The organism is Microcoleus sp. ARI1-B5 (genome assembly GCF_036705795.1).
Classification (GTDB): Bacteria; Cyanobacteriota; Cyanobacteriia; order Cyanobacteriales; family Microcoleaceae; genus Microcoleus.
Genome location: NZ_JAUBVK010000048.1, coordinates 1 through 45,412 on the forward strand (window position 1 = coordinate 1; position 45,412 = coordinate 45,412).

Sequence of the window (45,412 nt, forward strand, 5' to 3'; positions counted from 1 at the left end):
GAGAAAGGGGAAACAAAAGGTATGGACGATTTCATCAACAAAAACGGGATTGAGGCTTTTAGGGCAATCCTGATGAAGGCGACAGAGAACAATAGTAAGTCACTTGACACAAGTGATTTTATTGACAAGGTTAAGCAGTTGCCGCCACCGAGTGCAATAGCAGAAGAATTGCGCGAAGCGTACCAAGACAAGCTGGCGTGGGAATCCGAGTATCAACTGTGGCGGCGGTACGGCGCGAAGAATGAGGGGGTGTGGGACGTGGAAACCCCGGAAAGCGTGCGGGGATTAATCCACGCGCACTTGCGCGTCAAAGACCTACCGTTTAACGCTGGGTACGTTTCGAGCATTCTCACGATATTGCAATCCGACCGGGAAGTTCAAGATTGGAACGAACAAAAGGGCTTGATCCCTCTCCGGGACGGCGTTTTAGACATCGCAACCAAAGAATTAAAACCGCACGCACCAGGGTACAACTTTACTTGGCAGCTACCGTTCAAGTGGGCTGACCACGTGATTGGATGCCAACCGATACAAGATTTTCTGCTGAAAATTACGGGAAACAAAAATATAGCTGAGGTACTCAGAGCGTTTTTAGCCGCCATCGTTACCCGCCGTTCTGACCTTCAACGCTACCTCGAACTGATAGGTGGCGGCGGTACAGGTAAAAGTACGTTTATGGCGCTCGCCGGAGCTTTAGCGGGAGCTGACAATACCGTATCCAGCCAACTCCGGCTGCTGGAGACAAACCAATTTGAGACAGCAAAATTCTACCGAAAACTTTTAGTAACTTTCCCCGACTCCGAACGGTGGCAAGGGGGAGTATCCGTCCTGAAGCAATTAACGGGTCAAGACCGGATGAGATACGAGCGCAAAGGGGTACAGCAGTGCCGCGACTTCATCTTTGAGGGCATGGTGATGTTGACTGCCAATGAGGCCCCGGAATCAACAGACAAGACATCCGGGCAAGAGCGGCGAAAACTTACAGTCGTGCTGGATACAAAAGTGCCAGAGTACGAAGGGCTGGAACTAGGCAAACTATTTGAACCCTTTTTACCGGGCTTGCTTGCTTGGGTACTTGAGATGTCGCGGGATGAGATAACCAGACTTATCAAGCACACCGACCGCGAAGTACCAGCACTGGCACGAGTAAAGTGGGAGCAACTAACTCAAACAAATCCGATTGCCGCTTGGCTGGATGAGAAAGTAGTTGTTGAACCCGAAGCAAAACTTTACATCGGACTGGGGGATATAGAGGAAGCGGGACGCTGGGGCTACGCTAATTTTTGCAAGTCTCAGATGGAAAGCGGACACAGGAATAGTATTCCGATGAAGCGATTCTCCCTCAACTTGAGAGATTTGCTCAAGAATCAATTGAAGGTAGCAATCAGCGAAGGGCGAGACCGAAACGGCAGCTTTATTCAGGGTATCGGCTTGCGGTGCAAGCTTGACCCGACGGGTCAGTATTACTCTTGCCCCGTCACTAAAAAACCGTTCTGTGATGGATTTGTGGTGGATGGTGACGGTTGTGTGACGGTTGAAGGCCTTGCGGATGTCGGATTTGACGGATGTGATGGATTTTTTCAAAACTCAAATCACACAAAAAACTCTCAACTAGAAATACCTTTCGACTCGCCCCCCAATGATTTGTGTGGCGGGGATGACGAAAAAAATCCATCACATCCGTCAAATCCGACATTACCAAGCACTCCAGCCGTCACAAACTCATCACAGGAGTCTAAAAATCCAGCATCTCCCGCAAGTTCCCTTCAAAATTACGCAAACAGGCGTCTCGCCAACAAACTAGCTGACGACGTGCGGGAGGCTGCTGCTGAGGGCAACCGCGAGAAAGTAAAAGAAGTTATGGATCGAGTCAAATCTCACCACCCTCAAATCCAAGGGTTTTTCCAAAAATCCTTTAGCGAAGAAGAAAAGGCGGAACTCGGCTTGTTGAAAAATTCCAATTCTGACTCACGCTCAACCAGTCGGCGTCGCATTTTTGAGGAAAATGACCGGGTAGTAGTTATTACCTCCGGCCGCTCGAAAGGGGCAAAGGGGACTATCGTAAAAATCCGCATTTACTCCGACCGGACAGGTCTGCTGGTGAGATTTGATAAAGAAGTTGCATACATGAAAGAGCAAGAGTTCCTCAACAGCGACTTGATGTACTTAGCGCCGGGGATGGAATGAAGTTATACCAGTAGCGCTTGGTACTAGCATACGGCCCCTATAGAATTAATTCACTTGTGTCACGTGATAAAATCCTTGACAAAACAAAAGCAACCGTGTCAAGCTGTTAACAGTAAATCACGTGACACAAGTGACATGACTAAAAACATCAATGACGCTAGCTTAGCCAACCTCAAGCACTACGAGGGGAAATGGAAGCACGGACAAACCCGCACCATCCGAGTGCCGATCGCTCTAGCCGATCGGGTGCTAGCACTAGCCAGACAGCTAGATAGCAGAGAATCGCTTGACACAAGTGATGTACCTGACGCTGCCACCTTACTTAATCACTTGAAAGCCAAGCGCAAAAAGTCCAAGTGCGACCTAGCGGACGTAGAAGCGATTTTGGATATGTTGGGCGGTTCGTTGTCTTAAAGTATTTCCTGGCGTAGCCGCCTACCTTGGGCGGCTACTTGTGAAAATGAAGGTAAAAGCATGATGAAGGTAAGCCCTAAAAGTTTAAACAATTTAAAACCCGGTGCTAACAAAAAGGATGCCGTTCGGGTGACGCTGACTCTCAAGCCAGAAACGGTCAAGCTTTTGCGGATGACTGGCAACATGAGCGAGGCGGTGGATAAGTTCATTGAGCTTGTCAAAAGGGGCTGCGTTCAGCACGACGGAATGCTCAATCCGATTACCGGAGCGGAACCAAGAAAACTAGAGTCACATCATGCACATAGCGTGAATGAAGCGATCGCGCTTCCGTGCCAGGAGTCAAAACCAGATTACTGGGTGCAAGTGCTTTCTCGCAAGGATATGATAGAGCGCGGGTTCAGCCCTTACAAGCTCGATAGTATGCCCTACGGCACCGCCGTGCGGGACGGGTACGGTGAACTGTGGTGGAAAGAGGCAATTGACAAGGGTAACGAGAATCTACGCCCTCTGGGGTCACGTGCAGATACTGTGTGGTGTCGCTAGAAGATTGATAGAAGAGTTCGCTTGTAACCGAGTACCGGGTAGGGGACACTGGAGTAAGCAAATGGGTCGCAGCAAGGGCTGAAACGCCCCAAAAATGACTGTTTTGCTAGAGTCATGATAGAAATCAGGCTAACAATGGCTGAAAGCATTGAGGAATATAAGGCTGCTCAATACCGGCGTCAGTATGCCTGGCAAATTATCGGGAGACCACAAGTTATCGATCGACAATGTTTTGCTGCAAATACTTAATCGGAAGATTCCAATATTACCGCAGCACGATGTCCGATCGCAATCTCACTGATAAATCTTCTTCCGGGCGAATCACGATCACGTCAACGCTGCGCCGCCCTAACAATACACCAGCTAATGCGCCGATGCCAGCGCCGCCCAATACTTCTTCAGTGGCGATCGCCTTGTCGCCGGTAATGCCTGCTAGCGCTGCTGCTGCTGCTGCACCCAATGCTGCACCTTGGGCGATCGAACCCGTTCCAGCACCTTTTTGAACTCTTTGGGTTCTGGTAATAATTCCCGAATAGCCATCAATCCGATAGCGTTGGCGGCGGCTGACAATTAACTCTCGGGCAACAAATTGAGTACCTCTTTGATTGCCTCTTCTGAGAGGTCGCAATTCCCCGACAATCTGGCTACCTGCGGGGATTAATACTCTGCCTTGAGCTGTGCGGATGTCTCGCGCTACTGTTAATGTTAAAGGTGCAGTTTCATCGGGGGTGACAAGTATTTTTTCTTGTTCGTAACTAACTGGAATTACACTACCCGACGGAATTCGGATGCTATCAAATTGTGAAATTCGTTGTTGAGCTGATGCGGGAGCAGCTACCACCAGCGGGGCGCTGGTTGCCACTGTAATTCCCACTGCGAGGATTGCTGCTGTTGCTGAACGCCATTTGTGAGAAGTAATCATATAATTTGTCTCCTTGTTTTGGTTTTGTTTTACTTAGAAATGTACTACTGCTAAATCTGTTTCGGGTTTCGCATTCATTTGATGTTTTAATTATGGCAGGCCCGAATTCTGCCCGTTGGGAAGATAAGGTAGATAATCAAGAATTTTAAATTTTGGGAAAATTGAGAAAATCGGCTTGACTGGGGCGATCGGGAAGATAAGGAAGATAAAGGAGAGATTTGGATTCATCGTCCCCTTAGCAGCTAGCAATTGAGTCATGGACGCACCCGAACAAAGAAACCGGGTTTTTGAACCGAAATTGAGGGTTTTGGGCAAATATTTTGGTAAAAAACAAAGGTGATGGTCTCAGAGTGCGATCGCTAACTAAGTTAGCAGTTAGCAGTTATAGTTCGCGATCGCACCCGAACAAAGAAACCGGGTTTTTGAACCGAAATTGAGGGTTTTGGGCAAATATTTTAGTAAAAAACAAAGGTGATGGTCTCAGAGTGCGATCGCTAACTAAGTGAAGCTGAAATCCCAGGATGAAGCGTCAGGGGACGACCTTAAGAGTTGAGAGCGTTTAAGGCTAACAATCCAGCACCGAAAGCTGGTTCGTATCGGGGCAAAATTACCTGGGCTTTCGGGGCGATCGCACTTATGGCACTTTCAAACCGGCCCCGGAAATTTGCCTCTGAGCCCCACACACCTCCGATCGTCACAATTTCAAATTCTTCTGTTGGGCTAAATAGCGCTGCAATGGCTGTTTTTGTTGAAAATGTTAATTCTGCCACAGCACGATTAATAATGCTGTCAGCGACGCGATCGCCCTCTGCTGCTGCTCGATCGACAATCGGCGCTAAAGCTGCAATTTCTGTGACTCCCCAACCGCGCCGATAAACGACATCTACCAATGCTTCTAGCTTATTTAGGCCTAAATGCTGTTGGAATTTTTCCGCCAGCACGGTAAAGTCGGAACGCCCGTCGTAGAACTTTAAGGCAGCTTGCAAACCCCCAACGGCGATGTCATATCCACTGCCTTCATCGCCTAAAATATATCCCCAACCGCCGACTCGTTGAGTTTCCCCTTGACGGTTTTGCCCGAAAACAATCGAACCAGTTCCAGCAATAACGGCGATACCTACTGAATTGCCCGTGCCGCCAACAAGTGCGATCGCGCAGTCGCTGCAAATTAGGATATTCCTCGGTAAGAGCGATCGGGTTACTGGTAAAGTCTTCGCCAACTGCAAGTTCTGCACTACAAATTGCACTATTTCAATATCTTTGGGACGCGCCACGCCTGCTAGTCCCAGACAAATTGCTTCAATGTTGAGATTGCTATTTGCCTCTATTTTAGCGGACAGAACTGCTCGTTCGATCGCCAATTGAATCGATTGTTTTGCTGTCTCAATGCCCAGGGTTTGATAATTTGACGGGCCTGCTTCCCCGCGTCCCAAAACAACTCTGTTTTCGTCCATTAAGATGCAGATAGTTTTAGTTCCGCCGCCGTCGATGCCGAATACGTAACTCATGGATAATTTAGAGAATGAACCGCATAGCAAGCCCGACCGACGCAGATATCTCTATTCTACGCTTGATATAATTTGATTAAATCGACAAGGCAATGCTAATAATAATTAAACCAAATAAAGCCAACCAAACGAGATTGCGCTGACACCAATTTTTGATTGATTGCGGCGGGCCACCGCTGATGTAACGGCTCGTCTGCGGCACAAGCGGCTCGGCTTTATTGTGATAAAGCGTGCATTCTTTGGCGAAGGGACGCTGCGGGTAGTTGCAGGTGTCGTCTTCGTGGTAAATACACGTAGAACACAGAAATTCTTGGGATGCCGATCGATAAAGCGGGATACCCGGATGACCGAAAGCTTTGAGAGGGGTTTTGCAGTGCGCGCAGGCGATCGCTCGGGAGTCTACAGGTTGGTGACAGCGGGGACACTCAGGCATTAGACAGCAGGGTGATTGGTTCAGTTGACCTGGGACAGTTGACCTGGGACAGTTGACTGCTTGAGGGCGACCTCTACCTAGAAGTCCGAGGATGGGAGTAATGAATAGTCGAATTTTAATTTCTCCCGAAGAAGCTTGGGGCTTTAAACCAATTTTTTCTGGTAATTTTGTCGGCAGGCTTTGAATGCGGGTTTTCCGAACGCCCATTGGCGGGTTAGACTCGCCAGCAGGCGGCTGGATGCTCCAAAATAGAAAGGTAGGTCAGTGCTGGTGTAACTTAAATTGTACAAAGGGTTTCGCAGCGACCGCAGGCGACCTGAGCCGATCGGGTATTTTGGGGCAAACAGTAGGAAAAATCTATGGATAACAATAGCAACTTACTCAAACAACTGGTAATGCTGGGCATTGGTACTACCTCCTTGGTGGCGGAAAAATTGCAGGAAGCCAGCGAGCAATGGGTCAAAGATGGGAAAATCAATCCCGAGCAAGCCAAAACCTTTGTCGATGACATGACTGAGCACCTCAAGTCTGAACAGGGCAATTGGGATACGCAGTTGCAGCGCCAACTCCGCAATATCCTGCAAGATATGGGCGTTCCCCGACAGTCGGAAATGGATGAGTTGCGCGGCAGGCTCGATCGTCTCGAACGTCAGATGCGGGATCTAGAAAACCGCAACTGGCGCTAAGTGCGATCCCATAGCTGCAAGCAACGCTTGCGGGCGATCGCGCGCTTGCTGCTATCTTGTGATAAAATTGTCACCCGAACGCAGAAAGCTCAATCAGGCACTTATGTAGAAAGCAGAAGGTAGAATTACAAACATTCTGACTTCATACTTTCTTTTGCCTTTAAAATTAACTGGCACCCGCCATTTTTTGGCGGAAAAGTTCAGATAAAATTTTGTAGTTCTTGTTGTACTAGATGTCTTAGATATCTGAGATATCGCGGTTAAAAGTGTCAGGAGGATTAATTGTGCAAGGAATTCTGGTCAGCTTGGGGGTAATGCTGGTTTGCTTTGTGTTTTTGATAGTCGCTCAAATGAGCGGTTATGTACCTACAGCAGTTGCCTCCGAAGTGAATAATCCTTTAACCGATGCTGCGCTTGAGATACTCTCAGCGAAGTCTTTCACTGAAGATAGCTTGCTAGTAGCTGATGCTAATTTACCGAAGGAACCAGCTACTATCGCTGGCAATAACATGACTGATAATACTGAGAAAACTGTCACCACAGATTCAGGTCTGAAATATGTTGAATTGAAAGAAGGTAATGGGGCGACTCCAAAAACCGGCCAGAAGGTTGTAGTGCACTATACTGGCACTTTGGAGGATGGCACGAAATTTGATAGTTCGCGCGATCGCAATTCTCCTTTTGAGTTCAAAATTGGTGTCGGCCAAGTAATTAAGGGTTGGGATGAAGGCGTCGGTACAATGAAAGTTGGAGAGCGCCGCAAGTTGATTATTCCCCCTGAACTAGGTTATGGTGCTCGCGGTGCGGGCGGGGTGATTCCTCCTAATGCTACGCTGATTTTTGATGTGGAATTGTTGAAAATCGCTGGCTAGGTAGCTTAACTTAACTAAGCGTAAAACTTTGACGGTGTTGAGAAACCCGGTTTTTTTAAGAAACCGGGTTTCTGCGTAAGTCCTGGTTGATTTAAGTAAATCGACCTAATTAAACGTAAAATACGGCTCCCGCTCAAGCTTGCTGTGTGTTCCTTCTTCCTTCTTCCTTCTTCCTTCTTCCTTCTTCCTTCTTCCTTCTTAAGAGCGCTTCGGAGATGCCAGATTGCGAAATGAGGTATATTGGGCGTCAAATAATAGTTTGATGATTCCTGTGGGGCCGTTTCTGTGTTTGGTGATGATGACTTCGGCAATTCCGCGATCGGGCGAATCCGGGTTGTAATATTCATCGCGGTACAGCATAATTACTAAATCCGCGTCTTGTTCAATACTATTATGAGCGTACAATCCTTGTGTAGCAAAGTTTTGAACTTTCTCTACTGTTAGATCGTAAACCATATCTTCGCCGATGAAATCTATTTTTTTTATCTTATCCCAATAGATATCGCTAAGAGCAATTTTCCTAATTTCCTCAGATCCTAGAAGAGTCGCTAACTGCGTAGCTCGTTCTCGGCTGATATCACATTGATAGGAACTGTCGCCACAATAGCGCACGCCCAAACCTGATTGAATTTGTTTAGTTGTTAAACCTAAATTTTCTCTGGCAATATTAACTTGGGTTCGCCAAACCTGGTTAGGAATTAAATCTCGGTTCGTATTAGCCCGTCCAGAATTTTTTAGATATATTTTGACGAGGGCTAAACCTTCTTGTTTATAATTGCCAACCGCACCAATCCGCTCTACAAATTTATCTAAATCTTGCTTCCCGCTTACCCATATTTGATATTGAGTTCGTCCTTTATTACCTTGAGAAACTGATTTTAAGGAGGCATTAATATTCAATCTTAATAATAACGATTGAACTCCCCGCGCTAGTTTTTTGCTACTAGACGCATAATAAACATTCGGATAGTGGGAATTGTCTTTACTCGTGCGGATACAACCATCAGTTGCCCATAGGTGTCGGAGAAAAAGAGCGAGCGATTCTTGGGGTTGGGTAAATACTAAACTGGGAATAAATTTTTCATGGGAACGTAAACCAAAGACTTCTAATTGTTCTAGCCATTTAGTAATCGGATTTTTAATATTGGGAGCGAGATGATAACTAGCGGGGAGATAAACTTGATACCAATCACGTTCGCGTTTGATACGGGGATTAATTTCATCACCAAATACTTCTCTAGCCAAGTGTGCAACTAATTCAGCTAAATCTAATTCTCGCGTCGTGTACTGAATGGTATGTCGAGGTAAAGTACAACCATCACCAATTAAATGTCCTAGTAAAGCTAATTCAGCATTACCCATCGTCTGCACTTCAGTACAAGGAATCGATCGAGGCATAGCAATCCGATCGCCTATTTTTAATTCATCTAAACGCTTCCAACCATCTGATGCAAGGAACTTATGATTGCCTGTTGCTGCGATCGAATTTCCCAAGCTAGTTGTCATCTCCCATACTGGCTTGACTCCAGTACAAAAAGCATTAGTCACCATCGCTCTTTCCTGTTTCATGGTATCTAAATTTAATCCCCAAACAGCAAAGCCAGATTTACCGACTAAATCGCGAATCGGGACTTCTAATCCACTATCGGCCATAGTAACTAAACTATCACCACTCAGACATCCGCTTTCCCGTAAATCCGACATCATCGGCCGCTTATTTGTCCTCGCTTCCACACTTCGACTCAACTGAGACAAAGCAATAATCGGCACGTTTAGTTCGCGGGCTAAACCTTTAAGGCCTCTAGTAATTCGAGATAATTCTTGCACGCGATTGTCGCTGCTACCTTCCATTAATTGCAGGTAATCTAGCAAGATTAATCCTAGTGCTCCGCCTTGTTCGGCTTGGAGGCGGCGGGCTTTCGATCGAATCTCCATCACGGTAATATTGGGAGTATCATCAATAAACAGCGGCAGTTCTGATAAGTTACCGATCGCCGTACTGATGGGTTCCCATTCATTTTGACTGATTCTGCCCGATCGCAACCTATTACTTTCTATTTTGGCTTCGCTGGACAGAATGCGCTGCACTAGCTGTTCTTTCGACATTTCTAAGCTGAAAACAGCAACCGGTAATTTTTGCCCTCCGGCGGCGATGTGGTGCGCGATGTTGGTACAAAAGGCCGTTTTGCCCATTGCCGGCCTGGCTGCAACGATGATTAAATCCGATCGCTGAAAGCCGCCTGTCATGGCATCTAAATCGTAAAAACCGCACGGAATACCGGGAAGCGTGAGGCCTTCATTGCGATTTTCTAGGTCTTGAAATGTTTGGTTTAGTGTTTCGCCGATCGATACTAAATCTTGTTGCGGGCGGTCTTGAGTTATGCTGAAAACTTCTTGTTCGGCGCGGTCTAAGACTGTTTCTAGCGGTGCTGCTGTCTCGTAACCTAATTGTACTATGTTGTTGCCAGCTTCTATCAATCGGCGGCGCTGATATTTGTCTTCAACTAAGGCTGCATATTGGTCGATGTTGACTGCTGAAACTGTGCGATCGACTAATTGTGCTAATTTAGTTAATCCTCCGACTTGTTCTAACTGGTTGCGATCGCTCAGCCAAGTCGTTACCGTCATTAAATCCGTAGGTTCGCCCTGCAAAAATAGTCCTAATGCCGATCGATAAATGACTTGATGAGCGGTGATGGCAAAAAACTCCGGTCGCAGAATTTCAGCAATTCGGGAAATAGCTTCGGGGTCAATTAAAATCCCGCCCAAAATTGCTTCCTCTGCCTCTATATTTGTCGGCATCAAATCGCTCATTAGTCAATAGTCCTCAGTCATTAGTCATTGGTCGTTGGTCGTTGGTCGTTGGTCATTGGTCATTAGTTGCCAGTTATTAGTCTTCAGTTTCCAATATGCAAGTTAGCAGTCCTCAGTCCTTAGTTAGCGGTACTCACTTCTTAGTTGGCAGTGCCTAGTTGTTAGCTAAGGACTAATGACTAACAACTAATGACTAACAACTAATGACTAACAACTGATGACTGATGACTCTTAATTACATCGGGACAACTTGAATATTAACTTCGGCGGTAACTTCTGCGTGCAGTTTGATTTCAGCTTTGTATGTACCAATGCCGCGAATTTCGGGTAGGGTGATGCCGCGCCGATCGACTTCTTGACTGGTAGAGTTGAAAATCAGCTCTGCTACTTCTTGGTTGGTGACAGTACCAAAAATCGCGTCTCCTTCGCCGACTTGCTTGGAGATGATGAAAGGCCCGGCTGCTTCCAGGGCGGTTTTGCGGACTTCGGCTTGCTGCTTGAGCTCTAGCTGGCGCAGTCTTTCTTCTTCTCTGCGGCGCTCTGCTTGCTTGAGAATGCCCGGAGTGGCTCTAAATCCCATTCCTTGGGGTACTAGGTAGTTGCGGGCGTAGCCTGGGGCTACTTCTACTACGTCGCCAGCTTTGCCGAGTTTGCTGACATCTTTGTTTAAAACTAATTGGACGCGCTTGGCCATGATCGTTGCTTGTGGGTTTTAACTCGAACTGTTTATAATAGCGAAGTTTGAGCGGCGATCGCAAGGGAGAAGGAAGTTCGGCCTTACTCGCAATGTGCGGGATGTAACGGATGGATGTTGAGATTCGAGGTTCGAGGGAACTGAGATATTGCATCATTCGTGTGGAAGCCTTTTACGGGCGGGCTCTTCTGCCCGCTCCACAAGAAAATTAAGTAGGGACACTCCAAGAGTCCAAGGCGTGTCAACTTAAGCTTTTAGTCCGCCAAGTTCTCTCGCTCACCCGTTAGTCCGCCAGGGGTTAAAACCCCTGTCTCAAAGCTAAAGTCCTCTAAAGAGGACTAATGAGTTGAAAAATTCTTCTTCTGAGTCCTCATCGCGAGGACTTTAGCTATTAGCCAGGGAATTCATTCCCTGGCGGGCTTGCGGGCTGACTGGCGGACTTGCGGGCTGACTGGCTGACTTGTGGGTGAGCGGGAGGATTTGCTGGACTGACAGCTTAAGCTGACACGAAGAAGGGAAAGGTGCGGTGTCCCTACTGCACTTCATATACCCTCGGGCCGATCGCCCGCGCTACAGTAGCAACTAACTGAGTCGGATCGATCGGCTTCGATAAGTGCTTGTCAAATCCGGCTTGCAAAACTTGGCGCTCGTTGGCTTCTCCAGCATAGGCCGTTACGGCGATCGCCACCAGCCCCCGATACTCTGGCGGCAGTTGAGTGCGGATGTGACGTATCAGCATATACCCGTCCATCTCGGGCATTCCAATGTCGCTGACGAGCAAATCCGGTGCAGTTTGGGCGATCGACTCCAGCGCCTCAGCAGCAGATGACAGGGAAATCACCTCGGCACCCGCTTCCCCGAGCACGAAGGCGACAAAATCGCGCGAGTCCGCCTCATCATCTACTACCAAAATTCTCAATCCTGCGAGCGGCAAAGATGAAATATCGGCACTCTCAGATGAATTGACGGCTGCCTCCTCCTGCCTTCTAGAATCATCATTTAATAGCGGCAACCTCACCGTAAACGTCGCTCCTAGATTTTCTCCGGGGCTTTCTGCAAACACCGTACCGCCGTGAAGTTCGATCAGTTGGCGGACGATCGCCAATCCCAATCCCAAGCCGCCAAATTTGCGAGTAGTCGCGCCGTCTTCTTGTCGGAAATGCTCGAAAACATAGGGCAAGAAATCGGGAACAATGCCTTTACCCGTGTCTGTAACTTGAATTTGAACTTGGTGTTCGATTTGCGTTAATCGAACTTCAACTCGACCGCCTTCGGGCGTAAATTTCACCGCGTTCGATAACAAATTCCACACAATTTGCTGCAAGCGACCTGTATCGCCGAGAACAAGATCGACATCGGGATTTAAGATTGTTTCGATTTGAATCTTTTTAGCTTCTGCTGCTAATTGCACGGTGTCCAAAGCAGACAATATAATTGTTGCAACATTCACCGGAGCAACATTCAATCGGAGTTTTCCTTGCAGAATCCGAGACACGTCGAGCAAGTCTTCGATTAATTGAGATTGCAGTCTGGCGTTGCGCTCGATCGTCTCCAACGCTGTGGCGGTTTTAGCAGGGCTCAGTTTGCGGCCTCGCAGCAGTTGCGACCAGCCTAAAATCGGATTTAAGGGCGAGCGCAACTCGTGAGAAAGCACCGCCAAAAACTCGTCTTTAATCCGGTTAGCTCGCTCGGCTTCCGCGCGCGCAGTTTGTTCCAATTGCAGAACCATATCGCGCTCGGTTTCCACTTGTTTGCGCTCTGTAATGTCGATCGCAGAACCGATAAAACCCTCAAATTGTCCGCTTTCGGTAAATCTGGGAACAGCCGCATCCAGCGCCCAATAATATCGGCCATCCGGGCCCCCCACGCGAAATTCCGTGCTGTAAGGTTCCAGGCTTTCGTGGGCCCTCAAAAATACATTCATCGCCTGTTCTCTGTCTTCTGGATGCACTGCGTTTATCCAACCAAATCCCAAACCTGTTTCCTCAGTTTGACCTGTGAATTTATACCAGCTTTCGCTCACGAAAATGCAGTAGCCTGTGGAGTCTGTTACCCAGACCATAAATGGAGCGTTGTTAGCCATATTGCGGAATCGCTGTTCGCTCTCTTGCAGCGCGGCTTCTGATTGTTTGCGTTCTGTGATATCCCGACAGACAATGACTCCGCCTGTGATTTCGCGGCTTTTATCAACTACCGGATAACCGCTGATACTGACCCAGCGACCTTCGCCATCTTCGCGGCGGACAAATATCCCTACATCATTGACATATTCACCTTTTATTGCTCTGGCTAGAGGTAGTTCATCCTCGGGAAAAAGGGTTTTTTGGTCTGCCAAAAATAGTCCGTAGGTGCTCGACCATTCTTGATAGGATTTTTTATTCGTTAGCTGACCGAACATTTTCACTGCGGCTCGGTTAAACAGCACAAATTCCCCTTGTTGGTTGGCGAGAACCAAACCGTCACCAATGCTGTCAATAATTACTTGCAGTAACTTAGTTTGTTCTTGCAGCGCGACTTCCGATCGTTTGCGATTTGTGATGTCGTTGGAAATGCCAATCAAGCCGATTACTTCTCCCGCTTCATTGCGGTAGGGAGCTTTCATTCCCAGAAATGTCCGAATGCCATCGGGAGATTCTTCGACAACTTCTGTTTGACCGGATTCCATGATGCGCTGGTCGTTTGCGCTGACGATCGCTCCCAGTTCTGCTACTGGGTATAAATCGCGATCGCGCCGCCCAATTACTTCAGCAGCAGGTTTGCCGATCGCCTCAAGCGTAGCTGGATTTGCATAAATAATACATCCTTCTCGATCTTTGACAAAAATTGGCGTGGGCGCTGACTCGTTAATCACGTTCAAAATTGCATTTTTTTGCCGCAGTTCTTCTTCTGTACGTTTGCGATCGCTAATATCGCTCCAATAAGCCGTAAGTCCATCGGCTGCTGGATAGGCCCTCACTTCTATATACATTTGGAGCGACGGCGAAAACTCTTCAAACTTGACAGAAACTTGCTCGTTAACGACTCGATGAAATTCTTGATATACCCTCGAATTGGATTCTCCCTCGGCGGGGAATAGCTCCCAGATCGATCGACCTAGCAAGTCGGCTCTCGATCGAGAAAGCAGTTTTTCAGCAGTGGCATTAACGTAGGTATAGCGCCACTGCGAATCGATCGCGATAAAGGCATCGGTAATACTTTCGATAATATTGGTGACTTGCTGGTTTGCGAATTGCAGCGCCAGTTCAGCGTTTTTGCGCTCGGTGATTACTTCCGAAAAAATGATGATGCCGCCAATCTCACCGCTGTTGGTTCGCCAAGGATGAATTTCCCAGCGCACCCAGTCGATCGAGCCCTCAGCGCGGGGAAACGGATCTTCTGGGCACATTTCGACGGCTCCCGCCAGACAGCGCTGGTGGATTTGTTTCCAACGATCGGACAATTCCGGAAAGATGTCGTAGTGCGATCGGCCGACAATGTTTTGAGCGCCCAGCCCGTAACTTTCCAGCCAGCGATCGCTCACCAGCATATACCGCATTTGGCGGTCAAACATCGCCACCCCCGCAGGCGAATGTTTGACCGCCAGATGCAGTTGCTCGGACTGTTGCCGCAGGCGATTTTCTGCCTGTTTGCGATCGCTGATTTCTTTGAAAAGCAAGGCGACTTTGCGGCTGTGCGGCTCAGGAGTGCGGAACGCCGAAACCTCAAACCAGCGGTTCATGACTTCCGAGCCCTGCTCAAAGCGCAATGGTTCGCCTGTCAGCGCAACTTTGCCGTACATCTCAAACCAATAATTTTCGAGATCGGGAATGAGCTCTCGCGCAGTTTTACCCGCAGCTTGTACGAGTCCGGTTTGTTTCTCGAAGGCCGGATTGACTTCCAAAAAGCGGTAATCGATCGGCTTTTCGTTGTCGTCAAACAGCAGTTCGATGACGCAAAAACCTTCGTCTAGGGACTCAAACAAAGTGCGGTAGCGTTCCTCAGAGTCGCGCAAAGCTGCCTCCGCTCGTTTGCGATCGCTAATATCCACAAACGCCGCCACGCAGCCGCGAACTGCGCCCTGTTCGTCAAATAACGGCACCGCATTCACCAACCAATCTAATGCCGCCCCGTCCGATCGCACCATTTGAATTTCCACATCTCGCACGGGGGTGCCGGAAGCCGCAGCCCGCTGCATTGGGAGTTCTTCTGGCCCGATTTCCTGTCCGTTGCTCAGTTGTCGGAAGGGCAGGAGTTCGGCTTGCTCTGAGCTTGCAGAAACATTGGCATCCGGCGGCACCCTCAGCATCGACTGAGCGCACCGGTTAGCGCGAATTACTTTACACTCTCGGTCGTCGGCGATCGCGATCCCGACGGGTACAGCATCAAATATTGATTCCAGTTCGTTCACTCTACGCTCTAGTTCTTGATTGAGCCGTTGAATTTCTTTTTGGGAAGCTTTGCGATGGGTAATTTCGTGCACTGTCACATTCACGCCCAGCACGCGATCGTCCTCGGCCATCAGCGGATAGAGACTCAACAGCCAAGCCTGTTCTACTCCCGGCTGTGCTGAGTTTTCCCCGTGAATTTCGAGCTGTTCGACGGGAACTTTAGTGGCGATAACTTCTCGGTAAAGCGGCTCTAAATCATCTGCTTGTTGTGGCAAGATTTCGCGCAATGTTTTACCGATGTGGGCGGCGGCTGGAACTCCGTTAATTTCTGCGAGGCGCGAGTTGATGCGGACAAACCGCAAGTCGGTATCGATAAAGCAAAGTCCGATCGGCGCGCTAGCATAAATTGCCTCAATTTCTGCCAGTTGTTGGTGCGCAGTTTGTGCTTGTTCGATCGCAGCAGCCCGAGCCGCTTTGTGCTCGGTCACATCTTGAAAATAAACGGCAATTCCCGAGGCGATCGGATAAGCTCGTACCGCATACCAAGCATTGAGCGGCCCATAAAAAGATTCAAAACTAACTGTAACTTGCTCCCTGGCGCAGCGGCGGTATTCCTGCTCGAACAAACTCCCCGCAGATTCGGGAAACTCTTCCCAAACGCTGTTGCCGATCAAATCTGCCGGGGTTCGATTCAGCCACCGCGCCGCTTGAGAATTAACGTAGGTAAACCGCCAGTCTCTATCCAAAGCAAAGAAGCCGTCGGAAATACTTTCGAGGGTGTCTGAGAGTTGTTGGGCGGGCGCGTCAGTGACGAATTGTGACCCAGGTCGATCGATTGCGGTGAAGGTTGTAATTACTGCGTAGGGAGTCGATCGATCTCCCTGAAATAAAGGTTGAGAATTGAGCTTCAACCAAATCAATTCTCCCTGCGGTTGATAAAAGCCCATAATGACATTTGAACAGGGTTGCCCGGTTGAGAGCGCCACCATCGCCGGATGCGTCTCGCCGGGAAAATCCGATCCATCTTCGCGCACAGTCTGCCGCGGACAGTTTATGGAAGTGTTGCCCTGCATTTGTTCTGCTGTCATCCCCAACAGTTTCTCGGCGCAAGAATTGCACGCCTGAATGCCGCCATCTGCCAATTGCAGAACCATCCCTACATCTGTTGTGGGCAAAGCCTCGCCCTGGTAGAGTGCTGTGTTAGAATCCTCTGAAACAGAGGCGTCAATTTTCGGTTCTGGTTCAGTATTGCCTACATTTTTCATCGGTTTCTAACAAAGCTCGTTTTAGTTTTGGCCAAGCCAATCGCGCTCATCTATATAATATAAGGAAATAATTCCGAGGAACTTTTGATTTAAGCAGGCTGACAATTCAAACCTCAGAGAGATGTCGATCGTCCTGCGGTCATATCAATATCTGGACAATTTATTTTATACCAGAGTCTTGCGTCTTGACCAGTTGCTTCGACGCGGGCGATCGGCAATTTTCGGGCTGTTTCCAAGGAGCGGTCAGCCTCATCAGTTTTCCGCGCTGCTGCATACTATCAACGGCTGTGGATGGTTGCACAAACTTCACCTAATGCACGTATAGCAGTTGACAGTTGACAGTTGACAGTTGACAGTTACCAGAAATAATTGGTTTAAAGCCCCAAGCCTTGTAGGGAGAAATTAAAAGAAGACTATTCATTACTCCAATCCTCGGACTTATGATTGTCAAGTGCTGTCCACTGTCAAGCGGTCAACTGTCAACTGTCAACTGTCAACTGAATGAAGGCTGACTTTGCTACTTGTCAAAACCGGTCTTTCATGCCGCGCAATCGAGCGAAGGTTTGCACGGGATCGCGACTGTTGGCGATTTGTTGCAGGTTGGGAAAATCAAGGCGCAAAAATGGGTTTGTGCTTTTTTCGAGGCCGATCGATGATGGTATGGTAGGTTGCGATCGGCTGCGCGCTTCTTTAACTTCGGCCCAGCGCTGCTGCAAATCGGGATTGTCGCCATCTACGCTGATGGCAAATTGCAAGTTGTTCAGGGTGTATTCGTGGGCGCACCAAACTCTGGTATTGTCGGGCAAGTTTCGCAGTTGTCCGAGGGAGGCTACCATTTGAGCTGGAGTGCCTTCAAACAGTCGGCCGCAGCCTCCCGCAAACAAAGTGTCGCCGCAGAACAATTCGCCGCTTTCCCCTGGGTTGCTGGGCGGGAAATAGTAGGCTATGTGGGCTTTTGTGTGGCCGGGTACGAAGAAGATTTCGGCGGTTCTACTGGCAAATTCTACGCGATCGCCCCCTTGCAAAAAGACTTGCTGTCCGGGTATTCTGCCTCTGTCTTGGGCGCCGCCGTAAACTGTGATTTGGGGAAAGCGATCGATCAGTTGCTGGTTGCCGCCTACGTGGTCGCTGTGGTGGTGTGTATTAAAAATTGCTGTTAATTCGGCTCCCAGTGAGATCAGTTGCTGCAAGACCGGCTGTGCTTGGGCTGGATCGACGACGGCTGCTGTGTGGCGATCGGGGTCGTGCAGCAAGAAAATGTAATTGTCGGACAGTACCGGAATCCGATACACCTGCATATAAGACTGCCTCTGTAGGAAAATTAATATACAATTGGATTAGTTTGAACGCTCTTTGAAGGCAAAACGCAGAATTATAAAATCCGCGCATCTATCTTTGGGAGTAAAACTCTGATACCTTATTTTTGCGGTTCCCCAAATTGATTTGTGGTTTGGTATCCACTATTTTTGGGTCAAGAACTGCCAACAGGTTTAATTATTCTGACATAAAGCGATCGAATAAATGCGAACATCTCAAAATAAATCGAACTTAACAATTTCTCAAATGGTCGATCGGATTGTCGCGTCTGGCAAAATCTCTCGCCGGGAACACTTAGTTTTGACTTCTGCTATCCTCTCAGATGATAAAATTTCAGAGGAGGATCGATATCAAATCAATCGGATATTTGATTACATCCAAATTGGTCGCCTCAAGTTCATCGATTGAACTTTTCAGTTGACAGTTGGTAGTTGACAGTAGACAGTAGACAGTAGACAGTAGACAGTAGACAGTTGACAGTTGACAGTTGACAGTTGGTAGTTGACAGTTGACAGTTGACAGTTGACAGTTGACAGTTGACAGTTGACAGTTGACAGTAGACAGTTGACAGTTGACAGTAGACAGTTGACAGTTGACAGTAGACAGTTGACAGTTGACAGTAGACAGTTGACAGTAGACAGTTGACAGTTGACAGTTGACAGTTAAAGCCGATCCCCCCGGCGCCGGGGGATCGGCTTAACTGAATTCTGTTCGCAATCTCACCGACAGTTACATTTACAAAACAACCCAGAATAAAATGAGTAGAGAAAAACCAACAATTTTGGTAACGGGCGGAGCAGGATATATTGGCTCTCACGCGGTATTAGCGCTGAAAAACGCCGGTTACGGTGTGGTGATTTTGGATAATTTAGTTTACGGACACCGAGATATAGTAGACCGGGCTTTGCAGGTAGAGCTCGTAGTTGGCGATACGAGCGATCGCACTTTGCTCGACAACTTGTTCGCCACCCACAAAATTGATGCGGTAATGCACTTTTCTGCTTACGCTTACGTGGGCGAATCTGTTACCGACCCAGCTAAATATTACCGCAACAACGTCATCGGCACGATTACACTTTTGGAAGCGATGATTGGTGCTGGCGTCAAGAAATTGGTGTTTTCTTCTACTTGCGCGACTTACGGCGTACCGCAGAAAATCCCGCTCACCGAAGACCACCCGCAAAATCCGATCAATCCCTACGGTGCTACTAAGTTAATGGTAGAACGGATTTTGTCGGATTTTGACGCTGCGTACAATTTCAAGTCTGTTTGTTTCCGCTATTTTAACGCGGCTGGAGCCGACCCGAACGGGTTGTTAGGAGAGGATCACAATCCCGAAACTCACCTGATTCCGCTGGTGTTGTTCGCTGCTTTGGGGAAACGAGATTCGATCGCAATTTTTGGCACGGATTACGATACTCCTGACGGTACTTGCATCCGCGATTACATTCACGTTAACGATTTGGCGTCGGCTCACATTTTGGGATTGGAATATTTGCTAAATGACGGCAAATCTGATTTCTTTAATTTGGGTAACGGCGGCGGGTTTTCGGTGAAAGAGGTGATAGAAACGGCCCGCCAAGTGACGGGAAAAGAGATTAAGGCTGTTGAGTGCGATCGGCGTCCGGGAGACCCGCCTAGTTTAGTTGGTAGCAGCAAAAAGGCGATCGAAACCTTGGGTTGGTCTCCAGAATATCCCGACATTAAGGATATTGTAACTCACGCTTGGCAGTGGCACCAAAAACGCCATCACTCTTAGTCTGTAGGGTGCGCACTGCGCACCTTAACCTTATGCAGCACTGCGCACCTTACGCTTAACAAAAAACATCCAGCTTTTGGGAGCGGACACAGTGAGGGAAATAAGTAAATCAATGAATTCAAATAAATTAGCAGTTAAGGGATTTATCACTATTTTAACCGGTCTTTATTCTTTCCAAGATTGCGTTCATTTTGTGGCGTCTGTCAGGAAGTTTCACCGGGAACCAATTATTATTTTAATCGATAGAGTACCTCAATTTTTATATCCTTTACTTCAGGTGTTTGGAAATGTCACATTGAAAAGAGCACCCTCTCACGAAAATCCTGTTTTAGCGTCGCGTCAAGCCAAGCTGGCTTTGTACGGAGAATCTCTGTTTGACAAGACTATTTATATGGATTGCGATATTTGTTTGCTGTCGCCAATCGATGAAGTTTTCGACTATCTTGACGGGGTGGATTTGTTGGTGACGGAAGACGTGCAGCCTGCGATTGCTAAAGCGGGCAATTTATTAAGAGTCCAGCAAGATATTCTGTCAACTTTGCAGTCTGTGGGATTGCCGCTAAACGAAAATAGCATTCAATACAATGGCGGATTTATCGCTTTTACGAACAGCAGTAAAAATCAGGAATTGTTCGCAGAATTTAAGAAATATTTCGAGATGGTAGTTGCGCATCAAAATGTGCTACTGTTGAAAGACCAGGGTGCTTTTGCTGCTGCCGTTGAATCTGTGAAGCCGAAAATGACAACTTTGTCCCCTGTTTACAACTACTTGGATAAGTGGAAAGATGTTTATGCGATCGACAAACCGATCAAGGTCATGCACTGCACTTATCCCTACCGCCCTCAGTACGCAAAGAACGTCACGCGATCGCTCTTTACTCGAATAGTCGATCGCACAGCTAAAATATTTTTACCAAATCAAATTAACAATCCCTGGCGCTTAAAATAAACTTCAGTATTATACCAACCGCAGCCAAATTTGCGAAGATCGCACACACACACACTGTCTCTTATCTCTCTGCGCCCTCTGCGCCCTCTGCGGTTAAAAATCACAAAAGATAAATAGGATCGCTCTAGATACCGTGCAACATTATACCAAAGAATTATATCAATACTTGCAAAAAACAGCGCAAGAATCAGCCCAAGAAATTATCCCTATTCTTTGGGAATTCGTGCAGCCAAAACGAGTAATTGATGTCGGTTGCGGCACGGGGACTTGGCTGTCAGCCTTCAAAGAATTCGGCGTTAAAGATATTTTGGGAATCGACGGTGATTGGGTTGACCGAAAAATGCTAGAAATCCCCGAGACCAACTTTTTAGTATTAGATTTAAGCCAACCTTTGCCCGTAGAACAACAATTTGATTTAGTTGTTTCCTTAGAAGTAGCAGAACACTTGCCCTCCGAGTGCGCCCGGGTATTTGTAAATTCTTTAGTGAAGCTGGGCCCAGTGATTTTATTCTCTGCAGCCGTACCATTTCAAGGAGGAACAAATCACGTTAACGAACAGTGGCCCGACTATTGGGCGAAAATATTTCAAGAGCAAGGATATGTAGCGATTGACTGCGTGAGAAATAAAATATGGCAAAACGAGCGAGTTAAATGGTACTACGCCCAGAATATACTTATATTTGCCAACGCCGAATATTTAACAACGAATCCTGTCTTGCAAAAAGAGGCAGCTAGAACTAACATTTTACAGCTTTCCTTAATTCACCCGCAACTGTATTTGCGAACTGCATCAGAAGCAACCAAATTAAGACAAGAAATCAAAGATGCTTTAGCCTTAAAAGATCCGAGGATTTCCATCAAAAAAGTAGGTTTTGCTTTGCTAACCTTGACAAAAGCTCGGTTAAGTAGGAAAATAAAGCAACTTTTTTAATAAAAAATTACCAAGTGAAAGTTTCATTAGTGGTGAGCGATTTGTCGGGAGGAGGTGCAATTCGTGCTTTTCTCCTAGCTCAAATCCTGATCGAGCTTAACTGCGAGGTAGAAGTTGTCGGATTTCAGTTTGGCAAGGAATTGTATGCGATTCCTCCCAGAGGCATCCCGGTATGTGCGATACCGGGAAAAAACTATCCCGGGTTTTTGATGGATGCTCAAAAAGTTTTGGAAAAAATAGATGGGGATATTATTTATGCAGTCAAACCTAAACCTACAAGTTTTGGTTTATCGCTGCTAAAAAAACTAGATAATCGCCGCCCTGTCATTTTAGATATAGATGACTGGGAACTTAGTTGGTTCGGCGGCGATGAATGGAAATATCGCCCTTCTTTCAAACAACTTTATCGAGATATTTTCAAACAAAACGGTCAGTTGCGAGAACCGGATCATCCGCTGTACATCCAGTGGATGGAAAGTTTAGTTGGCCGCGCTGATGCCGTCACCGTCGATACAGAATTTTTAAAACAGCGTTTTGGTGGTGTATATTTGCCTAATGGTAAGGATACTGAAATGTTCGACCCTGCTAAATACAATCCTGAATTGAGCAGAGAGCGTTACGGCTTGTCCGGCTATAGAGTTCTGATGTTTCCCGGGGCGCCGCGACCTCACAAAGGTGTTGAGGATGTTTTGATGGCCCTCGAACATTTAAATGAGTCCGATTTAAAATTAGCGATCGTCGGCGGAAGTCCTTATGATGATTATGATGATAAACTTGTGAAACAATGGGGGCGTTGGATTGTTAAACTGCCAAAGTTTCCTGTCGAGACTATGCCGTCCGTTGTAGCGGCGGCTCACGTTGTCGTTGTTCCTCAGCGAGAGACTCTGACAGCGGTGGCTCAGTTTCCGCTCAAGCTGACAGATGGCATGGCAATGGCTAAGCCTGTTTTATCTACGCGAGTGGGGGATATTCCAGAAATTTTAGGGGGAACGGGTTATTTAGTCGCTCCGAGTTCTCCCGCTCAAATTTCCCAAAAAATTCAATGGATATTTCAAAATTTGACAGCCGCGAATTTGCAAGGAATGAAAGCTCGGGAAAGATGCGTGAAAAAATATAGCATTCAAGCAATGTCACCAATACTTTCAGATATAATTGCAGGTAGGTTTAGGTGATTTTAGAGCGACTGAAGGGACGAAGAAAAACTGGCTGTAATTAAAGAATATTTTGAGATGCCGTACTGTTTAGCTGGGAATGCTTCATGTCTGCCAATAAGCTACTCCTAAAATTTGCCAGACGATATCCGGGCAGGATTGTGTTAACTGTGATGCTGGGCTTTTCTGGGGCTTTATTCAACGGTATCAGCACTACTCTGATTGTACCAGTGCTTTTAAGTTTTTTAGAGGAAGCTATCGAGCTGCGGGGCGCTCCACCTCTAATTAAAACTTTGATGTATCCCTTTGAGGGACTGCCGGAAAATCAGCGTTTAATGTTGATGACAGCGGCGATTGTTCTGGCAATTACTTTTAAAAATATTGCGAGCTATATCAATACTTTGGTGGCTACTTCTCTGACGCGCTCTCTGACTTTTGATTTGCGAGAAGCGGGTTTGCGGTTGTTGTTAGAAGTAGATTTAGATTTTTACTCTAAAACTAAAGTGGGGGATTTAATTAATAGATTGGGCGGAGAGATTGGCCGGACTGCTAGCGCCGTCGGCACGGCGATCGGAATGTTTACTACCTCAATCACCGTTTTGGTGTTTGTGGGTCTGCTGCTTTCTATCTCGTGGAAATTGACGCTGACATCTACAGTTTTGCTGGCGTTAGTTGCTGGGACAAATCAATATATTATTAACCGTTCCAAGCATTTTGGCCACCTGCTTTCTGAAATGTCGAAAGATTATTCGGTGAGGGTGCTCGAAACCATGACTGGGATTCGGCTGGTTAAGTCAACTGGGAACGAGGAAAGGGAGTATGAGCGGATCAAGCATTTAATTCAAAGGCGAGAACAAGCGGATTTTCAGGCTCAGGTAAACTATGCGGCGATCGCCCCAATTAACGAAGTTGTTAATTTGATAGTGATTATTTTGATTGTATTTATAGGGCGCACAATATTTGCCAATGAGATAGAGTCGATTTCTACAGTTTTGTTGACCTATTTGTTGGTACTTTTTCGGTTAATTCCTTTAATTTCTCAGTTGAATAGCGGGCGCAGTCAATTTGCTAATACTTCGGCTAGTGTAGAGGTGGTTAATGATTTTTTGAGCTGCGATGACAAGCCGTTTATGCTGAACGGTTCTGTGCCATATACTCATTTGCGCTCGGGAATTCATTTTAATAAAATATCTTTTAATTATCCCAATCATAAAAATTTAGTTCTTCAAGGAATTGATTTGTTTCTACCTTACGGTACTACTTTGGCTTTGGTAGGAACTTCTGGTTCTGGTAAGTCAACTTTGGCAGATTTACTGCCGAGATTTTACGATCCTACTGAAGGTAATATCTCGCTCGATGGCAGGGATTTGCGCGAATTTGAGCTGAAAAGTCTCAGAAAAGCGATGGGTATTGTTAGCCAAGATACGTTTTTGTTTAATGCTTCTGTGCGCGAAAATATTGCTTACGCTAGGCCCCAAGCGACGGAGGCAGAAATTGTGGAAGCGGCGAAGGGAGCGAATGCTTACGAGTTTATCGAACTGTTGCCGGAGGGGTTGGATACTCAAATTGGCGATCGCGGCGTGATATTATCGGGAGGGCAGCGTCAGAGAATTTCCATTGCTAGAGCTTTGCTGCAAAACCCGGAAATCTTAATTTTAGATGAGGCAACGAGTTCGCTGGATACGGTTTCGGAAAGGTACGTGCAAGCGGCGATCGAGAAATTGAGCTGCGATCGCACAACCTTAGTAATCGCCCACCGCCTCTCCACAGTCCAAAAAGCCCACAAAATCGCCGTGATCGATCGCGGACAAGTAGTAGAAATTGGCTCCCACGAAGAATTGCTAGCCAAAGGAGGTTACTACACTCGCTTGTATTCAATGCAATTTGCCGAAGAAACCGCTCGCGATGAAGCTCTAATTAGAGGTTCTTACGAAATTCGCACTCGCCTGACTCCCATGATAGCTTACCTGAAATTGCTAGTAGATGAAATGGTAGATTCTCCCGAAGAAAGAGATGAGTTAATCAGAGAATCATTTCACTCGGCTGCTAATATTTTCAATACTTTAGAATTTATAGAAAATACTATTAAGCGTCACGGTGGAAAAAAGTAGAAAATCAGTTAAAAATCCATGTCTAAATATTATGTATTTTTTACCAGAAATGTTTTACCGCAACCCAATGTAGCGAGCTTAGTTCAAGTTGCGCACTCTGCCAATGCCGCAGCAAATCTCGGTTGTCCAGCAGTTTTGGTATACCTCCGCAAAGGCTGGAGTGCTTTGAATCCGGTTGATGTGCTTTTTGCTTTTCGACCGAGAAAACCGGATGACAAACTTGCTAAAACCTACAATCTTCAGGAACAATTAAAAGTAGCAGATTTGCCCGTACCGTGGCCGCTCGATTTTTGGGACAGCAAGTGGACGAGTGCGAGTACAATAGTTTCAAAATACTATTTACCGATTCACCTGCTCAAATCCACTAAAATCGTCCACACCCGCGACTGGAACTTTGTCAAAGCTGCGATAAAAAACGGAATTCCCGCTATCTACGAACAACACCACCATGAAGATAAGAAGTTTGAACCTGAAATCGTTCGCAATCCTTTATTTCAAATTGCTGTAACTGTTGCAGATACTGTGCGAGACAGCACGATCGAGAATGGGATGCCGCCGGAGAAAGTAATTACGCTGCACAACGGTTTTAACCAGTTGTTTCTGGCGAGACAAACAGAATCAGCCGATAATTGGCGGCAGCAATTATTAGCAGGTGACAGGCAGCATTTAGCAGTTTACGCGGGCGGACTTTACCCGTTTAAAGGTGTGGATATGCTGGTGGATGTGGCGCAGGAGTTGCCGGAAGTTCAATTTGCGATCGCGGGCGGCGATTCAGCCCAAGTAACAGCCTACCAGCAGTTAGCCAAAGACAAGCAAGTTAACAACATCAAATTTCTCGGCTACCTGCCTCAAAATCAACTAGCCAGCTTGCTGCAAGCAGCCGATGTTTTGACTCACCCTCACTGTTTGACAGAGGCCGCGACGTTCACGTCTCCTTTGAAGTTCTTTGATTATATGGCATCGGGAACTGCGATCGTCGCGACAGAGATTGCATCTTTAATGGAATTCAAATCTGGCAATATAGCTGCAATTTGGTGCGAACCGGATAATCCGCACAAGTTCGCCGAAAGCATTCGAGATAGTTTGGCCAAATATCCGAGGAAAATCGAAGGTTATGCAGAAACATTGGGTTTTGTCAAGCAGTTTTCGTGGGAAAATAGAATTGAGAAAATTTTGGGGTGTGTGGATGCGGATGTGCGATCGCAAATTATTTGTTAGTCCCCCATTGTGGCAGTCTTTTAGTCCCGCATTGCGGCAGTCTTTTAGTCCCGCATTGTGGAAGTCTTTTAGTCCCGCATTGCGGCCGTTTGTTAGTCCCCCATTGCGGCCGTTTGTTAGTCCCGCAGTCCGCCAGGGGTTTAAACCCCTGACTAATAGCTAAAGTCCTCTTTAGAGGACTAAACTTATTACTTATTAACTCAAAAAAGTTCCTAATTAAAATTATTCCTCAGTCCTATGCAAGAGGACTTTAGCTTTGAGGCAGGGGTTTAAACCCCTCACGGACTCTGGGACTAACGAACTGAGGGACTGTCGGACTAACGAACTAGCGAAGTGCCAGACTAAAGAATAGAACGCACAAAACATCAATTTATGAACCCAAAAATCATCGGCACAATCACCACATACCCAGGCATGAACCAAAGCGATTGGCTGTGGCAACAAACCCCTCACAACTTCGGAAAATGGGGCAACATTCAAATGCTAGCAAACCACCCAGAACCAGACTTTTTGCTCATGTATCAATTCGACTTTCCCCGACAGCCCAAACAGCAGTTATGGCTGGATAAAATCCGCAGCTACAGGCATCCAAAACCAGAAAATGACTTTCTAGACAAATTCCGCAAGGTTCCCAAAGAACGGATTATTTATCTGATCAGAGAACCGCCTTTAGCAGAAGTAATTGAGATTACCCAAGCCAACTACGAACAAGCAAAACTTTATTGTGGTTATGTTTCAGGGCCCGACGATTTCGCACCCAAACCAGATTATATGCCCGCGATTTGGTATCACTCTAACTCATTTCGAGAACTGAACGAAATGCCTGCACCCACTAAAACTAAATCCTGTTCTTGGATAACTTCAGGTGTTAGCCGCACAGCCAACCATCGACGCAGATTAGACTTTATCAAATTGCTGCAAGAAGCAGAATTAGACTTTGACATTTACGGGCGAAATTTGCCAACTTGGGCCCAGGGAAACGGCACTGTTAACAATAAATGGCACGCTGTCGCGCCTTACTATTACAATTTGGCTATTGAGAATTATGCAGAAAATGATTGGTATGTCAGCGAAAAGCTTTGGGATGCTTTGTTAGCTTGGAATTTGCCAATTTATTACGGCGGTTCGGCGGCGGATAAGTTGTTGCCTGCGGGAAGTTTTTTGCGGCTGCCCAGTTTGGATGAGAAGGGAGTAGAATTTATTAAAGAGGTGATTGCTACGCCGGATTGTTGGCAGGAAGCGAGGGACAAAATTGCTGAAGCTAGGCAAATCATTCTCCACGAATTAAACTTGCTTAATTGGCTGTCAAATTTTGTTTCTTAGGAAACAGTACAAAAAATAGGTTCGTAGTGAGGACTTTAGTCCGCAGCATTTTGCGGACTGAAGTCCGCACTACGAACGAACCGTTTTTATTGCGGGTAATTGAGCGGACATGATATGAAGGGAATTTGCACGCTAGCCAACGATACAGTTTACGATCAACTAATTGCCTTGCTCAACAGTATTGAAGTTATTTTAGGCTCAAATACTCCTGTCTGTATTTATCCTTTCGACGAGCAAGTACAGCAAATTAAAGCTGAAATTTCCAAGCGCCCAAACGTTTTTATGTATGAAGATAGCGTATCTATTCAGCGATGGGACAAATTCATGGAAGCCGCCGCACCTGAGCGCTTAAATCGCAAAAAATTTCGGCTTTATGGCGCTCACCGGCGCTTTTGCGCTTTCGACGGGCCTTTTGAAAAGTTTATTTACATGGATGCTGATACTTTAGCGATGAATTCGCTCGATGCGGTTTTTGATAAATTGAATGAATTCGATTTTGTGGTTTATGATTTCCAATTTACTGACCCAACTAAAGTATACAATCTTTCTTCTCCGAAACTGCTAAAAGTCTTCGAGCAAAATCGCCTAAATTCAGAAGTATTTTGTTCGGGCTTTTACGGGAGCAAGCAAGGAGTTTTTGACGGCGATACCAGGCAATGGGTGTTAGCTCAACTGCAATCTGGGGAGGCGGAAATTTTGTATGCAGGTGCTGGAGAACAGCCTTTGCTCAATTATATGGTGATGAAAACTGGCATTTATAGCTATAACTTTGCTCGCCATCTCCCTGATAGTGAAAAAACCGGGTGCAGCGTTACTTCCCAACATTTTGAAGAGCAAGATCGTGTTTTGTATGACAAGGGAAATCGGCTGACTTACATTCATTATATAGGAGTGCAGCCGGATTTGATTCGGAGGGTTTGTGCTGGCGAAAATATTGAGTTTCCTTATCGCGATTTGTTTCTGCACTATCGCTATCTCCGCGAACCGTCCAAGCGGCCGGTTTTTACGGAACCGCTAAAGTCTTATGCTGATGTTTCTTCGCCGAATTTGCTAGAAAGATTGTTGAGAAGGTTGAGGATAAATTTATGAATCGGGGTATTTATATTGTTGCTAATGATAGGGTGATGGAAAGTGCGATCGCCCTTCTGAGCAGCATACGTCTGTACAATTGTCAAGTACCAGTTTTTTTGATCCCGTTTGACGACAATTATCAGCAAGTCGCCACCGCACTCAGCAGTCGGTACGGGGTGCAATTGTTCCCAAATCTGGGGTTTGTGGAACAGTTTACCAGGGAAATTGGCCAAATATTCGATCGTACTTTTCTAGCCCTTCCCAACAAAATGCGCAAACTCTGCGCCTGGTTTGGGCCCCTCGACGAATTTCTGTACATCGATACCGATATCATCGTTTTTGAAGACATCGCAGCCAACTTAAACAAACTCTCAGAAGTAGACTTTTTTTGCTGCGACTATCACCACCTCAGCGAAAAACTGCGAAATGTATTTTCACCCGCCATAAAAGAACAAAATATTTTTACAGACTCACAGCTTCAAGATGTATTCAACAGCGGTTTTTGGGCTTCGAGAAAAGGAACTATTACAGAATCGCAAATGTATGAAATTTTGCGATTCTGTTCGCAGCATCGAGAATATTTTGACTTTACTCAAAATGTCACAGACCAACCTATACTAAATTATATGATTCTCAAGTTAATTGCCAAGCGCTGCAATCTTGTTAAAACTTCAGCAGCAGAACCCGGAAGCTGGGCGGGTTCTAAACATTTTCAAGAAATAGATTATGTGCTTTATGACAAAGGGAAAAGATTAAAATATGTTCACTGGGCTGGGATACCAATTAAATCTGGTAGTCCTTATTGGAAACTTTGGCAACATTATCGTTATTTACATGAGGGAAAACCTAATTTAGTGCAAAGATTGTTCCGATATTTGTAGGGTGTGTGGGGCGGTATTTTAATATTTGACAGTCCCGCACGCAACTAGCACTCTTATGAAAGTTAATTTTTAGGTATGTTGTTGCGATGAAAGCGCTATTTTGTATAAAAAAGAGCGAAGACAGCGCAACAACGTACCTTTATTTGATGTGACAGTTGCGTTCAGGACTGATTTGATATAATGCGAGATTATTTGTCAGCGCCCAACACACCCTACGAGATTAATTTATTACTAAAAAACTATGACTGATGGTATTTATATTCTGGGAAACGATGTGGTTTTTGACCACTTAGTCGCTTTATTGAACAGTCTCGAAGTCAATGGGGCGAAAAATATTCCTGTTTGCATCATTCCCTATGATGATAACCTGAAAAAAGTGCGAGTTGAAATTGCTGAGCGAACTAATGTCACTCTGTTTGAAAATACCGATTCCATCGATTTCTGGGAAGACTTTGCGACTCAAGCTTGGACATCTCACCAAAAAGCTCAAAAAGTTTGGCAAGCCAAAGGTTGGGCGCCAGTTCACTGTTTGGGAATGCACCGAAAATTTTGCTGTTTTGACGGCCCTTTTGACAAATTTGTCTATTTTGACGCGGACACTCTGTTAATGGGTTCTCTGGATTACATCTATCAAAAACTTGATGAATTTGATTGGGTAGCCAACGATTTTCAATACAAATCTGACCTCAATTATGTGTTTGATTTATCCTCGGAAAAAATCGCAGAAATTTTCAATATTGACCGACTGGAATCTCAGATTTTTTGTGCTGGTTGGTTTGGTTCAAAAAAATGTATTTTAAATCGCAATAACTCAGCCGAACTATTAAATAAATTAATTTCAGGAGAAGCAGAAATTCTGTCTTTGCGGGGAACTGACCAACCTTTATTTAACTATTTAGTCGCCCGCAGCGCTATCTCTTTTTATAACTTTGCTTATCATCAACCTGCACTGATAACGGGCAATCATTGGTCTTCTCAATTTGATGTTATAGATTATGTTTTATACGACAAAGGACGGCGGCTGACTTATTTGCACTATATGAGCATTTCGGCTGCAAAATTTACTCGATTGTGTGCGGGCGAAAATGTTGAGATTCCGTACCGAGACGTATTTCTGCACTACCGCTATTTGCATTCGCCGGAAACACGGCCAAAACTCGCGCTTCCAAATTTGTTGCTTCGCTTGCAGAGGAATTTCAAAAGTTGGGGAATTCAAAGGGTTAATAATGTTCTATTTAAGTTGCGGATTTTAATAAATAAGGACTAAAGTTCTGACTGCGAACCAACCCTCTTCGTTGTTATAAAAGAGGGTTGATAGTTAAGTCTCATCCTTCAAAAGAATCTAGATCCAGCGCTTGGGAACCTCCGCGTTCTAGCTCGATCAAAAGCTTGCCTAGCTGAGTCCAAACCAGCCACGCTGTCAGTACCGTCAGCGGCAGAGCTAGAGCATAAGAAAGTAATTTTGGGAAGCCAAAAATCTCCATACCCGAAGCTAAAAATACGCAAATTCCGCCGGCCATTCCCAGAAAAGGCAACTGCAATTGTAGACCTTGCAGATTAGCTAAATTCTGACGAGAACGATTTTTAGACCAGAGTTGCACGGATTGTTTGAGAGTTGCTTCAAAGGCTAAACCCGATGCCATACCTGCTAGCAATCCAGCGGTCATTAAAAAATAGGGAGGTTCTGGAAAGTAATACACGAATAATTCTTTTGGGGTAATGGGAATTGGGAATTGGGAATTGGGAATTGGGAATTGGGAATTGGGAATTGGGAATTGGCAAAAGTAGAATTATTTTCTTCCTTCTTCCTTCTTCCCTCTTCCTTCTTCCTTCTAATTAAAATCGAGTCAGGGCGGCTGTTCCTGCTGTGGAAAACTCTGTCAAAGCGCCTAGAGCAACGTTGAACAGGCGACTCGGTTGCAAGTCTTCCTTGACTAAGTTCCACAGGCGGCGAACTTCTTCGGTGTGAAGCCGATCGTCCTCAATCAAAGCCAATATCAATTGGCGGCGCAAAAACGACCCTTCGTCTGACAGCAAGTATTGCAAGCCTAGTTGGGCGGTGGGTAGCAGGTCGAAACTGCGATCGGATCTGGCGATCGCGATCATGTCCTCCAACCTGTTCCACTGGAATTTGCCGTCTTTAAATAATACCTCAATCAGGCGGCGCCGCAGTGCAGGAGATTCCCCGTTCAACAACCTGCGCGCTACGTAAGGATACGCCACCTCGACAATCTTGAAATCGGGATTCAGCGTCAGGGCCAAACCTTCTTCTGTCACCAGCGAGCGAATAATTAAGGCAAATTTCGCCGGCACTCGGAAAGGATAATCGTACATCAACTCCGAAAACTGGTCTGTAATCGTCTTGAAGTTAAAATCTGACACCTTTTCGCCAACGATATCGCCGAGCACAGATTCCAGCGCCGGGACGATCGGCATAATATCTGTATCTGGAGTCAAAAAGCCGAGTTTGACAAAATCCTTGGCTAATTCTAGGTAATCTTTGTTGATCAAATGAACGACAGAATCAACCAAAGTTTCTTTAGTTGTTTCTTCCATCTGATCCATCATCCCAAAATCGATGTAAGCCATGCGGCCGTCCGCTAAAGCAAACAGATTTCCCGGATGGGGGTCAGCGTGAAAAAATCCGTGTTCCAGCAACTGCCGCAAACCGCTGCGGACTCCGACTTCAATTAAGCTATCCGTGTCCAAACCTGCGGCTTTCACACTTTCGATATCTGTCAGCTTGATGCCGTCAATCCATTCAAGAGTGAGAACGCATTTTGAAGTATAGCGCCAGTAAATACTCGGAACTTTTACTGTGGGGTCGTCGGCAAAATTTGTCGCAAATTTCTCGGCGTTGCGACCTTCATTGATATAATCAATTTCCTCGAACAATTTAATACCGAATTCATCGACTATTAAACAGAGGTCGTGACCGAGATTCAGTGGCAGCAACGGGCCCAACAATCCAGCCGCCCAGCGCATCAAGTAAAGGTCGAGGCTCAAGACGGGCAGCAAATTCGGTCGCTGAACCTTGACTGCGACTGCTTCTCCGGTGATTAAACGGGCTTTGTACACTTGACCGAGACTGGCCGCCGCGACTGGTTCGGGGGAGATTTCGCTGTAAGTTTCGCTGATTTTGCGATCGAGCTCTGCTTCAATAATCTCGAAAGCCCGGGCCGAATTAAAGGGCGGCAACTGATCCTGAAGTTTGATCAGTTCTTCGAGAAAGTCTTTGCGGATCAAATCCGGTCTGGTAGAAAGGGCTTGGCCGACTTTAATGAAAGTGGGGCCCAAGCGGGTGAGTATTTGGCGCAGGTGGGCCGCCCGTTCCGGCTGGTGTGCGGCTGCTTCGTGCTGCCAACTGTCCCACAGCATCCCCAGCACGAAGCCTGCAAATGACCAAATAACCGTAATTGCTCGCCAAATTGCTTTCCAAGGACGGTTGCGGTAATACTGAGCGATCGCTTGTGGATCGTAGCGTCTAGCCTGAGTGAATTGATACTGAGGCACTCGTTTATTTTCCTCTGATTTTATGAAAATTGCAGCTTAAATTGAGAATTTGGAATTGGGCATTAGACATCAAGCATCGGGTATCGGGCACAAGGAAGTCGAAAGTTAAAACCTTCTTCCCTCGAACCTCTGCCTTCTGGATTGACTCGCCCAAAAACGGGTAGAAGCCCCGACGCCAGGAGTAAAGATCCCCAAATTTTAGACCCAAGCTCAAGCTCCCAGACTCATCTGTGGAGTAAATCTAAAATCTAAAATCTAAAATCTCAAATCGACTGACCGATCGCAAATTTTAGGCGAGCGGAAAATGCACCCGTTTAAGGCGGATTGCCAGCCTAAATTTGTTTCTTTTCATTAAATATAGTACATAAAAGTACAAGTGATCGGTCAAAATACTTAATAGATTTTCCTGACCGCTGCACCAGTACGGCACTGCAACCCTGTAATTCCGGTAGTCAGGAAAGCGTTTCTATCGATCGGGCGATCGCGCCAAAGCTCCTAAATGCGATCGGCCTTTGCCAAACAATCTTTCAGCCCGTAAATCGCCCGCTCCTGTTGAGCCCTCGTCAGTTCCGGGAACATCGGCAAAGACAAGACTTCGCGACAAACTTGCTCGGCCACAGGCAACTGACCGACTTGATAGCCCAAAGATTTGTAAACAGGTTGCAGGTGCAAAGGTAACGGATAGTAAACCATCGAACCGATGCCGGATTCCTGCAACTTAGTCCGCACCGAGTCCCGGAAATCGCCAGAGGAATTTGGCGCGCCTTCTTGACTTGTCAGCCTGATTGTGTATTGATTCCAAACACCCTTTGCTTGCAGCAATTCTTTGGGGACAGCAACTCCGGGCACGCGGGAGAGAAATTCGCCATAAACGGCCGCTTTCTCTCGCCGCTGGGCGTTCCAACTGTCGAGATACCGCAGTTTAATGCTGAGAATCACCGCTTGCAGGGCGTCTAAACGGCTGTTGCAGCCGATTTCTTCGTAGAAATACCTAGAAGACTGTCCGTGTTCTTTCAGCATTCTCACGGAAGCTGCGAGCTTGGGGTCGTTTGTCGTCACCGCCCCGCCGTCACCGCAAGCGCCTAAGTTTTTGGTCGGATAAAAGCTGAAACAGCCGACATGGCCGATGCTGCCGACTTTTCGAGACTGCCACTGGGCGCCGACAGACTGGGCGCAATCTTCGATTACGGCTAAATTGTGCTTGGTGGCAATTTCCATCAACCGAGTCATGTCTGTGGGTTGTCCGAAGATGTGAACCGGCATAATTGCCTTGGTTTTGTCGGTAATTGCAGCTTCCAAGAGTTCGACATTTAAATTAAAAGTCCCGCTGTCAATATCGACAAACACGGGAGTTGCACCGACGGCGCTAATTGTTTCAGCGGAAGCGAAAAACGTAAAAGGAGTGGTAATCACTTCATCGCCAGGGCCAATTTTGAGAGCTCGCAAAGCCAAAACCAGCGCATCCGTGCCCGAGTTGCAGCCAACGCACTCGTCCACTCCCGTGTAGTCGGCAAACTCTTGCTCAAAACTCTTTACGGCGGGGCCGCCGATGTAGCCGCCAGAGGCGAGCACTTTTTGTACCGCAGCGCCGATCTCGTCGCCAATCTGGGCGTACTGCTGGGTTAAGTCGAGGGGGGGAACATTATTCACTCTTCACACCACAAATTGCAACCATCATCAAAGCAAATTTTTGCAGCAAAACTGTTTTTCAGAAACCTTTATTGAAATATCTTATAGTTGGACGGGCAAACAATCACTTTATCGAAATGGTGCGCGGATGTTAATTCTGCTAGATTTTATTGATTTGGGTTGGGCTTTGGGGATGGTGGCGATCGCGATCGGGCTTTCGGCGTGGCAGGGATTGGGATTGTCCGGGGCTCTGGCGATCGCGGCAGGGCGCACCCTGATCCAGCTCATCGGAGTCGGCTACGTGCTCGCCGTGGTATTTGCCCCGGAGGGTAAAAATCCTTGGCTGGTTTTAGCAGTGTTAGCAATCATGCTGACAACGGCTAGCATGGTTGCCAGCAGCCGCATCAGCAAAAAAATCAAGAACTTGCTGCCGTTAGTTTTGGGTTCGATCTCGATCGGTACGGCGTTTACTCTCGCCTATACAAACTTGCTAATTTTGCAACCTGACCCCTGGTACGAACCGCAGTACCTGATTCCCCTAGCGGGGATGATTTTGGGCAATGCGATGAACTCTGGGGCGATCGCGGGTGAAAGACTTGTCAGCACAGTTAACAGCAGCCAGTTAGAAATAGAAACCCATTTAAGTTTAGGTTCGACACCGCAGCAAGCAGTAAAACAGTACCGCAAAGATGCGATTAAAGCTGGATTAATCCCCACATTAAACACAATGACCGTCGTAGGAATCGTCACATTACCGGGAATGATGACAGGTCAAATGCTGAGCGGTGTCAGTCCGTTAGATGCAGCATCTTACCAAATTTTGATTATGTTTGTGTTGGCGCTGGCAACTTTAATCGCAACTCTGTTGTTGACTGAGGGATTGTGCCGGAGGTTTTTTAATCAAGATGCACAATTAATCAAATGGTAAGTTGGTAATCCGTAATTCAGGGTTTACGCATGGGAGGCGAGAAACCCGGTTTCTGAGGTCAGGTGCATAAGTCCTATAATTGTAAATTGCTAATTAGTATTTTTCAGTGGTAATATATAGATATAAATTGACCGTGATTACCGTAGGGGCCCGTGAGCCAATATCTCCAATAAAAATGATAAATCTCATAAACCCGCCCCGGTCGAATGACTGATGACTACTGACTGAGGAAACCTCGCCATGATTCAAACTGCAACTAAACCAGTAACCTTTGAAGAATTTCTGGACTGGAAACCTGAAAACGGACGTTACGAACTGCACAACGGAGTAATTATTGAAATGTCACAGCCATTAGGAAGACATGAGAAAGTCATCGGTTTTTCAGCCAGAAAATTGACCGTGGAATTCGATCGATTAAACCTTCCGTATTTCATCCCAAAACAAGCATTAGTTAAGCCTCCCGACTCTAAATCTGCTTATGAACCTGACATTCTGATCTTAAATGAAGCCAATTTAGAGTCAGAACCTCTGTGGAACAAGTTCTCAACAGTGACTCAAGGGGCATCAATTCCGCTAGTTGTTGAAGTAGTTAGCACCAATTGGCAAAATGACTACCTACTAAAAGTTGGCGATTATGAACTAATGGGCATTCCTGAATATTGGATTGTGGATTATCTCGGTTTGGGCAGCCGTCGATTTATTGGCAATCCCAAACAACCGACTATATCGGTTTATCAATTAGTTGATGGCGAGTATGAAATCACCCAGTTTCGCGGAGATGACAACATCGAATCCGCAGCTTTTCCAGAGTTGAAGTTGACAGCGCAACAAGTTTTTCAAGCGGGATTGACTGACGGATGAAATTGCTGGAGATACCGATATCGGGTAGGGAAACGGCATTCCCCATTGGTGTCAACTTAAGCTGCAACCCGCAGTCCGACAGGGAATTAATTCCCTGCCTCAAAGCTGAAGTCCTCGCTATGAGGACTGATGAGTTCTTCAGTCCTCATAGCGAGGACTTTCGCTATTAGACAGGGACTTCAGTCTAAGAGCGGTCTTTCGGGCTAAGTTGATACCAATGGGCATTCCCGTGTTGTGTATTTCATCCGCCCGCTAATATAACCTATGAGGCTAGACCGGTAGTGCCATTTCGTAAAGGGCAGAGTAAAAAGCTTAATTCTAGAAGTCATGGAGAGACATACTTCTAAAGATACTGATTATTCTATATCCTTGATGAAATAGGACTACCCAACACACTTCAACGCACTTACTTCGGTTCGTGACTAGCAATCCGCTTGCCTTCGCCATCGTACACTTGCATCGGAATTTTCGCGTTTTCGGCGATCGCCTCCAAGGCTTTTTGCAGAGTTTCAACGTGCTTTTCCACAGCTTGGCGAGTCTTCACAGCATTGTTGTTATTTGCTTGGATGAAAGTTTGTTGCAACTTCTGCACGTAATCGGGAGTCATCTGCACCGCAATCAAACCATTGCTAACAGTATAGTCGCAAATCTTCGGTTTACCTTTGCAAGTTTTATCTAAATCCGCGCGCGCTTTTTGCAGGTTCCTTTCTTCCCGCAGCTTTACTTCAGCTTGCTGCAATGATGTTGTGTAGGAAGCGATCAGCGGTTGGGCTTTCTGCGAATAAGAAGTCGCCGCCGGAACTTGCTCGGCGTAACTCAAAGCTCTCCGCCAGTTTTCCGATGCTTTAAACCAGCCGTTTTTGCCCTCAAAAATTCGAGCTTCCGCTGCTAAAGTCACAGCTTGAGTGTAGGCATTCTCCGAAATTCCTTCAACATTTCTGCGCTCGCGAGCTTGTGAAAGCTTGGTTTCGTATTTGGGAACTAACAGTCTACCTAGTTGGTAAGATTGCGTATTGCTGGGAATTTCTGATAGCGTGTCCAGGGCTTTTTCCCAACCTGCTTGCACCCCTGCCCATGTCTGGGCTGTCTGAGCTACTGCTTCCCGAGCTTCTGCTATTTGCGCTGCACTTTTGGCTGCGAGCAAGGTTTTTTCGGCTTGTTTTTCTGTGCCTAATTGCTGATTTCCAGTTGCTAAATTTTTCCGGTATTCCTTCGCCTTTCTCTGAGCATACGGATAAACTGGGCTGTCTGTGGGGATTTCTCCGAGTTGGGCGATCGCACTTTGCCACAGAGCCTGCGCTTGCTGCCCGTTCTCGGCAGAATAAGGCGGATTTTCGGTTTTCCGGGCTGCTGACTGTGCGAGGCGCGCTGCATCGATCGCAGAATTTAAATTTTGACTTTGCTCCCGATACTTTTCCAGGGCGGTTTGAGCTTCACCGCGATGACTTGACCAAGCGGGAATCGGTTCCAAAAGTGCGATCGCCCCTTTTAACTGTTCCTGCGCTTCTTCGGGGCTGTTAGCAACTTTGGACGTTTTCAGCGTCTTCACCGAATTGTCGCTCAACTGTTTGGCATTAGCTAATGCAGTGCATTCTCCGATGACGCAGGGGCGGCTCAGCAGGTAATAACCGCCCGCCAAAATTACCGCCGCGATGCTGACGATTCCTGCTGCAGCCAGCATCGCCAACGGTGAATGCTTTGGTGTTTCGGCGACTGTTACCGCTTCCATATCCAGCACATCGAAGGGATTTTCTGCGATATTTTCCTGGATTGCAGCTACCTTAAAGGCGATCGCATCGGAATTGCTGGAACTCTCCGAAAAATTGGGGAAATATTCATCGCCCCCCGCATTTTTAACATCTGTTTCTAACGGCATCTCCGCCGCTGCATCCGCCGTCTCTGCGGCATTTGCGGCCTTCACCATCCCCGCTTCTGCTGCGGGGATATTCTCCGGTTTTTTCAGAACTTGCACTGTTCTGGGTCTTGACAAAACAGGATTGTGCATGGTAAAAGAATGGAAAGCATAAGGCTGTTTTTGCCCGGTTATTTTCAGGCAAAGTCCGATCTGTTCAATAGCTTCCGGTTCTATTTCGAGAATTGCTGCTTCTAGCACCGCAAAAGTCGGTTTGGCTTTGAGATCTAAACTGCGCGGGTGTTCTCCCACAACCGTTAAAGAGTCATCTCGAAAATCGCAACTGATATAAAGCGGTAATTTTTTAAACCCGGCTGCTTGTAAGTGCTTCTGCAACTCTACTTCTAGAATTTGTGCCTTGCTTTGTCGCGCTGCTACTGTCATATTTTTTCCTCTGTCTACTCTCACCACTTGAAATTTTAGATTTTAGATTTTAGATTTCGGATTGCGAAATTGCAAAATTGTCGGTATTTCCGATTTGTTTGAACTTGTACCGAATTCTTCAAATCTTAACTCTCAAATCTCAACTCTCAAATCTTAACTCTCAAATCTCAACTTGCAAGGCCTTTCCATAACTTTCGCCATAATAAACTTGAGTCACATCAAAACGCCCGCCGTATTGTTTGAAAGGTTCTGCTGCATAACCGAGCGGAAGCAAACAGCACACATCTACTTCTGCGGGAATTTGAAAGGCTTCTTTCACCTTAGCGCCGACAAAACCTTCCATCGGACAACTGTCTACCCCAAAGCTTTTAGCTGCAATCATTAAATGAGCTACTGCGAGCATTGTATGTCTGTTTGTCCAAGTTTCTAGGAACTCGAAGCAAGGATGGTTCTCGAACAATTTCGGGATTGCTTGCCGCATATAACCGGCTAAATTGTCGTTAATTGCGCCTGCCGCTTTGCCCAATTCGATGACTGCTTCGGTGTTTTCGGGTTGGGCGGCGCGCCGATCGCCACAACAGATTAACACGATCGGGGCTTCTACCACTTGGCGCTGGTCGAAAGCGCAAGCTTTTAATTTTTCTTTGCTGGCTTGCTCTTGAAGTACGATAAACCGCCAAGGCTGCAAGTTATAACCAGAGGGCGATCGCACTCCCAAGCGCAAAATCTCTGCCAATATTGCTGGGGGAATTGGATCGGGTTTGAAACTGCGCGCGGCCCGGCGGCTTTCGATCGCAGTTTTCACATTAATTGAAGGTTGGATTTCAATTGTCATGGATAATTGGTAATTGGGAATTGGAAATTGGGAATCGGTAATGGGTAATGGGAATTGGTAATTGGTAATTGGTAATCGGTAACTGGGAATCGGTAATCGGTAATTAGACAATTATCTCCCAATCTCCCAATCTCTCAATGTCCCCCTCTTCCTTCTGTCAACTGTCACAGGTCAACTGTCACAGGTCAACTGTCACAGGTCAACTGTCACAGGTCAACTGTCACAGGTCAACTGTCACAGGTCAACCTGGAAAGCTGTCAACTGTCACAGGTCAACTGTCAACCTGGAAAGCTGTCAACTGTCACAGGTCAACTGTCAACCTGGAAAGCTGTCAACTGTCAACTGTTACCCCAAGCCCAACTCGCGCTTGAGCAAATTAATCGACTTAGAGCCGATGTAATTTTCGGAGCATACCAGTTGCGGAGGACGAATAATATCCTCTCGGGCAGCGTTAATCGCCGCTTTTACTGTAGCAAAACTCGGTTGGTCGCAGAAAATTGTTCTCGCCGATCGCACGATCGAGTTAATCTTGTAGGCATCCGACAGCAAAGCCGTCATCACCAACAAATCCTCGCCCCGGAGGCTGTGGATGATGACTTCAGTCGATCGCAACATTCCCGAACTCAGACTCACGATACCCAAATAACTGTCTTTCGGCAAACTCCCCACTAGCTGGATTTCCTGAACATAATCGTAGATGTCTACGGGAATCACTCGCACCGAACGAGGCGCCGAAATCGATTCCGCTTGTCCGATAAAATAACGGCTCGTGATCACAGTTCCCGCAGTGATTTTATCCAGAAAACTACCTAAATCTTCCATCGCTACTAACTGTATGGGAATCAGCAAAGCTTGTTCGAGCTCTTTTGCCATCAATTCGCCCACGCCGATGTCTTCTGTGGGGGCTGTGACGACCACTCGGGCGCTGCACCGGAGCCGCCAGTCTATTTCGGCCAAAAATAATTCCCTCGCTTGGTTGAGCGTACAGCCCTCTCCCAGCAGTTGATCCATACTTTCTTGCACTATTTTGTTGGCAAGGGGATATTCTTCGAGGATCGGGGATTTGAGTTTGCTGCCGCCTTCGTGGCCTTGGGCGCGGACGTATATGCCCGATCCGGCTTGGGCTTCTACGAGTCCGGTATTTTCGAGCTGTCGGTAGACTTTGCTGATCGTGTTGCGGTGCAAACCCGTCTGCATCGCTAGCTGTCTGGTGCTGGGCAAGCGGTGTCCGGGCGGAAACTGGCGCGAGGCGATCGCAAACCTGATTTGATTGAATAGTTGCGTGGACGCTGGAATATCGCTATCTGTTTGAATATGAAATTGAACCATATTAAAGGCTCCGACGACTTCAATTTAATATTTTTATAACGTTGAGTACCGTGCCTAGGATGGCTCGGATATCTCTGTCTATAGCATAATCTGATTTTGCTCATCTGCGACGGCGGTTTTGGTTGCCGAGCGATCGGGCCTGATTTGCGAGCGCGATCGCAGCCTCCCCAATTCCCCTGATTGTTCGCGTACTTTCAAGTCTTAATTTTATAGCAACCGCCCATCATGGTTAGGACGTTCTTAATTGCTGAAATCCATGCGGTAGATTGCCTATTCCCTCTCTCCGTGACCTCAGTTAAAAAATCCGCTGCCGAACATCCCTCTATCCGTGACCTCCGTTAAATCCCTTAAAAAATCCGTGGCCGAACTTCCTTCTACTATATTTACTATCCGGTTATTTCCCTCTCGATTTCTGTCTTTCTACCTTTCATAAAATAAGTCCGCATTTCCCCTTTACCTTTAATCTCAATCAATCCCCGATCTTCAAATTCATATTTATCGCACAGCAAATCATAAGTATAGAAGCTAACTTGAATGCGGCCGGGTATACCGTGAGATTCCATGCGGCTGGCTGTATTTACTGCATTTCCCCACAAATCGTAAATGAATTTTTTAGTGCCGATTACCCCCGCTACCACCGGGCCGCTATTAATCCCGATGCGGATGTCAAAATTCGCGTCTAGCTTCACATTTAATTCCTGAATTGCTACTAACATATCCAGTGCCATTTCGGCGATCGCCTCTGCGTGGTCTGGGCGTTCAATGGGAATACCGCCCGCTACCATGTAAGCGTCCCCGATAGTCTTAATTTTTTCTAAGCCGTGCTTCTCGCTCAGTTGGTCAAAAGTTGAGAAAATTTCATTCAGCAAATATACCAATTTCGTGGCGGGCATGGTAGTAGAAATTTGGGTAAAATTCACCAAATCTGCAAAAAGAATTGTGGCTTTTTCAAACTTGTCGGCAATTACCCCCGGTTCGTGCTTCAACCTGTCGGCGATCGCTTCCGGCAAAATATTTAGCAGTAAACCCTCAGTTTTTTTCTGTTCTTTCCTGAGAGCCGATTCGATGCGCTTGCGCTTGGTGATGTCGTGAAAAAACACCGAAATGCCGTCGTGACTAGGAAAAGCCCGCACTTCCAACCACACTTTTAAGGGACGATAATATTTTTCAAAACTCACTCCAACTTGTTTCGCTACCGCTTCATGATACTCTTCATAAAATATCGTATTTACAAATTCTGGAAACTCTTCCCAAAAATTTTTACCAAAAAGTTCTTCCGGCGAGCGCTGCAAAAATTGCGATGCTTTGTAATTGACGTAAGTAAATCGCCACTGGGGGTCTAGAGCAAAAAAAGCATCGCTCATTCCTTCTAAAAAATTGACAATTTGCTCGTCACTAGAACGGAGTTTTGCTTCTACTTGTTTGTGCCTGAGCTGCGCGCGCTCTAATTTAGCATAATTAATTCGCAACTCCATTTGGCTGATAACTTGCCTTCCTAAAGCCCGCAGCGCTTCTAGTTGTTCTGGGGTGAGATGGCGCTCAACTGTATCTATCGCGCACAAAGTGCCAATGGGGAAACCGTCAGGAGTTACTAGCGGCGCTCCAGCATAAAACCGAATATTTGGATCGGAAGTTACTAGCGGATTCCCGGCAAAGCGATCGTCTTCTAAAGCATTGGGTATAATTAGCAATTCGTTGGGATTTAAAATAGCGTGAGCGCAAAAAGCTAACTCTCTCGGAGTTTCTGGCGCGTCGAGACCGACTTTTGATTTAAACCACTGTCGGTTAGCATCTACCAAGCTGACTAAAGCAATAGGAGTGCCGCAAATATAGGATGCTAAAGCTGTTAGGTCATCAAAAGCTGCGTCGGCATCTGTATCGAGAATGTTGTAGCGCTGAAGTGCTTTTAGCCTGTCGGCTTCGTTGCTGGGCAAAGGCGCAGCTTGCATCTGCGGCCGCGGGGATACACGGTTGCGAAAAATGCGCGCAAGTCTCCGTGCTGCGAAGTTTTGGACTTGCGCCGCCATTTTTTCAAGGAGCGTCAAAAGACCTATTTGCCAAGCTTTATTCATATTTATTGATGTTGCTCACACATGATGGAACTGCGGGCGATCGCACTCTTGGCGATCGATACTTATGCACTTACCGCAACTAACTCCTCAATCTCCAGAGCTTTTGTTGGCAATTTCCCTGTTAATACTTCTCTACCCCCTGCGCTGACAAGTATATCATCTTCAATGCGTATTCCCCGGACATCTGCGAATTTTTCCAACTCGTCCCACTTCACAAAATCTTTATATTTTGCGCGAGTTTCTGAGTTATTTAAAATTGCCGGAACTTGATAAAAACCAGGTTCGATCGATACCAGCATTCCCGGACGCAAAACTCGATTCAGCCGCAAAAAACCCAACCCAAACCGACTGCTTCTCGCTCTTCCTGCTTCATAGCCAGCCAAATCGCCTAAATCTTCCATATCGTGAACATCCAAACCGATTAAATGTCCGATTCCGTGCACAAAAAACAGCGCGTGAGCGTCCATTGCCACCAAATCTTCAACAGGGCCCCGCAAAATACCCAAATCAACCAATCCTGCCGCCATGATTCTAGCAGCCAAAAGGTGAATGTCTTGATATTCCACGCCAGGACTAATTTGCTCGATACAAGCATCGTGCGCTGCCAAAACCACATCATAAATCGCTCTTTGAGTCGGCGAAAACTTGCCAGAAACCGGCCAAGTGCGAGTCACATCAGCCGCCCATCCCATTGACGATTCAGCACCGACATCTGCTAACAGCAAATCTCCTGCTTGTAGCGGATTGTGATAATGTTCGCTGTGCAGAACTTCCCCGTGCACCGTCACGATACTGGGATAGGCATAGGTCATATTTTCCGAGATGATGACACTTTCCATTGCCGCGCGCACGCCCGCTTCAATCTTAGCTGTTCGAGTTGCCGCCATGCCCGCTTTGTGAGCTGCTACGGTGACAGCAGCAGCTTGACGCAATTCGACCAAACTGGCTGCATCGTGGCTCAGACGCAGAGATATGACTGCCTGAGTTAATTCTAGGTCAATACCTGTTGGCGATTTGGAGGGTGCTAAAGAGCGATGGCGTCCCGCCCCGCAAGCTACGAGAATATCCGACTGTTGCAACCGGATCGAGCTATCCTGAAGGGCGATCGTTGCTGCATTTGTCGCTCGCGCTTTCAACTCACTCATTGGGTAAGCAGCATCAGCCCCAATTAGTTCAGCAATTTCCGCTCTTTTGGGCATTTCCCCGTGCCAAAGCGTGCTGCTAGGATCGGCATCATCTAAGAACAGTTCTAACTTCCCTGATTCTAAGCGAATCGCAGCATTTTCTAACGGCAAACCAGCAAAATATAGAAAGTGACTGCTGGCGCGAAAAGGATAAACAAGTGCCGGATAATTGCGAGGAATGCTGCGCCCAGACCACAGAATTACGGGAAAATCAATTAAACTGGCCAGTTTTTGCCGCCGATCGTGTAAAGTATTTGTTAACAAATCATAACCTTTTGTGATTTTCATGAGTAAAAATTGATAATTTTGAGTTCGTTTTGTAGTCAGGACTTCAGTCTTTTGATTCTCAGCATGACAGCACAAAAGTCCTGACTTCAAATTTAGCAGGCATTGTGGAGAAAAGCCTCATCTGTATTTTCTTTTTTACTGCGATCTTTGTGCTATGTTGTCGATCGTCTTTGTCGTCATCGCAGGCATGATTTTGCTCACCAAGAACCTTTGCAGACGGTAAGGAAAAAAATGCTGAAAGTGTTGCTGCACAAGCAATACAGCAAAAATAAACAGCCGCGAGCTGCCAAAGAAAGCCGATCGGGTTGTTGTTGATTTTGTGACATGAGCAATAGCCTCTATTGACGTTCGTATATTTTACACTTTAAAGTATAGGTAAATTCACTGAAAAAAAATATGAAAACTTCTCACACAGCTTCTAAAACTTCCGTGCAAGTACGCGATTGGCCGATCGAACACTTGCCGGGATTGAGCAAAGAAAACCAGTCTCAACTAGAAGAGTGCGGCATCACTACCACCGCGCAACTAATTCGCATGACGAAAACACCGGCGGCGAAAGTGTTGCTAGCACATCAATTACAGATTAACGTTCAACATATTAATAAATGGGTAGCAATGGCAGAGTTGGCTCGAATTCCGAGTGTAGGCTGTCAGTATTGCGGGCTGTTGCTGCACGCGGGCGTTGCTTCTGCCGCTCAATTGGCTCAAATGCCCGTCGAAAGATTGCACCAACAAGTCTTGAGACTGCACGTAGCGACAATGCAGCGCAATGATTTGACTCCTTCAGTCGATCGCGTGCAAAAATGGGTTCAACAAGCTAAATTAGTTAGCAGTCATTAGTCATTAGTCCTTAGTCAAGAGTCATTAGTCAAGAGTCATTAGTCATTAGTCCTTAGTACAGTAGCCGCTAAGACGTTTAAAATCTTCTTAATTCCTAAAACTACTACTTTTTTCCTTTTTTTCTTTCTTCCTTCTTTCTTCCTTCTGTCAACTGTCAACTGTCAACTGTCAACTGTCAACTGTCAACTGTCAACTGTCAACTGTCAACTGTCAACTGTCAA

The 45,412-nt window shown here is 46.5% G+C and carries 34 protein-coding genes; 19 read left to right on the forward strand and 15 right to left on the reverse strand.

From position 1 onward, the window contains the following. The 3 genes from QUB63_RS33340 to QUB63_RS33350 all read left to right on the forward strand — a co-directional run. Positions 1-2,187 (forward strand): DNA primase family protein (locus QUB63_RS33340; RefSeq protein WP_332949673.1); only part of this gene is annotated, 2,187 nt, incomplete at its 5' end. Positions 2,188-2,322: 135 nt separating this feature from the next. Next, positions 2,323-2,601 (forward strand): hypothetical protein, encoded by a 279-nt coding sequence (locus tag QUB63_RS33345; RefSeq protein WP_332947739.1) that lies wholly within the window; start codon positions 2,323-2,325, stop codon positions 2,599-2,601. A 60-nt stretch (positions 2,602-2,661) separates the two neighbouring features. Then, positions 2,662-3,144, forward strand: a complete 483-nt coding sequence (locus QUB63_RS33350; RefSeq protein WP_332949674.1) for a hypothetical protein — start codon at positions 2,662-2,664, stop codon at positions 3,142-3,144. Between the two features lie 265 nt (positions 3,145-3,409). Here QUB63_RS33350 and QUB63_RS33355 read toward each other — a convergent pair whose 3' ends face one another. The 3 genes from QUB63_RS33355 to QUB63_RS33365 all read right to left on the reverse strand — a co-directional run bounded on the left by QUB63_RS33355 (position 3,410) and on the right by QUB63_RS33365 (position 6,007). Continuing rightward, on the reverse strand, positions 3,410-4,066 hold the full coding sequence (locus QUB63_RS33355) for a hypothetical protein (RefSeq protein WP_332949675.1): 657 nt from the start codon (positions 4,064-4,066) through the stop codon (positions 3,410-3,412). A gap of 542 nt (positions 4,067-4,608) precedes the next feature. Then, complete coding sequence (locus tag QUB63_RS33360) at positions 4,609-5,574, reverse strand: N-acetylglucosamine kinase (RefSeq protein WP_332949676.1); 966 nt, start codon at positions 5,572-5,574, stop codon at positions 4,609-4,611. A gap of 76 nt (positions 5,575-5,650) precedes the next feature. Then, positions 5,651-6,007: a zinc ribbon domain-containing protein gene (locus tag QUB63_RS33365; RefSeq protein ID WP_332949704.1), complete on the reverse strand. Its 357-nt coding sequence runs from the start codon at positions 6,005-6,007 to the stop codon at positions 5,651-5,653. A gap of 359 nt (positions 6,008-6,366) precedes the next feature. Here QUB63_RS33365 and QUB63_RS33370 point away from each other — a divergent pair, with 359 nt between their 5' ends. Both QUB63_RS33370 and QUB63_RS33375 read left to right on the forward strand, forming a co-directional pair. Beyond that, the gene (locus QUB63_RS33370) at positions 6,367-6,693 is read left to right on the forward strand and encodes a phasin family protein (protein WP_006634797.1); all 327 of its coding nucleotides are present in this window, start codon (positions 6,367-6,369) and stop codon (positions 6,691-6,693) included. Between the two features lie 284 nt (positions 6,694-6,977). Next, positions 6,978-7,565: an FKBP-type peptidyl-prolyl cis-trans isomerase gene (locus tag QUB63_RS33375; protein ID WP_332949677.1), complete on the forward strand. Its 588-nt coding sequence runs from the start codon at positions 6,978-6,980 to the stop codon at positions 7,563-7,565. Between the two features lie 198 nt (positions 7,566-7,763). Here the strand turns inward: QUB63_RS33375 and QUB63_RS33380 are convergent, their stop codons facing one another. The 4 genes from QUB63_RS33380 to gloB form a co-directional block, all read right to left on the reverse strand. Next, the gene (locus QUB63_RS33380) at positions 7,764-10,379 is read right to left on the reverse strand and encodes a replicative DNA helicase (RefSeq protein ID WP_332949678.1); all 2,616 of its coding nucleotides are present in this window, start codon (positions 10,377-10,379) and stop codon (positions 7,764-7,766) included. Positions 10,380-10,614: 235 nt separating this feature from the next. Continuing rightward, complete coding sequence (gene rplI, locus QUB63_RS33385; RefSeq protein WP_332949679.1) at positions 10,615-11,073, reverse strand: 50S ribosomal protein L9; 459 nt, start codon at positions 11,071-11,073, stop codon at positions 10,615-10,617. Positions 11,074-11,605: 532 nt separating this feature from the next. Then, entirely contained in the window at positions 11,606-16,705 is a 5,100-nt protein-coding gene (locus QUB63_RS33390; protein ID WP_332949680.1) for a PAS domain-containing protein, read from the reverse strand. Between the two features lie 524 nt (positions 16,706-17,229). Next, on the reverse strand, positions 17,230-18,003 hold the full coding sequence (gene gloB, locus QUB63_RS33395) for a hydroxyacylglutathione hydrolase (RefSeq protein ID WP_332949681.1): 774 nt from the start codon (positions 18,001-18,003) through the stop codon (positions 17,230-17,232). A 223-nt stretch (positions 18,004-18,226) separates the two neighbouring features. Between gloB and QUB63_RS33400 the strand changes: the two genes are divergently transcribed. The 11 genes from QUB63_RS33400 to QUB63_RS33450 all read left to right on the forward strand — a co-directional run bounded on the left by QUB63_RS33400 (position 18,227) and on the right by QUB63_RS33450 (position 30,683). Beyond that, a complete protein-coding gene (locus tag QUB63_RS33400; RefSeq protein ID WP_332949682.1) occupies positions 18,227-18,430 on the forward strand; it encodes a hypothetical protein in 204 nt (67 codons plus the stop codon). 349 nt (positions 18,431-18,779) lie between these two features. After that, on the forward strand, positions 18,780-19,781 hold the full coding sequence (galE, locus tag QUB63_RS33405; RefSeq protein ID WP_332949683.1) for a UDP-glucose 4-epimerase GalE: 1,002 nt from the start codon (positions 18,780-18,782) through the stop codon (positions 19,779-19,781). A 112-nt stretch (positions 19,782-19,893) separates the two neighbouring features. After that, the gene (locus QUB63_RS33410; RefSeq protein ID WP_332949684.1) at positions 19,894-20,730 is read left to right on the forward strand and encodes a hypothetical protein; all 837 of its coding nucleotides are present in this window, start codon (positions 19,894-19,896) and stop codon (positions 20,728-20,730) included. A gap of 133 nt (positions 20,731-20,863) precedes the next feature. Further along, a complete protein-coding gene (locus tag QUB63_RS33415; protein ID WP_332949685.1) occupies positions 20,864-21,661 on the forward strand; it encodes a class I SAM-dependent methyltransferase in 798 nt (265 codons plus the stop codon). 14 nt (positions 21,662-21,675) lie between these two features. After that, positions 21,676-22,833 (forward strand): glycosyltransferase family 4 protein, encoded by a 1,158-nt coding sequence (locus QUB63_RS33420; RefSeq protein ID WP_332949686.1) that lies wholly within the window; start codon positions 21,676-21,678, stop codon positions 22,831-22,833. An 86-nt stretch (positions 22,834-22,919) separates the two neighbouring features. Continuing rightward, the gene (locus QUB63_RS33425; RefSeq protein ID WP_332949687.1) at positions 22,920-24,923 is read left to right on the forward strand and encodes an ABC transporter ATP-binding protein; all 2,004 of its coding nucleotides are present in this window, start codon (positions 22,920-22,922) and stop codon (positions 24,921-24,923) included. Positions 24,924-24,941: 18 nt separating this feature from the next. Further along, entirely contained in the window at positions 24,942-26,141 is a 1,200-nt protein-coding gene (locus tag QUB63_RS33430) for a glycosyltransferase family 4 protein (protein WP_332949688.1), read from the forward strand. Positions 26,142-26,513: 372 nt separating this feature from the next. Then, a complete protein-coding gene (locus QUB63_RS33435; RefSeq protein WP_332949689.1) occupies positions 26,514-27,464 on the forward strand; it encodes a glycosyltransferase family 10 domain-containing protein in 951 nt (316 codons plus the stop codon). A 114-nt stretch (positions 27,465-27,578) separates the two neighbouring features. Further along, positions 27,579-28,553 carry an Npun_R2821/Npun_R2822 family protein gene (locus QUB63_RS33440; protein ID WP_332949690.1) on the forward strand — a complete coding sequence of 325 codons (975 nt, stop codon included), beginning with the start codon at positions 27,579-27,581 and terminating at the stop codon, positions 28,551-28,553. Next, positions 28,550-29,416 (forward strand): Npun_R2821/Npun_R2822 family protein, encoded by an 867-nt coding sequence (locus tag QUB63_RS33445; RefSeq protein ID WP_332949691.1) that lies wholly within the window; start codon positions 28,550-28,552, stop codon positions 29,414-29,416. The genes QUB63_RS33440 and QUB63_RS33445 overlap by 4 nt, the downstream gene beginning before the upstream one ends. Before the next feature lie 241 nt (positions 29,417-29,657). Further along, on the forward strand, positions 29,658-30,683 hold the full coding sequence (locus QUB63_RS33450; protein ID WP_332949692.1) for an Npun_R2821/Npun_R2822 family protein: 1,026 nt from the start codon (positions 29,658-29,660) through the stop codon (positions 30,681-30,683). A gap of 58 nt (positions 30,684-30,741) precedes the next feature. On the opposite strand, the gene QUB63_RS33455 is transcribed toward QUB63_RS33450, so the two are convergent. From QUB63_RS33455 to QUB63_RS33465, 3 genes are all read right to left on the reverse strand, one after another. Beyond that, positions 30,742-31,116: a hypothetical protein gene (locus tag QUB63_RS33455; protein ID WP_332949693.1), complete on the reverse strand. Its 375-nt coding sequence runs from the start codon at positions 31,114-31,116 to the stop codon at positions 30,742-30,744. A gap of 136 nt (positions 31,117-31,252) precedes the next feature. Next, on the reverse strand, positions 31,253-32,929 hold the full coding sequence (locus tag QUB63_RS33460; RefSeq protein WP_332949694.1) for an ABC1 kinase family protein: 1,677 nt from the start codon (positions 32,927-32,929) through the stop codon (positions 31,253-31,255). Between the two features lie 495 nt (positions 32,930-33,424). Then, positions 33,425-34,579 (reverse strand): DegT/DnrJ/EryC1/StrS family aminotransferase, encoded by a 1,155-nt coding sequence (locus tag QUB63_RS33465; protein ID WP_332949695.1) that lies wholly within the window; start codon positions 34,577-34,579, stop codon positions 33,425-33,427. Positions 34,580-34,706: 127 nt separating this feature from the next. On the opposite strand from QUB63_RS33465, the gene QUB63_RS33470 reads away from it, so the two are divergent. Both QUB63_RS33470 and QUB63_RS33475 read left to right on the forward strand, forming a co-directional pair. Further along, a complete protein-coding gene (locus tag QUB63_RS33470; protein WP_332949696.1) occupies positions 34,707-35,486 on the forward strand; it encodes an ABC transporter permease in 780 nt (259 codons plus the stop codon). A 240-nt stretch (positions 35,487-35,726) separates the two neighbouring features. After that, positions 35,727-36,347 (forward strand): Uma2 family endonuclease, encoded by a 621-nt coding sequence (locus tag QUB63_RS33475; RefSeq protein WP_332949697.1) that lies wholly within the window; start codon positions 35,727-35,729, stop codon positions 36,345-36,347. A 406-nt stretch (positions 36,348-36,753) separates the two neighbouring features. Here the strand turns inward: QUB63_RS33475 and QUB63_RS33480 are convergent, their stop codons facing one another. The 5 genes from QUB63_RS33480 to QUB63_RS33500 form a co-directional block, all read right to left on the reverse strand. Further along, complete coding sequence (locus tag QUB63_RS33480) at positions 36,754-38,643, reverse strand: hypothetical protein (RefSeq protein WP_332949698.1); 1,890 nt, start codon at positions 38,641-38,643, stop codon at positions 36,754-36,756. A 160-nt stretch (positions 38,644-38,803) separates the two neighbouring features. Next, positions 38,804-39,589, reverse strand: coding sequence for a nitroreductase family protein (locus tag QUB63_RS33485; protein WP_332949699.1), 786 nt, complete (start codon positions 39,587-39,589; stop codon positions 38,804-38,806). 234 nt (positions 39,590-39,823) lie between these two features. Continuing rightward, the gene (locus QUB63_RS33490; protein WP_332949700.1) at positions 39,824-40,807 is read right to left on the reverse strand and encodes a GntR family transcriptional regulator; all 984 of its coding nucleotides are present in this window, start codon (positions 40,805-40,807) and stop codon (positions 39,824-39,826) included. Positions 40,808-41,193: 386 nt separating this feature from the next. Further along, positions 41,194-42,756: an adenylate/guanylate cyclase domain-containing protein gene (locus QUB63_RS33495; RefSeq protein ID WP_442921887.1), complete on the reverse strand. Its 1,563-nt coding sequence runs from the start codon at positions 42,754-42,756 to the stop codon at positions 41,194-41,196. 185 nt (positions 42,757-42,941) lie between these two features. Beyond that, entirely contained in the window at positions 42,942-44,351 is a 1,410-nt protein-coding gene (locus tag QUB63_RS33500) for an aminopeptidase P family protein (protein ID WP_332949702.1), read from the reverse strand. 396 nt (positions 44,352-44,747) lie between these two features. On the opposite strand from QUB63_RS33500, the gene QUB63_RS33505 reads away from it, so the two are divergent. Next, a complete protein-coding gene (locus QUB63_RS33505) occupies positions 44,748-45,191 on the forward strand; it encodes a DUF4332 domain-containing protein (protein WP_332949703.1) in 444 nt (147 codons plus the stop codon). The last annotated feature ends 221 nt before the right edge of the window (positions 45,192-45,412 follow it).

Coding starts and splice junctions, on each gene's coding strand:
- QUB63_RS33345 (WP_332947739.1), top strand. CDS start 2,323: ATGACTAAAAACATCAATGACGCTAGCTTAGCCAACCTCAAGCACTAC.
- QUB63_RS33350 (WP_332949674.1), top strand. CDS start 2,662: ATGATGAAGGTAAGCCCTAAAAGTTTAAACAATTTAAAACCCGGTGCT.
- QUB63_RS33355 (WP_332949675.1), bottom strand. CDS start 4,066: ATGATTACTTCTCACAAATGGCGTTCAGCAACAGCAGCAATCCTCGCA.
- QUB63_RS33360 (WP_332949676.1), bottom strand. CDS start 5,574: ATGAGTTACGTATTCGGCATCGACGGCGGCGGAACTAAAACTATCTGC.
- QUB63_RS33365 (WP_332949704.1), bottom strand. CDS start 6,007: ATGCCTGAGTGTCCCCGCTGTCACCAACCTGTAGACTCCCGAGCGATC.
- QUB63_RS33370 (WP_006634797.1), top strand. CDS start 6,367: ATGGATAACAATAGCAACTTACTCAAACAACTGGTAATGCTGGGCATT.
- QUB63_RS33380 (WP_332949678.1), bottom strand. CDS start 10,379: ATGAGCGATTTGATGCCGACAAATATAGAGGCAGAGGAAGCAATTTTG.
- rplI (WP_332949679.1), bottom strand. CDS start 11,073: ATGGCCAAGCGCGTCCAATTAGTTTTAAACAAAGATGTCAGCAAACTC.
- QUB63_RS33390 (WP_332949680.1), bottom strand. CDS start 16,705: ATGAAAAATGTAGGCAATACTGAACCAGAACCGAAAATTGACGCCTCT.
- gloB (WP_332949681.1), bottom strand. CDS start 18,003: ATGCAGGTGTATCGGATTCCGGTACTGTCCGACAATTACATTTTCTTG.
- QUB63_RS33400 (WP_332949682.1), top strand. CDS start 18,227: ATGCGAACATCTCAAAATAAATCGAACTTAACAATTTCTCAAATGGTC.
- galE (WP_332949683.1), top strand. CDS start 18,780: ATGAGTAGAGAAAAACCAACAATTTTGGTAACGGGCGGAGCAGGATAT.
- QUB63_RS33410 (WP_332949684.1), top strand. CDS start 19,894: ATGAATTCAAATAAATTAGCAGTTAAGGGATTTATCACTATTTTAACC.
- QUB63_RS33425 (WP_332949687.1), top strand. CDS start 22,920: ATGTCTGCCAATAAGCTACTCCTAAAATTTGCCAGACGATATCCGGGC.
- QUB63_RS33430 (WP_332949688.1), top strand. CDS start 24,942: ATGTCTAAATATTATGTATTTTTTACCAGAAATGTTTTACCGCAACCC.
- QUB63_RS33435 (WP_332949689.1), top strand. CDS start 26,514: ATGAACCCAAAAATCATCGGCACAATCACCACATACCCAGGCATGAAC.
- QUB63_RS33440 (WP_332949690.1), top strand. CDS start 27,579: ATGAAGGGAATTTGCACGCTAGCCAACGATACAGTTTACGATCAACTA.
- QUB63_RS33445 (WP_332949691.1), top strand. CDS start 28,550: ATGAATCGGGGTATTTATATTGTTGCTAATGATAGGGTGATGGAAAGT.
- QUB63_RS33450 (WP_332949692.1), top strand. CDS start 29,658: ATGACTGATGGTATTTATATTCTGGGAAACGATGTGGTTTTTGACCAC.
- QUB63_RS33470 (WP_332949696.1), top strand. CDS start 34,707: ATGTTAATTCTGCTAGATTTTATTGATTTGGGTTGGGCTTTGGGGATG.
- QUB63_RS33475 (WP_332949697.1), top strand. CDS start 35,727: ATGATTCAAACTGCAACTAAACCAGTAACCTTTGAAGAATTTCTGGAC.
- QUB63_RS33480 (WP_332949698.1), bottom strand. CDS start 38,643: ATGACAGTAGCAGCGCGACAAAGCAAGGCACAAATTCTAGAAGTAGAG.
- QUB63_RS33490 (WP_332949700.1), bottom strand. CDS start 40,807: ATGGTTCAATTTCATATTCAAACAGATAGCGATATTCCAGCGTCCACG.
- QUB63_RS33495 (WP_442921887.1), bottom strand. CDS start 42,756: ATGCAAGCTGCGCCTTTGCCCAGCAACGAAGCCGACAGGCTAAAAGCA.
- QUB63_RS33500 (WP_332949702.1), bottom strand. CDS start 44,351: ATGAAAATCACAAAAGGTTATGATTTGTTAACAAATACTTTACACGAT.
- QUB63_RS33505 (WP_332949703.1), top strand. CDS start 44,748: ATGAAAACTTCTCACACAGCTTCTAAAACTTCCGTGCAAGTACGCGAT.